We start from the raw sequence: 52,360 nt of genomic DNA, 5'->3' as shown, positions 1-52,360 counted from the left end.
GCCGCTGAGCATCACCCGGCCGTTGCGTGTGTCGACGTCGATCTTCAGCGCGCTGAGGTTGGGGTCCTTGGCCAGCTCGGCATTCACCGCGGCGGTGATCAGGGCATCGGCGCCGGCATCGGCCACCTTGCTGGCGGCGTTGTCCAGCGCACCGGCCGCCTTGTCGGCCGAGCGCTCGACGGCGGCCTTGGCCTCGGCGCTTTCCTGCTTGATCTCGCTGGCGGCCTTGTCGGTGGCGGCCTCGGTCTTGGCGATGGCGGCATCCACCTGCTGGCCGGCGGTGCGGTTGTCGTCGCGGCTGCAGGCGCTGAGCACCAGCGCCGCGATCGCGGCCACGAGCAGGGTGCTGGAACGGGAGGTGGGCGTGCGGTTCATGCGGTTCATGGTGAGGGTCCTTTCGATCGGTGGAGGGTCGCGGCCGCCTGGGCCGTGGGGTGTTGGGGGGCCGGGGTCGATGGACCCTGCGGCAGCCGCCGGATCCATGGCCGCAAGCCTAGGCGGGGCGCAACGCGGCAGGTGTCGGTGCCGGCAGGCGCGGCCTGTCGGACAGCGCCTACCGCTGGCGTCGGCCGATGCCGGGTTCTGCCCCCGGGGCCGGCCGGGGCGCTGGCGGGCGGCCGGGCCTGCTCCTACACTGGATCGCAAGGGCCCGGCCATGGCAGCCGGGCATCGACCCACATCGATCGGCCGCCGCGGCCACACCGGCCGCAGACCGCGAAGGAACCCGCTCCATGATCCGAATCGTCATCGTCGATGACCACGCCATCGTCCGCGCCGGCTTGCGCCAGTTTTTCTCCACCCAGGTGGATCTGCGTGTCACCGGCGAGGCCGCCACCGGCCGCGAGGCGCTCGACCTGGTGCGCCGCGGCGATCTGGATGTGGTGCTGATGGACCTGAGCATGCCCGACCAGAGCGGTGTCGATGCGCTGGCCGCGATCAAGGCCCGCGAGCCCGAGCTGCCGGTGCTGATCCTCAGCGGCTACCCCGAGACGCACTACGCCACCACGCTGCTGCGCCAGGGCGCCAGCGGCTACCTGAACAAGGAGTGCGACCCCGAGGAGATCGTCAAGGCCATCCGCACCGTGGTGCGCGGGCGCAAGTACATCACCCCGGCGGTGGCCGAGCTGCTGGCCGACGGCCTGGGCGCCGACAGCGACAAGCCGCCGCACGAGCTGCTGTCCGAGCGCGAGTTCCAGGTCTTTCTGCGCCTGGCCAAGGGCGAGACCATCAGCCACATGGCCGACAGCATGGCGCTGTCGGTCAAGACGGTCAGCACCTACCGCACCCGCGTGATGGAGAAGATGAAGCTGGCCACCAACAGCGACCTGACCTACTACGCGCTGAAGAACGGCCTGATCCAGTAGGCCGGCGCGCCGCGGCGCAGGCGCCGCCTGCCAATGTCAAACGGGGCCCGCGGGCCCCGTTTGACATGGCGCCGGCCCGGATGCGGCGGGCCTGGCTTGTGGCCGGCTCGAGGCGCCGGCGGGCTCAGTGCGGCGGGCCGCTCAGGGTCTCGCAGTAGGCGAGCAGCTCGTCGAGCTCGGCCGACTTGTCGAACACGCGGTCGGCGCCCAGCTGCTGCGCGCGCTTGCGCATGTCGGGCGTGGCGTAGTTGGTCAGCACCACCAGGCGGCTGTCGGGCCGCAGCAGGCGCGCGCGGCGCAGCACCTCGAGCCCGCTGCCGCTCTTGAGGAACACGTCGATGATCATCAGGTCGCAGCGGTGCGCGCTGTTGCTGATCCAGGCCACCGCGGTGCCCTCGTCCTCGCAGGTGCCGACCACGCGCATGGGCAGCATCTCCTCCAGCGTGGCCACGAGGTTCTGCTGGATGACCGGGCTGTCTTCGACGAGGAAACAGGTCAGCACGAAAGGCTTGTCACGGTGAGCGGCGGAGTTCGGCAGGAGCAGGGCCACAGCCAGCCCGGGCGCGAACGATTGCAAGCATTATCGGCACCGCGCGGTCGGGCTGCAGTCGGGCGCATCACCCGGCCGGGCGTCGGACGATTCCTACAGCGGCCGGTGCCGGCCGTGCGCCAACGCGGCCGTGCAGGCCAACGCTGACACGCCATTGCGCCAACGTCCGAGGCCCGGCGGCACCGTGTCGCGGCACTGTGACGGGCATGCGGGCAAGCCGCCCGAGCCACCGCCGCGCTTGCCGCACGGCGACCCGACATGACCGCTGACCGGCCCACCTTTCCGCCCCGCCACGCCACCGGCCACCCCATGGCCCAGGCTTTGGCCCAGCCCTTGGCTCACCCCTTGGCCCACCCGTCCAGCCCGGCCGCGGGCGTGTGGCCTGGCCAGCGCGGCGTGGCGCCCGCGTCAGCCACGCCCGCAACGTCAGCCACGCCGGCCACGCCCGCCACACCCGCCACGCCACCGCCGCTGCGGCCCGATGCGCCGCTGCACCTGCTGATGGGCCGGCGCGAGCGGGCGCAGATGCAGCGCATCCGCGACACCGTGGCCGGCCATCCGGCGCTGGCCGGGCGCCAGCTGCACTGGCATGTGCCGGCACGGGCGGCCGAGACCCCGGCCGCGGCCGAGCAGGCGGCCCGTGCCGCGGCGGCCGCCGGCGGCCTGGTGCTGGCCATCGGCGGCGACGGCACCATCAATGCCGCGGCGCAGGCCTGCTGGCAGCGCGGCGTGCCGATGGGCGTGGTGTGCCAGGGCACGTTCAACTTCTTCAGCCGCCAGCAGGGCATCTCGCCCGACCTGGGCGAGGCCATCGGCCAGTTCACCCAGGCGCTCGACCAGGGCCTGGTGCGGCCGGTGGTGCCGGGCGTGGTCAATGGCCAGACCTTTCTGGTCAATGCCAGCCTGGGCCTGTACCCGCGCCTGCTGGCCGAGCGCGAGGCGGCCAAGCGGCAGTTCGGCCGCCACCGTGCGGTGGCCCTGGTGTCGGGGCTGCTGAGCCTGCTGCGGGCCCAGCGTGGCCAGGTGCTGCGCCTGCTCGAGCGCGACGGCCAGGGCCGCGAACGCCAGCGCATGACCCTGACCAGCACGCTGTTCGTCGGCAACAACGCGCTGCAGCTCGAACGGGTGGGCGTGGACGAGGCCGAGAAGGCCGGCCGCCGCCGCCTGGTGGCCACCACGCTGGCGCCGCGCAGCGCCTGGTCGATGCTGCAGATGCTGTGGCAGGCGCTGCGTGGCCGCATGGGCCAGCACGAGGCGGTGGACAGCTTCAGCTGCACCGCCCTGACCGTCGAGGCCGCCGGCTGGCGACTGAGCCAGCGCGTGCGCGTGGCCTTTGACGGCGAGCGCAGCTGGATGCACCTGCCGCTGCGTTTTGCGCTGGCCAGCCACCCGCTGTGGCTGGTGGCGCCGCCGCCGCAGGCAGCCGGGCAAAACGCCGCGCCACAGGCCGAAGGCAGCGCGGCGCCGCTGGCCGGCCGCGTGGCCCAGGCCTGAGCGGGCAGGGCGCGGCGCATGCGCTTGCTGCACCTGTCTGACCCGCACCTGGGCACCGAGCAGCCGGTGGTGCTGGAGGCGCTGCTGAGCCTGGCCCACCGGCTGGCGCCGCAGGCCCTGCTGATCAGCGGCGATCTCACCCAGCGCGCCACGCCGGCGCAGTTTGCCGCGGCGGCCGGCCTGCTGGCCCGCCTGCCGGCCGTGCCGCGCCTGGTGATCCCGGGCAACCACGACATCCCGTTGTGGCGGCTGTGGCCGCGCCTGCGCCAGCCCTACGCCGGCTACGAGCAGGTGTGCGGGCTGCGCCCGCCGGGCGGCGTGGCGCAGTTCGATCTGCCGGGCGCGCGCGTGGTGGCGGTGGACACCACGCGCTGGTGGCGGCACCGCCACGGCACCTTGTCGGCCGCGCAGATCGACGCGGTGGCGCAGCGCCTGCACGACGCGCCGGCCGGTGCCTGGCGCATCGTGATGAGCCACCACCCGCTGGCCGTGGCCCAGGAGGCCGACCACGAAGACCGCCCCTGGCGCCACCGCCGCGCGCTGCAGGCCTGGCAGCAGGCCGGCGCCGAGCTGCTGATCTCGGGCCATCTGCATGTGCCGGCGCTGATCCGCGTGGGCCCGCGCTGCTGGGTGGCGCAGGCCGGCAGCAGCGTGTCGCGCCGGCTGGCGCCCACGGTGGCCAACAGCGTGCAGCTGCTGGTGGACGAGCCGGCCAGCGGCCCCGGCTGCGCGCCGGGCCGCTGCTGCCTGCGCTATGACTACGACGGCGTGCGCCAGGCCTTCATGCCGGCCGCCCGCCATGCCCTGCGCGCGCTGCGCGACCCGCTGCCCTGGCGCCCGGGCGCCTGGGCCACCTGACGAGCGGCGGGCGCGCAGGCCGGCCGGCCACCCGCCGCCGGCGCACCAGGGGTGAATGAACCGGCGTGAGCCGGCTCATCCGCAGCGTGTCAGCGTCGTGCCTTGGCCGCGGCGGCCTGCTCGGCGGCGTGCAGCTCGGCGGCCTCGCGAGCCCCTTGCGGGGCGGCGGCGCGCGCATCGGCCGCGGTGTCGTGCTGGCTCACGTAGAACTGGGTGGCCTCGTTGTAGCGACGGGCCGCGCCGATGTTGCCTTCGCCCTCGACCTCGGCCGGTGCCTCGGCCTGCGGCAGGGCCTCGGGGCTGGGGTGCTCGCGCAGCTGCGCGTTCAGCGTGTCGACCAGCACCGCCCAGTCGCCGTCTTCGCGGATCTTCTCGCGCAGAAATCCGGCCTGGCTCTCGCTCCAGAACGGCGCGTCGGGCAGGCGCAGGTGGTCGGGCAGCGGCCGGTGCTGGCGCACGAAGGCGCGGATCTCATGCGCCTCCTGCGGCAGGCCCAGCTGGGCAAACAGGTCCTGCATGCTGTGGTGGGTGGTGGTGTCCATCGCGGTCTCCGGGGCGTGTGGGCGAAAACGAGTGCGGCGCGCCGGCCGGTCAACTCTGCTGGCCACCAGACTAGGCGCGCGGCCGGCGGGCCCGTGTAGGCCAAACCGCCGTGTGGGCGTCGGCCGCCGGCTGTCGGCGCCGGCCGACACGGCCGCCACCACCGCACCGACAGACAGCGTCGCCCGCGCGCCGCACGATCGGCGGACCGTCATCCCCGACGCTGACCGCCCACCCGGCATCTCCATGAGCTTGAACCTACCTGCTTCCGTGAGCGAGCTGCTGCAGCGCAGCCAGCGCCTGTTTCCTGGCGTCGACTGGTCCGACGTGGCACTGGCGCTGGCCGCCGGCCTGCTGGTCTACCTGGCGCTGTCGGCCGGCGTGCGGCTGGCGGTGCAGCGGCTGCAGCGCTTTTCGGCGCGCACCCGCACCCGCATCGACGACGGCCTGGCCCAGGTGCTGGCGCGCACCAGCACGCCGCTGCTGATGCTGGTGGGCGCGCTGGTGGCGCTGGGCATGCTGCCGCTGGACGACCGCTGGCACGGGCGCGTGTCGCAGCTGTGGTTTGCCGTGGTGGCGCTGCAGCTGGGCCTGTGGGGCCAGCAGGCGGTGGGCATGGTGCTGCGCGCCCACCACGAGCAGCAGGCGCCGGGCACGGCGCTGTCGGCCTCGGGCACGCTGATGGGCTGGGGCCTGCGCGGCCTGCTCTGGCTGGTGGTGCTGATGGCCGTGCTGTCGAACATGGGCGTGGACATCACCGCCTTCGTGGCCAGCCTGGGCATCGGCGGCATCGCCATCGCGCTGGCGGTGCAGAACGTGCTGGGCGATCTGTTCGCCTCGCTGGCCATCGCGGTGGACAAGCCCTTCGAGGTGGGCGACGCCATCACCGTGGGCCAGGTCTCGGGCACGGTCGAGAAGGTGGGCCTGAAGACCACGCGCATCCGCAGCATCGGCGGCGAGCAGGTGGTGATGTCCAACGCCGAGCTGCTGCGCCAGACGGTGGCCAACTTCAAGCGCCTGCAGACGCGGCGCGTGGTCTTCAACTTCGGCATCACCTACGACGCCACGGCCGACCAGGTGGCCGAGGTGCCGGGCATCGTGCGCGGCATCGTCGAGGCCGACAGCGCACTGCAGTTCGGCCGCGCGCACTTCAAGGGCTTTGGCGAAAGCTCGCTCGACTTCGAGGTGGTGTACCGCGTGATGGACCCGAGCTTCGAGGTCTACATGGACCGCCAGCAGGCCGTCAACCTGGCGCTGATGCGTGCGCTCAAGCAGCGCCAGATCGACTTTGCCTTTCCCACCCGCACCGTGAACCTGGTGGCGCCGCCAGGCCTGGGCGGGCTGGAGCCGGCGCCGGTCGCCGGCCCGTGAGGCCGGCCCGTGATGCCCCTGAACGCCCGCCCCACCAACCCACCCCGCCGCGAGGCCCACCATGCCGAACCGCCCTGAACCCAGCGCCGATGCCGCCGCCGGCGCAGCGTTTGTGCCGCTGCCCGAGCGGCGCTGGCGGCGCAGCCTGCGCGGCATGCTGTGGGCCGCGCTGGCCCTGCTGGGCCTGGCCGTGGCCGCTGGCGGCGCGCTGCTGGCGGCCGTGTGGTGGGGCACGCCCTCGGCAGCGGCCATCGCGCAGCGCCTGGCGGCCGAGCCCTCGCAGATCGTGTCCAGCGACGGCGTGCTGCTGCAGCGCCTGGACAGCCGGGTGCACGAGCCGGTCACGCCGCAGCAGGTGCCCGCCGCGCTGATCGATGCGCTGCTGGCCACCGAGGACCGGCGCTTCTACAGCCATGGCGGTGTTGATCCGCGTCGCGTGCTGGGCTCGGTGCTGGCCACGCTGCGCGGCGACCTGCAGGGCGGCTCCACGCTCACCCAGCAGCTGGCGCGCAACCTGTTTCCCGACGAGGTGGGCCAGCAGCGCAGCCTGATGCGCAAGCTGCGCGAGCTGGCCGTGGCGCTGAAGCTCGAGGGCCTGTACGACAAGCCCGCCCTGCTGGCCCTGTACCTGAACCAGGTGCCCTACCGCTACAACGTGGTGGGCGTGGGCGCCGCCGCGCGCACCTACTTCGGCAAGCCCGCCGCGGCGCTGGCCACCCACGAGGCCGCGCTGCTGGTGGCGCTGCTGAAGGGCCCGGCCCAGTACGACCCCGAGCGCTTTCCGGCACGCGCACTGGCCCGGCGCAACCTGGTGCTGGCCCGCATGCAGGCCACCGGCCGGCTCGATGCCGGCCAGGCGCGCCAGGCCCGCGCCCAGGCCCTGGGCCTGGCGCTGCAGCGCGCCGACCTGGCCGCGCCGCCGGCACCGCACTACCTGCGCGTGGTGCGCCAGCAGCTGGGCGACTGGGCCCGCAGCCAGGGCCTCGATCCGCAGCGCGACGGCCTGCGGGTGCAGGTGTCGCTGGACACGCGCCAGCAGGCGCTGGCCGAGCAGGCCGTGGCGCGCCAGACCGCGCTGCTGCAGCGGGTGGCCGAGGCCGAGTGGTCGCGTGCCGAGCTGCGCGCCGGCCCGCCTGCGGCGGCCACGGTGGCCACGCCCTTTGCGCACTTCTGGCGCGAGCGCGGCGAGCTGCTGGCCGAGCTGGCCCAGGCCACGCCGGCCTATCGCCGCGCCCGCGCGGCCGGGGCCGACGAAGCCGCGGCGCTGGCGCTGGCCCTGCGCGACCCGCAGCTGGCCGCGCTGCAGGCCGACCGCACCCGGCTCGAGGCCGGCTTCATCGCGCTCGACCCGCGCAGCGGCGCGGTGCGCGCCCATGTCGGCAGCCGCAACTTCGCGCACGACCGCTTCGACCATGTGACCCAGGCGCGGCGCCAGCCGGGCTCGACCTTCAAGCCCTTTGTCTACGGCGCCGCGCTGCGCGACGGCATGGCGCCGGTCCGGCGCTTCGTCGACGAGGTTTTGCACTACCCGCTGGCCAGCGGCGGGCGCTGGTCACCCGCCGACGCCGGCGGCGCCAGCGGCCAGGCCATGAGCCTGCGCAGCGGCCTGGCCCGCTCGCGCAACACCATCACCGCGCAGGTCATGCACGAGGTGGGCCCGGTGCGGGTGGCCCACTATGCGCGGCTGCTGGGCGTCGACCGCTCGCCGCTGCAGGCCGTGCCATCGCTGGCGCTCGGCACCAGCCCGGTCACGCTGCTCGAGATGGCGCAGGCCTACGGCACGCTGGCCGCGCTGGGCCAGCGCCGCACGCCGGTGTTCATCGAGCGCATCACCGACCGCCACGGGCTCACGCTGTTTGTGGCCGACGGGCGTGCCGAGCAGGTGCTGGACACCGGCCATGCCGCGCTGCTGGTGGACATGCTGCGCGACGCGGTGGACCAGGGCACCGGCCGCGCGCTGCGCACGCAGTTTGGCGTGCGCGGTGATGTGGTGGGCAAGACCGGCACCACCCAGCGCAACACCGACGGCTGGTTCATCGCCGCGCACCCGCGCCTGGTGGTGGGCGCCTGGGTCGGCTTCAACGACCCGCGGGTGACGATGCGCAGCACCGAGTGGGGGCAGGGCGGGCGCAGCGCGCTGCGCCTGGCCGGTGATTTTCTGGCCGCGCTGCAGGCCGCCGGGCAGCTGCCTGAGGACGCACGCTTTCCGGCCGTGCCGCGCGAGCCCGAGCCGGCCGGGCCCGCCATCGCCATCGCCATCGCCCCCGAGGCGCTGGACGGGGCGCTGGACGGGGCACCGGACGAGGCCTCGCCCGCCGCCCAGCCGCCACCCCATGCCGGCGAGCCGGCCGACCACGCCACCCTGGCCGACACCGGCCTGGCCACCGTGGCCGGCGTGCGGTTCTCGCCGGTGGGGCAGCGGCCCGGCCGCGAGCGGCCCGCGCCATGAGCGGCCTGCCCGATGCCGCGGCCTGGCTGCCGGCCCTGGATCTGCACCTGCTGGCCGCGGCGCGGGCCCTGGTGCTCGACTGGCCGGCGCAGGCGCTGCTGGCCGTGGCCGGCCTGTCGCACCTGGGTGACCGCTGGGTGATCGGCGGCCTGATCGCCGCGGCCAGCGCCTGGCTCATGTGGCGTGGCCAGTGGCCGCGGGCGCTGGCGCTGGCCCTGCTGATGGCCGGGCAGGGCCTGGCCGTATGGGCGCTGAAGGACCTGGCGCTGCGCCCGCGGCCTGCGCTGGGGCCGGTGCTGGCCGACTGGGTGGTGGTGCGTGGCAGCAGCCTGCCCAGCGGCCATGCCGCCGCGGCCCTGGTGGGCTATGGCCTGCTGGCCTGGGTGCTGCTGCGAGGCCTGGCGCCGCCACCGGCGCGGCCTGCGGACGCGCTTGCCGACACGCGTGCCGACGCGCTTGCCGATGCGCTTGCCGATGCGGTGGCGGTGGCGCGGCCAGCGGCGGCGGTTGCGCCGCTGCGACCGGCCTGGGTGCTGCTGCCGGCGGCCGCGCTGGCCCTGGGCGTGGGCATCAGCCGCGTGCTGCTGGGCGTGCACTACCCCAGCGACGTGCTGGCTGCCTGGGCGCTGGGCGCGCTGTGGCTGGCGCTGGCCGTGCCGCTGCTGGAGCGGCTGCCGGCCTGGCGCCAGCCGCGCTGAACTCAGCCCCCGTGCCGCCACTGGCGCTGGGCAAAGCGCCAGGCCAGGGTGCTGGCATCGGGGCCGCCGGGCTCGCCAAAGGGCAGGCTGGCCACACCACCGCTCCAGGCATGGCCCAGGCCCTGCACCAGCACCAGCGTGGCCACGTCGGCACCGCCGCGTCGCACCCAGCGGGTCACGGCCATCGGCAGGCGCTTGCCGCGCTGCTGCTGCCGGGTGGCCAGGGCCCGGCCCTGGCCGGCCACCGCCCACTGCGCCACCGCCTGCTGGGCATTGCGTGGCGAGACCACGGTGTCGCGGTCGCCATGGATCACCAGCAGCGGCGGCCAGGCCGGCTCGGCCCGCGGGCTGGCGCCGGGCGCCAGGCCAGGCATCAGACCCGCTGCCAGACCGGATGATCCGGCGCCGGGCGCCACGGCCGCGGCCGGCGCCGCGCCGCCGGGCGCGCGGCCCTGCATGGCGGCCAGCGCGCCGCGTGCATCGTGGGTCAGGCCTGGCGGCACGCCGCTGTGCATGATCACCGCGCGAAAGCGCTCGCCATGCTGCTGGGCCAGCAGCGCGGCCAGGCCGGCGCCGGCCGAGAGCCCGGCCACGGCCACGCGCTCGCGGTCCACGCCGTGCAGCAGGCAGGCCTGGTCGATGGCGGCCAGCACCAGGCGGGCCTCTTGCGCCGCACGGCCATTGCGCACGGCAAACCAGTTCCAGCAGCCCTGCGCATTGGCATGGCGGTCTTGCTGCAGGTAGAGCACGGCAAAGGCCTCGCGGTCGGCCAGGCGGTGCATGCGGGTGCTGTGGGCAAAGGTGGCGGCGTCCTGCTGGCAGCCGTGCAGCATCACCATCAGCGGCCAGGCCCCGGCGGGCGGTCGGCCGGCCGGCAGGTACAGCTGAAACTGCCGCAGCCCGGCGGCCACCGCCGCCACGCCGCGCACCCACTGGCCGCTGGCGGGGGGCGGGCGGTGGTCGTGCAGCCATTTGTCGCGGCGTGCGTCGAGCCCGTCCTGCCAGCCCTTCAGCCAGGGTTTCAATGCCGCGCTGGAGGCCCGGCGCAGCTGCTGGGCCATGGCCAGGCCGCTGCGCCCCAGCACGGCGGCGGCGCCCAGGCTGGTGGCGGCCGGGCTGCGGCGCGAACGGCGCTTGGCCATGCCTCAGCAGCCCCGCCGATGCACGCGCCGGGCGGGCGGTGCCGGGTCAGCCGGCCGGTGCGCTGGCCGCATCGGCGCGGCCAGCGCGCGGGCGCGCTCAGGCGGCCTGCAGCGCAAGGCCGGCACCGGGCTGGGGGTCGGCGGCGCTGCAGGCGGCGGCCCACAAGGCGTGCCACTGGCCGGCCACCTGGGCGCGCAGGGCGCGCGGCGCCAGTGCGGGGCCGCGGCCGGCGCCGGCCACGCGGGCCAGCGCGGCCTGGGCGGCCTCGAGCAGGGCCGGCAGCAGCGGCCGGCCCTGGCGGCACTGCGAGCGCGGCACCACCAGGTCAACCGCCTGCGCGGCAGCGGCACCGTCGAACTCCAGCCGCGCCTGCACCACCAGGGTGAGGTGGGTGCTGAACACGATGTCGAGCTCGCCCGCCACGCTGCCGTCGTCGTGCAGCGGCAGCGTGGCCACGGCCGGCAGGCCGGGTTGGGCCGGCACGGCGTGGCTCGGGTGGTCGGCGTTCTCGGCAGCGGGCAAGGTGTCGGCCAAGGTGTTGGGCAGGGCGTGGGGCAGCGCGTGGGGCAGCGCGTGGGGCAGGGCGTCGTGCAGGTCACGGCGGCCTGCGGCACGGCGCAGCGGGGGGCAGGGCATCAGCATGCCGCAGATCTTGGCGGCGCCACGTGACAGGTGGTGCAGGCCAGTGTGTCTGCCTGGTGTAGGACAAGCGCCCGGCCTGGCACGCTGTTGGGCCAGCCGCCCGCGCCGTCATGCCCGCATGCCCCCGTGCCCTCATGCCCGCATGTCCGCATGCCCTCGTGCACCCGGGCCCCGCGTCCACCATCGCCGCCGCCGCGGCCCACGGCCGGGGTGCGATGCGGCGTTGTCCGACAGACGCTGTGCGGGCTGCGGCGCAAGCTCGGGCCATCCAGCAGCCTCAGGCCGCTTTGCCACGCTGGCCGCCGCTGCGCTGTGGCGGCAGCCTGAACACCGCCGCCGCCGCGCCCGACGCCGGATGACACGGAGATTTGACATGGCCCGACTGACCGATGGATCGACCGACGAAACGCCGCCCGACTGGGCCGCCGCGCCCGGCCCGGTGCTGCTGATCGAGCCCGATCCGCGCCGGGCCATCGGCATGGTGCGGGCGCTGTCGGCCCTGGCGCGGGTGCGCCTGGCCTCGGGCCTGACCGATGGCCTGGCCGCCGCCGCGCTGGAGCGGCCCGAGCTGCTGCTGGTGAGCGACACCTTGCCCGAGGCCGATCTGGCCGTGCTGCGCCAGCGCTGCCTGGACGAGGACGCCCTGGCCCAGGTGCCGCTGATGGTGATGCTGTCGCAGGCCGACGAACGTGCCGAGATCGCCGCGCTGGACCTCGGCGCGGTGGCCTGCCTGCCGCGCCAGGCCACGCCGGCGCTGGTGGCGGCGCGGGTGCGCGCCACGCTCGAGCTGCTGCGCAGCGCCAGCTACTGGCGGCAAAGCGCGCAGTTCGATGCGCTGACCGGCCTGGCCAACCGCCGCCAGCTGGATGCGGTGCTGCAGCGCGAATGGCGCCGCGCCCAGCGCCTGCAGCGCCCGCTGGCGCTGCTGATGGTCGACCTGGATTTCTTCAAGGCCTACAACGACCGCCACGGCCATCTGGCCGGCGACGACTGCCTGCGCCAGGTGGCCCAGCTGCTGCGCCAGGCGGTGCGCCGGCCGACCGATCTGGTGGGCCGCTTTGGCGGCGAAGAATTCGCGGTGCTGCTGTCCGAGACCGATGGCCGCGGCGCCCTGGTGGTGGCCGATCTGCTGCAGCGCGCGGTGGCCGACCAGGCCCTGCCGCACGGCGGCCGTGGCGCCGGCCCGCGGGTCAGCGTGTCGATCGGCGTCTCGGCCTGGGCCCCCGGTGCGGGCGATCCCGGCGCGGCCGCGCTGCTGGCCTGTGCCGATGCGGCGCTGTACGACGTCAAGCGCCACGGCCGCGATGGCGTGGCCTGGCGCAGCCTGGCGCGCCAGCCGGCGCCTGAGCCCACCGAGGCCGCGCACCGGCGAGCCGCCGCCGCGCCCATGTCGCGCCTGAGCGTGATGGCGCGGGCCTTGCAGCCACATTGAGCGGCGTGCCGGCCGCGCGGGCGCTGCCGCCGCGGGCCTCAGACCGAGCGGCGCGCGGGCCACCGCCACTGCCAACGCAGGCGTCAGCCCGTGGCCATGCGGGCCAGCAGGTCTTCCAGATCGTCGATGCCGAAGGGTTTGTCGAGGTGCAGCGCGTCGCGCACCTGGGCCGCTGCCTCGCGGCCGCCGCGCCCGCTGGCCACCGCGATCAGCATGCGCGCCGACAGCGCACGGGCCTCGCGGGCCAGATCCAGGCCCTGGCCATCGGGCAGGGCCAGGTCGGTGATCAGCAGGTCGGGTGTCTGCACCGCCAGCGCGCTGCGCGCCTCGGCCAGCGAGCCGCAGGCGCTGACTGAGCAGCCCATGCCGGTGAGCAGCTCGGTCAGCGAGTCGCGCACCAGCTCGTCGTCCTCGCACAGCAGCACATGGCGCTGCGCCGCGATGCCGGCGGGCGAGAGCAGCTGGTCGAGCTTGCGCGCCAGGGCCTCGCGGGTGTAGGGCTTGCTGAGCAGCTGCAGGCCGGCGTCGATGCGCCCGCCGTGCAGCAGCGCGTTCTCGGTGTAGCCCGAGGTGAACAAGACCCGCAGGCCGGGCCGTGCCAGCTGCGCCTGGCGCGCCAGCTCGGTGCTGGACACCGGGCCCGGCATCACCACATCGGTGAACAGCAGGTCGATCGGCTGCGCGCTGTCGATCACCTGCAGGGCGCTGCTGCCGTCGCGCGCGGCGGTCACCTCGTGGCCCAGCAGGCGCAGCATGGCCACCACCGTGTCGCGCACCGCGTCGTCGTCCTCGACCACCAATACGCGGCCGCGGCGCGCGGGCGCGGCGTCGGGCGCCGGCGCGGGTGGGCGCGGTTGCGGTGCCGAGGGCGCCGAGGCGTTGCTGCGCGGCAGGTACAGGCGCACCGTCGTGCCATGGCCCAGCTCGGAGTACAGCTTGACATGGCCACCGCTCTGCTTGGCAAAGCCGAACACCATCGACAGGCCCAGGCCGCTGCCCTTGCCACGCGGCTTGGTGGTGAAGAAGGGCTCGAAGGCGCGCTCCTGCACCGCCTCGCTCATGCCATGGCCGCTGTCGCTCACGGCGATCAGCACGTAGTCGCCGGCCTGCACCTCGGGCACGGCCTGGGCATAGGCCTCGTCGAGCACCGCGTTCGAGGCCTCGATGGTCAGGCGGCCATTGCCGGCCATGGCGTCGCGTGCATTGAGTGCCAGGTTCAGCAGCACGGTCTCGAGGTTGGCCGGGTCCACCAGGGTGGGCCACAGCGCGTCGGCCACCACGGTGTGGATCTGCACCTGCTCGCCCAGCGTCTGCCCCAGCAGGCCGTGCAGGCCGTGCAGCAGCGCGTCGAGCCGCACCACCTCGGGCTGCAGCGGCTGGCGCCGGCCATAGGCCAGCAGCTGGCGCGACAGGTCGGCGCCGCGCTGCACGCCGGCCAGGGCCTGGCCCAGGCGCTCGGCCCAGTCGTCGGCCGGCAGGCTGCCGCGGGCCATCATCTGCAGATTGCCGCCGATCACCTGCAGCAGGTTGTTGAACTCGTGCGCCACGCCGCCGCTGAGGCTGCCGATGGCTTCAAGCTGCTGGCTGTGGCGCAGGGCGTCCTGGGTGCGCACCAGCTCGGCGGTGCGCTCGTCCACGCGGCGGGCCAGCACATTGTTCAGGTCGGCCAGCAGCGCGCTGCCGGCCTTCTGGTCGTGGATGTCGGTGTTGGAGCCCACCCACTGGGTGATGCGGCCGTCGGCATCGCGCACCGCCTTGGCGCGGGCCAGGTGCCAGCGGTAGCCGCCGTCGCGGTGGCGCAGGCGAAACTCGACCAGGTAGTCGCGCCCGTCGTCCAGGCTGCGGCGCCAGGCGGCCTGCGACACGGCGCGGTCTTCGGGATGCACGATGTCCAGCCAGCCGGTGGCCAGGGCCTCGTCCAGCGGCATGCCCAGGTAGTCAAGCACCTGGCCGTTGCACCACTCGATGCGGCCATCGGGCTGGGCCGTCCACACATGCAGCGGCAGGGTGTGGGCCAGGGTCTCGAAGCGGCGCTGGGTGGTGTCAGCCTGGCGCTGCGCGGTGTCGGCCTGGCGCTGCGCGGTGTCGGCCTGGCGCTGGGCGCTGTCGGCCCGCCGCTGCGCCGCGACCTGGGCGCTCAGGTCGTGGCCCTGCACGAACAGGCCGCGCACCTGGCCATCGGCCTGGCGGATCGGCTGGAACACGAAGTCGACAAAACGCTCCTCGAGCGGCCCGTCGGCACCGCTGCGCAGCTGCACGGCCACGTTGCGGCCCACATGGGCCTGGCCACCGGCATACACCTGGTCGAGCAGCTCGAGCAGGCCCTGGCCGTCGAGCTCGGGCAGGGCCTCGCGCACGGTGCGGCCGATCAGCTCGCGCTGGCCCACCAGTTGCAGGTAGGCCGTGTTGACCAGCTCGAACTGGTGCGTCGGGCCGCGCAGGATGGCGGTGAAGCCGGGCGCCTGTTCGAAGATGCTGCGCAGCAGCTGCAGCTCGTTGCTGAGCGACGCGATGGTGGCCTGGCTGGCCTCGGCGCGGCGCAGGATGCTGGCGGTGACCGCCGGCGCGTCGGCCGGGCTGCGGGCGCGCCAGGCCTCGAGGTCGGTGATGTTCTCGGTGTGCTGCAGGATGTGCGTGACCCGGCCGTCGCCGTCGCACACCGGGATGTGGGTGGCGCTCCACACTTGCTCGCCCAGGCCGCCGTCGGGCAGGGTGATCGGGTAGTGGATGCGCGCGACATGGTCGGCCAGGCCGCTGGCCAGCACCCGCGCGAACGACTGGCGCAGCTGCTGGCCGTGGGCGGCATCGGGGGCGCTGGGAAAGGCCTCGAACAGGCCGCGCCCGATCAGCTCGGACGCGGCGCGGCCGGTCACCGTCAGATAGGCCTGGTTGGCCCCCACGATCACCAGCGCGCGGTCCATCACCACATAGGCGTTGGGCGAGGCGTTGAACATGGCCTGCACATCCAGCATGGCCAGACCGGTGTTGCGGAACATGCGGGGCTCGTTTCAGCGAAGGGCAGTGGGAATCATGGCATGGGCCTGCGGCACGGCCGGTGCGGGCGGCTTCAGCCGCTCAGGCCGGCGTAGTCGGCTGCGGGGGCTGCGGGGGCTGCGGCGCGCGTGGCATCGCGGGCTGCGGCATGGGCTGCGGCACGGCTGGGGGGCCGGCCTGAGGCGCCGGCTCGCCCAGCAGGGCGGCCACGGCGGCCAGCTTGTCCAGCACCGCCTGGGGCATCAGGAAGGGGTAGCTGTCGTGCACGCCGATGCTGCGGTTCATCGCGTTGAGAAACTGCGCCACCGGCAACCATTGCTGCAGCACCCGGGCCACGGTGTCGCGGGCCTCGCCGGGGTGCAGGCCGTCGGGCCGGGCCGGGGCCGGGCCGTCGAGCTGCAGGCCCCAGGCGGTGGCGGTCTGCACCGCGTCCTCGATCAGCAGCCAGTGCGCGCAGGTCTCGGCCCAGTCTTCCCACGGATGGGCGCTGGCGTAGGCCGAGATGTGACGCTGTGCCCAGCCCTCGGCCGGGCCCTGGCGGTAGTGCGCCTGCAGCGCCTGCGCATAGTCGGCGCGCTCGTCGCCGAACACCGCACGGCAGTGCGCGCTGCGCTGCGCGTCACCGTCGATCCAGCGGTACTGCAGGTAGTGCGCCACCTCGTGGCGCAGGTGGCCCAGCAGGGTGCGCAGCGGCTCGCCCAGGCGCACCCGCTCGGCCTCGCGGTGCGCGTCGTCGGCCTCGGCAATGTTGAGCGTGATCACGCCGCGGTCGTGGCCGGTGCGCACCGGCACGCCATCGGCCGCGTCGGCCAGCAGATCGAAGCACAGGCCGGTGTCGGGCGTGGCGGTGTCGGATGTGGCGGTCTCAGGCGCCATGTCTGGCAGCCCGGCGCCGGCGGGCCCCGGCGGCGTGCGGCGCGGCTGCGGGCGCAGGCCCAGGCGATCCAGCCCGAACAGCAGGCGGCGCTTGGCCTGCTCGATGCGGGCCCAGCGCTGCAGATGGCCGGGCACGCCCAGGTCGGGGATGGTGCGCGTGAGGCGGCAGCTGCGGCACAGCGTGTGGCCCTGCGCGGCGTCGTCAACCATCCAGTTGCACACCTGGTGGCGGATGCGGTTGTGGCAGGGCGTGGCGGGTTCACCGGCCAGCGCCGGCAGCCAGCGTGGCGGGGCATCGGCGGGCGCGGCCGGGTCGGCGCGGTAGGCCTGCATGCGGCCGGCGGCGGGCTCGAAGCCGAGCAGGGCATGGCACTGCACGCACTCGGTGTTCTCGAAAAACACCGTGGCCTGGCACTGGGTACATCGAAACGGCGTCATGCCGCCATGCTGGCTGCCGGGTGCCGCCGCACCAAGCTCAGCACGCCGCGCCCGCGTGTAGGACAAGACCGCATGCCGGGCCGGCGCGGCGCGTGTCGGCGCTGTCTGACAAGGCCCGGGGGCGGCGCCCGACAGCGCGGGCGCCCGGGCCGTTTCTAGCATCCATGGCAGCCGCCGGACAGCGCCTGCCGCTGCCCACCGCCCCCTCATCCCGCCTCGTCCCGCCCCGCCTTCCGGAGTTGTCATGCCCCTCGTCGAATTGGGTCTCGTGAGCCGCCTGGACAGCCGCGACGCCGCGCGCCTGGACACCCGGCCGCCGCCCTCGCAGCGTCTGGTGCGCTGTGCCGCGGGCTTTTATGGCGATGCGCAAACGGCGCAGGCGGTGGCCGCCCAGCTCGGTGCGCTGCACGGCCTCCACCACGAACAGGTGGCACTGATCCACCCGGCCGGCCTGACCCGCGCCGGCTTCGCGCAGCTGGCGCAACGCTGGCAGAAACTGCGGCCGCACTGGGGCTTGCGCCAGCAGGCCGGCCAGGTGCTGCTGGCGGCGCTGGGCGGCCTGCTGCTGGGCGGCCTGGTGGCCGCGCTGGCCTGGCTGCTGCTGCCGGCCAGCGAGCCGGCGGTGGAGCTCACCGCCTGGATGGGGCCGGGCCTGCTGGCCGGTGCGCTGGCCGGTGGCGCAACCCGTGCGGTGATGGGCTGGCGCGAGCCCCGCCACCGCTTTGACGAGACCGTGGCGCGCAAGCTGCGCCGCGGCTACAGCGTGGTGCTGGCGCATGGCCTCAGCCCGGCGCAGGAAGCGCCGGTGCTGGCCCATCTGCAAGACAGCAGCCACAGCTGGTGCGCCGAGGCGCCGCGGCGCGCCGAGCGGCTGTGAGCCTGCGCAAGGCTTTGAGCGGCCCCGGCCCGGCCAGGACCGGGGCACGTGTTAGCGTGCCGCGCCAGGCGGTGCCGGTGCGGCCCGCCGCCACCCCGGAGTGCACGATGTCCGAAGATGCCCGCTGGCTGGCCGAGGCGGCGATGTACCGCATCCTGCGCCGCACCTTGCCTGCCCAGCGCCACGAGGTGCTGGGCGCCTTGTCGGCGCTGAAGCTGCAGCTCGCGGTGGCCCGCCGCCGTGCCTTGCGCGACGGCGAGGCGGGCGCCAGCGCGGCGGCTGCCGGGGCAGCCGCCGCGCAATCCGCGGCCCAGTTCGAAGCCATGGCCGAGCAGCAGCAGGCGGCGCAGGCGGCGCTGACCGAGCTGCGCCTGTGGGACGGCGTGGTGGTGCAGCAGCGCCCGCTGCAGGTGGTGTGGCAACAGGCCGCAGCCTGGGTGCGCCAGGCCGCGGCCATGCGCGGCCACCGGCTCGACGAGCTGCAGCTTGACGCGCCCGGGGCCCAGCAAGCCGAGGCGCCCGAGGTGCCCGAGGTGGCCGTGCCGGCCGCCCACCACCGGTTGCTGGGCCTGCTGTACGAGGCCATCGACCGGCTCGAGCAACCCAGCCACCTGCTGCCGCGCCTGCAACGTCAGGCCGGCGGCTGGTGCCTGTGGCTGCAGGCCGGGCCGCGCACCGACGCCCTGCCCGCGCCCGCCGGGCTGCTGGCCCCGCCGCCCGCGCCCGATCTGCAGATCGGCCCGGCGCTGCTGGCGGCGCTGGCCCAGACGGGGCAGCCAGGCCCGGCAGCGCACGCCGCGGCGGGCGAGGGCGGGCGATGGTCGCTCATTTCAGCACCTGGGTTGCCGGCTGGCCCAGCCCCGGCCGCGGGCCTGGCCTGGCTGTACACGCCACCCGCCTGAGCGCCCCGGATCAGTGGGCCCGGCCGCCTGGCCGGGGCCGGCGCCGCAGCGGCGCGCGGCCTGCCGCCGCATGGCCGTGCGCGGGAGCGTGCGGACATCACAACAAACATGCCACGCGGCCTGCGGTCTGCACTAGACTGCGGCCCGCGTCGATTTCAAATTTAGCATTTGGTGGTTGGCATGACAGGCGCCCATGCGTGCGCCGCCCGATGAAACCGGAGGCACGGCATGGACATTCTGAAACGCAGCAACGTCGTGGTGTCCGGCCGCGGCCAACAGCCCATCGTGTTTGTTCACGGCTTCGGCTGTGACCAGCAGATGTGGCGTTTTGTGGCGCCGGCCTTCGAAGACACGCACCGCGTGGTGCTGTTCGATCACATCGGCTGCGGCAAGTCCGACCTGGCCTTCTACGACGACCAGCGCCACGCCACGCTGGCCGGTTATGCGGCCGATCTGGTCGACATCCTCGAGCATGCCGACCTGCGCAATGCCATCCTGGTGGGGCATTCGGTCAGTTCGGTGATCTCGATCCTGGCCGCCATCCAGGCGCCCGAGCGGGTGTCGCGGCTGGTGCTGGTGGGCCCGTCGCCGCGCTACCTGAACGACCCGCCCGACTATGTGGGCGGCTTCGAACGGGCCGACATCGACGGCCTGCTCGACATGATGGAAAGCAACATGCTCGGCTGGGCCGATTTTCTGGCCCCGGTGGTGGTGGGCCCGGGCCACGACCCCGAGCGCACGCAGGAGCTCAAGGAGAGCTTCTGCGCCGCCGATCCGTACATTGCGCGCCGCTTTGCCAGCGCCACCTTCCTGGCTGACAACCGCGCCGACCTGCCGCTGCTGAACCGGCCCTCGTTGATCGTGCAGTGCGCCGACGACGCCATCGCGCCGCGCGCGGTGGGCGAGTACATGCACGCGCACCTGCGCCAGAGCACGCTGCGCGTGATCGAGGCCTCGGGCCATTGCCCGCACATGACCCACCCGGCCGAGACCATCGCCGTGATCCGCGACTATCTGGCGCAGACGTGACCACACCGGCGGCGACGCCTCCTTCGCCTTCACCTGCGCCTTCTTCAGCGCCGGATGTCGGGCTGGCGCGCCTGCCCTGCGGCTGGCTGCGCCTGGACGCCAAGGGCATCGTCACGGCGGCCAACCCGGCGCTCGGCCGCCTGCTGGGCGTCGATCCGGCCACGCTGCCCGGCCGGCCCTTCGACAGCCTGCTCAGCCGGCCCTCGCGGGTGCTGTACCAGAGCTACCTGCAGCCGCTGCTGCGCCTGCATGGCAATGTGGAGGAGTTTTCGCTGGCCTTCGACCTGGGCCAGGGCCAGACCCTGGACGCCCTGGTCTACACCAGCGCGGCACCGGCCAGCGAGCCGGGTGCGGCCGTGGTGGGCGGCGTCGAGATGGTGCTGGCCAGCGTGCGCAAGCGCCGCGGCATCGAGGACGAGATGCTGCGCATCAAGCGCGCGGCCGACCATGCGCCGGGCATGATCTTCCAGCTGATGCAGCTGGCCGATGGCAGCTGCCGCTTCACCTACACCAGCGAGGCGGTGCGCCACATGTATGGCGTGAGCGCGCAGCAGGTGGCCGAATCGGCCGAACGCCTGCTGGGCCAGCTGAGCCCCGGCACGCGGCTGAACCTGTCGCGCCACCTGCGCCAGGCGGCCGAGGCCGAGCAGGAGTGGCATGCGGTGTTCGAGGTTTTTGCGCCCGGCGGTGCGCCGCGCTGGCACGAGGCCCGGGCCACGCCGCGGCGCCTGGCCAACGGCGTGACCCTGTGGCATGGCCATTGCGCCGATGTGACCGACAAGCGCGCCCTCGAGCGGGCCATGGCCGACCGCCTGGCGATGGAGAAATCGCACCAGGCGCGCAGCGAGTTCCTGGCCCGCGTGAGCCATGAGCTGCGCACGCCGCTGAACGGCATCCTGGGCTTTGCGCAGCTGCTGGCCACCGACCGCGCCGACAACCTCAGCGCCGAGCAGCGCGACCGCCTGGCGGTGCTGAGCAGCTCGGGCCGGCACCTGCTGGCCCTGGTCAACGAGCTGCTGGAGGTGAGCAGCCTCGAGACCGGCCAGCTGCACGTGCCGCTGCAGCCGCTGGCGCTGCAGCCGCTGCTGGAGGTGGCGCTGCAGGGCGTGCGCCAGCAGGCGGCCGAGGCCCAGGTGCAGCTGCTGCCCACGCTGTGTCCGCCGGGCCTGTGGGTGCACTCGAACGAGCGCCGGCTGCTGCAGGTGCTGGCCAACCTGCTGTCCAACGCCATCAAGTACAACCGGCCCGGCGGCACCGTGCAGTTCATGGTGCAGGGCGATGCGCAGGGCGTGATCCTGACCGTCCAGGACAGCGGCAAGGGCATCTCGGACGAGCAGCGCGAGTCGCTGTTCCAGCCCTTCAACCGGCTGGGCGCCGAAAACACCGCGGTGCGCGGCCATGGCCTGGGCCTGGTGATCAGCAAGCACCTGCTCGACCTGATGGGCGCCGAGATGGCGGTGAGCAGCAAGCCCGGCATCGGCTCGCGCTTCTCGATCCTGATGCATGCCGACGCCGGCCTGCCAGCCGGCGAGGGCGCGCCGCCGGCGGCACCGCCGCCACCGCCGGGCCCCGCCGAGCTGCCGCCCGCCGACAGCCGTGTCAGCGGCGGCCATGTGCTGTACGTGGAAGACGACGAGGTCAACGGCATCCTGATGTCGGCAGTGCTCGGCATGCGCCCGATGACCAGCCTGCAGCTCGCCACCTCGGGGGCGCAGGCGCTCGAGATGGCGCAGGCCGGCGGCATCGACCTGCTGCTGATCGACATGCACCTGCCCGACACCCTGGGCATCGACCTGCTGGCCGCGCTGCGCCAGATCGACGGGCTGCAGACCGTGCCGGCGATCATGGTCTCGGCCGGCGCACGCCAGCAGGACATGGACCGCGCCCTGGCCTGCGGCTTTGTCGACTACTGGACCAAGCCGCTGGACACGTGTCGCACGCTGGCCGCGCTGGACGCGCTGCTCAAGCCGGCGGCCGCCGTGCCAGCCAACGCGCCACGCTGAACCACAGGCCCCGGGGCGAGGGGCCCGGCCGGCGCGCGGTGGTCGGCGCAGCGGCGGGCTCAGGCCCTGGGCTGCGTGCCAGCGCCAGCGGCCATGCCCGGGGCGCACAGCACCATGCGCAGGCCGGGCTCGGCACGGCTGGCCTGCAGCTGCCAGCCATGGGCCTGGGCGATCTCGTGGCAGATCGACAGGCCCAGCCCGGCACCCAGGTCGCGGCGGTGCGGGCCGCGCCAGAAGCGCGCAAACAGCAGGGGCAGCTCGTCGGGCGAGACACCCGGCCCCCAGTCGCGCACCGACAGCCGGCCCGCGGCCAGCTCCACCCGCACCAGGGTGCCCGGCGGCGTGTGCTGCACGGCGTTCTCGAGCAGGTTCTTGAGCAGGGTGAACAGCGCGCCGTGGTCGGCCCGCCAGCGTTCGGGATGGGGCCGTGGCGGCAGTTCCAGCCGCACCTCGGCGGCATCGGCCATGCGCTGCAGGTAGCTCGCGGCTTCGTGCAGCACCTCGTGCACATCGACCTCACCCGGCCGGTAGTTCTGCGCCTCGCTGGCCTCGGCCAGATGCAGCAGCTGCTGCACCTGGCGGCTCATGTGCGCCACGTCGCGCAGCAGCAGCTCGCGCTGCTCGGTGGGCGGGCCCAGCTCGATCTGTGCGCGCACCAGGGCCAGCGGCGTCTTCAGCTCATGCGCCGCGGTGGCCAGAAACTCCTGCTGGATGCGGTAGCCCCGCTCCAGGCGTTCGAGCACCCGGTTGAAGCTGTCGACCAGCGGCGCGATCTCGCGCGGCACCTGCGGTGCCGCCAGTCGCGCGTGCAGCGAGCGTGGCGAGATGTCGGCCGCCGCCTCGGACAACTGCTGCACCGGGCGCAGCGCATAACGCAGCGTGAGGTAGACGCATGGGCCGAACACCAGCAGCAGCACCAGGGTGAACAGGCTGATGCTGGCGCCGGTGAAGGGCAGTGCAAAGGCCTCGTACATCAGGTGCAGGAAGCGCCGGCTGACCGCCAGCTGCAGATACCACACGCGGCCCTGGTGCCACACCGGCTCGGTGGCCCCACGCATGGCCACGCCGGCGTGCGCGAATTCAAAGCGCGTGCGCGCCAGGCGCCGCGCCGCCGGGTCATCGGGCCAGAACGCAGCCCCGGCAGGCGACAGCAGCACCACCCGGCCAGACGCGTCGAGCACGCGGTAGGCAGACTCTTGCCGCAGGCTCTCGAAGATCCAGTCGAGCTTGAAGTCATTGGCCAGGCCGAAGTCCTTCTCGCGGTCGTCGTGGCCATTGCCCAGGCCCACCGGCACGCCCCGCGCATCGAAGCGCAGCTCGTCGGACATGTCGCGTGCCGCGTCGGCCACGTCGATGCCCTCCAGCACATTGCCGCTGCTGTGCACCAGCACGCTGGCTGCCGCCACGATCAGCAGCACGCTCAGGGCGGCGCCAACCACGAAGGCCAGCATCACCTTGACGCCGAGACTATTCCGCCAGGCCATCTTCACGCAGCGCAAAGCCCAGGCCGCGCACATTGGCGATGCGCTGGCGCGAGCCCAGTTCGCGCAGCTTGCGGCGCAGGCGGTGCAGGGCCACGTCCAGCGCATTGGGCGTCACCGCCTCGCTGAGGCCCCAGGCAGCGGCCTCCAGGGTGCTGCGGCGCACCGTGTCGCCGCCGCGGCGCGCCAGCAGCAGCATGATCTGCATTTCAGACACTGCCAGCGGCACGCTCGTGGCGCCGCAGTGCAGCAGGCCCTGGGCCGGCTCCAGTTGCAGGTCGCCATGCCCGGCGGCCAGCGGCAGGCAGGCCGCCGGGCGGCGCAGCAGCGCGCGCACCCGGGCCACCATCTCGTCCATCGCAAAGGGCTTGGGCAGGTAGTCGTCGGCGCCGGCGTCCAGGCCTTCCACACGGTCGTGCAGCGCATCGCGGGCGGTGAGCAGCAGGCAGGGGATGTTCAGCGCGCTGTCGCGCAGGCGCCTGAGCAGGCTCAGCCCGTCGCCATCGGGCAGGCCGCGGTCGAGCACCAGCGCGCCATAGGGCATCTGCTGCAGCGCCGACCAGGCGGTGTCGATGCGCCGCACCTCGTCCACCGCGATGCCGGCCGCGGCCAGCCCGCCGCTGACCAGGCGCGCCAGCCGCTCGTGGTCTTCGACGAGCAGGATGCGGTGCATCAGAAGTTGTACATGTAGCCCAGGATCAGGCGCTGGCTGCGCGAGCGATCGACCAGCGGGCTGGCCTGGATCTCCTTGGCCAGCCGGGTGACGCCCGCGTCCAGCAGCAGCGCATGGTGGCGATCCAGGCGCAGCATCGTGCGCAGGCCGAGGTCGAGGTTCATGCCGGCCTCGCCCCGGTGGGCCGGTCGGTCGGCGCGCTGCTCGGCGGCACGCACACCGTAGTAGTAGTCGACATAGTTGCTGTCCAGCCAGTGGGCGTTGACATACGGCACCAGCATCGTGCGTGCGCCCAGCCGCCAGGATTTTTCGAGCCCCAGGCTGAAGCGCTTGCCCTTGCTGTGGCCGCCGGTGTCGGCCGTCCATTGTGCGCTGAGCTGAGCCGGGCCGGCGTCCCACTCGGCACGTGCGCCGGCCCACAGGCCGCCCTTGCGCTCGGCCATGCCCGACAGGATGGGCGCGTCGTCAGCCTCGTAGCCGCTCAGCTCCAGGCGGCCCACCACGCCAAAGCGCAGGTGGCCGGCCGCGCCCAGATCCACCCCGGGCAGTTTGAGCTCGAGCCCCAGGCCGCCGACCTTCAGGTACTCGTTCTCGAAACGCAGCAGCGGCAGCGCGCGGGTCTTGCGCCCTTCGCCCAGGTAGGGGCTCTGGGTGCTGGCCAGGCCCAGGCCCAGGCCCCAGCGGCTGCCGCTGCCGCCATCGCCATCGCGGCCCTGGCTGGCGCCGCCGCCGGGTGAGGCTTCGGCGGCCTGGGCCTGGGCCTGGGCATGGCTGAGCGGCAGTGCCAGGCCGGCAGCCAGCAGGCTGGGCAGCAGCCAGTGTGCCGGGCGGAATGAAGTGTCTGCGCGCTGAGAAGGGGTGGTGGCCATGCGGCGTGGGTGGCGTGGGTTGCGAGGCCGCGATGTTTGCCGCGCCACTCTTACGGCGCACTTTCCGGCCGCTGGGTGGCAGCCGGGCACGGCCCGATGCCGCAGCCCCCGTGCAGGCCACGGGCCGCAAGGCCGTGCAGGAAACGGCGCAGGAAAGGGTGCCGAAAGCCGGCCGCCGCGACCATGCCGGCGCCCCGACCGTTGTTGCCCCTGTCGGTTCCTGCCCCTTTGTGCGCCCACCCGGGCCTTGCCGCCACCATGAAACGCTCCACCCCCAGCCGCTGGCACTGCGCCGCCCAGTTGATCGTGGCGGCCGTGGCCCTGTTTGCCGTGCTGCTGCAGGTGGCCCAGGCGGCGCCCGTGGCCAGTGCCAAGCCTGCAAGCCCGGCAGGCCCGGCAGGCACGGCGGCCGCCACGGCCGGGCCGCCGGCCCTGGCCGTGCTCACCACGCGGCCGCAGCCGGCGCGCCTGCCGCTGCGCGTGGCGGCCAACGGCAACATCGCCGCCTGGCAGGAAAACAGCATCGGCAGCACCAGCGAGGGCCTGCGCCTGGCCGAGGTGCTGGTGCAGGTGGGCGACCGGGTGCGGCGCGGCCAGGTGCTGGCGCGCTTTGACACCGCGCTGCTGGACGCCGAGCTGGCCAGCCGCCGCGCCGCCTGGGCTGAGGCCGAGGCCAGTGCCGCCGAGGCCTTGGCCAATGCCGGCCGCGCCCAGGCGCTGCAGGCCAGCGGTGCGATGTCGGCCCAGCAGATCGGCCAGTTCCAGCTGGCGGCGCACACGGCGCAGGCGCGGCGCGATGCCGCCCAGGCCCAGTTGCAGGCCCAGCAGTTGCGCCTGGCGCAAAGCCTGGTGCGCGCGCCCGACGATGGCGTGATCTCGGCCAGCCTGGCCACGGTGGGCGCGGTACCGTCGGCCGGGCAGGCGCTGTTTCGCCTGATCCGGCGCCAGCGGCTGGAGTGGCGCGCCGAGGTGCCCGCCGCGCAGCTGGCGCAGCTGGCGCCGGGCCAGGCCGTCAGCGTGGTGCCGGTGGGCGGGCCGGTGCTGCGCGGCACGGTTCGCAGCGTGGCGCCGGTGGTCGATCCGTCAACCCGCAATGGCCTGGTCTATGTGGATCTGCCGGTGGGCAGCGCGGCGCGTGCCGGCATGTTTGCGCGTGGCGACATCGACATCGGCGCCGGCCCCGCGGCGCTCACGCTGCCGGCCACGGCCGTGCTGCAGCGCGAGGGCGGCGACTGCGTGTTCACGCTGGGCGCCGGGGCCCGCGTGGTGCAGACCCGGGTCACGATCGGCAGGCGCGCCGGTGACCGGGTGGAGGTGCTGGCCGGCATCGACGCCAGCAGCCGCGTGGTCGCCGCAGGCGCCAGCTTCCTGGCCGATGGCGACCGGGTGCGGGTGGTCGACGGGCCGCCGCCGCACGCGCCTGCGGCATCGCCTTCGCCGCCCGTGCAGTGAGGCTTGCCGCGCCATGGCCCTGAACGTCTCGTCCTGGTCGATCCGGCATCCCACGCCGGGCATCCTGCTGTTCGTGCTGCTCACGCTGGGCGGCCTGCTTGGCTTTGCCGCGATGCGGGTGCAGAACTTTCCCGACATGGACCTCGCCACGGTGACGGTCGGTGTCGCCTGGCCCGGGGCCTCGGCCGCGCAGCTGGAGGCCGAGGTGGCGCGCCCGCTCGAGAACGCGCTGGCCACGGTGCAGGGCATCCGCCACATCAACGCCACGCTGGGCGAAGGCCAGGCCAGCCTGAAAGTCGAGTTCCGGCTCGAGAAGCCCCTGCAGGAGGCGCTGGACGAGGTGCGCGACGCGGTGACCCGCGCCCGCCCCGACCTGCCGGCCGATCTGCGCGAGCCGGTGATCCAGAAAAGCAGCACCTCCGGCGAGCCGATCCTGGGCTATGCCGTGGCCTCGCAGCAGCTCGACGAGCAGGCCTTGTCCTGGTTCATCGACCAGCAGCTCACGCAGGCGCTGCTGGCCGTGCCGGGCGTGGGCACGGTGCGTCGGGTGGGCGGCGTGACGCGGCAGATCGGCGTGGTGCTCGATCCGCCGCGTCTGCTGGCGCTGAACGTCGCGCCGGCCGAGCTGTCACGCCTGCTGCGCCGCGTGCAGCAGGACGCCGCCGGCGGCCGTGCCGACCTGGGCGGCGCCGAGCAGCCGCTGCGCACGCAGGCCACCGCCGCCACGGCCCAGGCGCTGGCCGCGCTCGAGCTGCCGCTGGCCGATGGCCGGGTGCTGCGCCTGGGCCAGGTGGCGCGGGTGAGCGATGGCGCGGCCGAGCGGCGCAGCGCGGCCCGGCTCGATGGCCGGCCGGTGGTTGGCTTCGAGCTCAGCCGCGCACGTGGCGCCGACGAACTGGCGGTGGCCGCTGGCGTGCAGGCCGCGCTGCAGGCGCTGCAGGCCCGCCACCCGCACATCGCGCTGGCCGAGACGCTGAACACCGTGGTGGCCGTGGGCGAGAACTACCACGACTCATTGAGCCTGCTGTACGAAGGCGCCGCGCTGGCGGTGCTGGTGGTGCTGCTGTTCCTGCGCGACTGGCGGGCCACGGCGGTGGCGGCGGTGGCGCTGCCGCTGTCGGCGATCCCCAGCTTTGCGCTGATGCATGGGCTGGGCTTCACACTCAACACGGTGAGCCTGCTGTCGCTGTCCTTGGTGGTGGGGGTGCTGGTTGACGATGCCATCGTCGAGATCGAGAACATCTCGCGCCACCTGAACATGGGCAAGAGCCCCTACCAGGCGGCCATGGAGGCGGCCGACGAGATCGGTCTGGCGGTGCTGGCCACCACCTTCACGCTGGTGGCGGTGTTTCTACCCACGGCCTTCATGCAGGGCGTGGTTGGCCGCTACTTCGTGCAGTTTGGCTGGACGGCGGCCATCGCGGTGCTGTTCTCGCTGCTGGTGGCACGACTGCTCACGCCGATGATGGCCGCGCACCTGCTGCGCCGGCCGGCCGCGGCAGTGCAGCACGAGCCGCGCTGGATCGGTGCCGGCCTGCGGGCCGTGCGCTGGTGCCTGCGCCACCGCGGGCTCACCTTGGGCCTGGCGCTGGCCCTGCTGGCCGGCGGCCTGATGCTGGCGGCGCGCCTGCCCGCCGGCTTCATGCCGGCCGACGACGAAGACCGGACCCAGGTGCGGCTGAGCCTGCCGCCGGGCAGCACCCTGCACGACAGCCTGCACTGGGCCGAGCAGGCGCGGCAGATCGCGCAGCGCCAGCCGCAGGTGCGTTCGGTGTACACCGTGGTGGGTGCGCTGCAGGGTGACGACGATGGTGCGGCTGCCGCCTCGGTGCGGCAGGCGGTGCTGACACTGCGGCTCACGCCGCGCGCCCAGCGACCGGGCCTCAGCCAGCCGCAGATCGAGGCTCAGCTGCGCCAGGCGCTGGCCGTGCTGCCGGGCCTGCGCGTGCAGGTAGGCCAGGGCGGAGCCGGCGAGCAGTACACCCTGCTGCTCACCGGCGACGATGCCGCCGCGCTTGAACAGGCCGCCGCCGCCGCCGCGCGCGAGCTGCGCGGCATGGCCGGTATCGGTGCGGTCACGTCCAGTGCCAGCCTGGTGCAGCCCGAGCTGGTGGCCCGGCTGGACCCGGCCCGCGCGGCCGATCTGGGCATCACCGCGGCCGACATCGCCGACAGCCTGCGCGTGGCCACCGTGGGCGACAGCAGCTCGGCCCTGGCCCAGCTCACGCTGGGCGAGCGGCGCCTGCCGGTGCTGGTGCGGCTGGACGACGCCGCACGCCGCGACCTGGTCACGCTGGGTCAGTTGCCGGTGACGGGCCTGCGCGGCAGCGTGCCACTGCACAGTGTGGCCACGCTGGCGATGGTGGGCGGTGCCAGCGAGATCAGCCGCCGCGACCGCCGCCGCGTGGTGCAGCTGACGGTGGAGCTGAACGGGCAGCCGCTCAGCGAGGTGGCCCAGGCGGCCCTGGCGCTGCCCAGCCTGCGTGCACTGCCGCCGGGCGTGCAGCTCGACACCGCCGGCGACGCCGAGGACATGGCCGAGCTGGCCCGGGGCTTCGGCCTGGCCATGCTCACCGGCGTGGTCTGCATCTATGCGGTGCTGGTGCTGCTGTTTGGCAGCTTCGTGCAGCCGCTGACCATCCTGGTGGCGCTGCTGCTGTCGGTGCCAGGCGCCTTTGTGGCGCTGGCGCTCACCGGTTCAGATCTGTCAATGCCCTCGATGATCGGCCTGATCATGCTGATGGGCATTGCCGCGAAGAACTCGATCCTGCTGGTCGACTACGCCATCCTGGCTCGCCGCGAGCAGGGCCTGGCGCTGACCGAGGCGGTGATCGACGCCTGCCGCAAACGCGCGCAGCCGATCGTGATGACCACGCTGGCCATGGGCGCCGGCATGCTGCCGCTGGCGCTGGGCTGGGGCGGCGATCCGAGCTTTCGCGCGCCGATGGCCATCGTGGTCATCGGCGGGCTGATCAGCTCCACGCTGCTGAGCCTGCTGGTGGTGCCGGTGGTGATCGTGGCGCTCGAGACGCTGGCGCAGCGCCTGCAGCGCTGGAGCCGCCGGGCACCGGCGCCGGGCAGCAGCCAGGCCGGCGCCGACCGACCGATCAACGCAGGTTGAAGCGCGCCTTGGCGCTGGCCGTGCACACGTCCTTGGCGTCGCCGCTCAGGGCGTCGCACTTCTCGCGCGCCACCTTGTAGTCGGCCTTGACATGGGCTTCGAGCGCGTCTTCGGTGGCGGCGCTCACCTTCTTGGCCAGCTTCAGGTCGGCCTTGGCCTTGTCGTGCTCGCCCTTGGCGGTCTTGTTGCACACGTCCTTGTCGTTGCCGGTGGCGTCGTCGCACTTCTCCTTGGCGATCTCGTACACCGCGTCGGCGCGGGCCTGGTAGAGCTTGGCCTCGTCGCGGGCGCTGCCAGAGTAGTTGTATTCCAGCTGCGCCAGCGCCACCTTCTCCTGGCCCTTGGCGGTTTCCACGCACACGTCCTTGGCATTGCCGCTGTGTGCGTCACAGGCCTTCTTCTGGGCCTGGTACATGGTTTCCAGATCGGCCTTGGCGCCCTTGTAGACCTCCTTCGACAAATTGGCGGCGTGGGCCTGGCCGGCCAGCAGCAGCAGGCTGGCGGCGGCGGTGGCGGCAAGGCGGGAGAAGCGTCGGGTGTTGTTCATGGCAAGTCCTCAGGGGGGTGGTGTGTGGTGATGGTGGGATGGCCGGGCCTGCGCCCGCCGGCTCAGCCCCGGGGGGCCGGGCCGTGCGGGTGCGTGCTGGCCTGCAGCAGGGCCATCAACACCGGGTCGGGCAGGGCGTCGTCGGCGCCTTGCTGCGCCACCAGGCGCCAGTAGCGATGGATCAGGCCGCCACCCAGCGCCAGGGCCAGCAGCGGCAAGAGCCAGTCGATCGTGGTCAGCATGGTGGTTGCAGCCCTTCGGTGTTGATGGGCTGACTGTGCGTGCCGGGTCGGGCGGCCGGTGCCGGCATGGCGCCTGTCCTGCTGTAGGCCCAGGCCGACAGGTGGCTCGCCTGCCGCGTCAGATGAGCGGCACATCGGGCACGGCGATCGGCCAGCGCAGCTGGCCGGCCTGGGCCAGGGCCGCGGGGTCTTCGATGTGCATCAGGCCATCACCGGCAAAGCGCAGCAGGCCGGCGGCCACCAGGCTGCGCAGGTTGCGGTTGGTGTGCACCAGCGACAGGCCCAGCAGGTCGGCCAGGTGGCGCTGCTTCAGCGGCAATGGCAGGCCGCCGCCGGGCAGGTGCATGCCCAGGCGCGCGGTGCGCAGCCACAGCACCAGCAGCGTGGCCGCGATGCGCTCGCGCGCGGTGCGCCGGCCCACGCTAAGCAGGTGGTCGTCCACCAGGCTTTCGCCGCGCGCGGCGATCCAGGTCAGGTCCATCGCCAGCGAGGGCAGGCGCTCGTGGATGCGGCGGATGGCATCGCGCTGGAAGGTGCACACGCGCACATCGGTCAGCGCCAGCACGGCATGCTGGCTGCGCTCGGTCATGCGCTGCTGCAGGCCGATGAAGTCGCCGGGCAGCAGCACACCCAGGATCTGCCGGCGGCCGTCGGCCAGGCCCTTGGCGCGAAAGGCCCAGCCCTGCAGCAGGGTGTAGAGCGGCGAGTCGTCGCCGCCTTCGGCGATCAGGGTGCTGCCGGCGGCAAAGGGCAGTTCGGCCTGCTTGAGCTGGTCGATGGTCTGCAGCTCCTCGGCGCGCACCGGCTGAAAGCAGGGCAGCGCACGCAGCGGACAGCTGGCGCAGGGCGGATCGCTGATGGGCGCCGGCACCCGCGTGGCGGGGCGCTGGTGCGGGGCAGCGGCGTGGGCTGTGTCATTTGACATGGCGGTGAAAACTCCGGTTCTAGAGTGCGGCCGCTGTCGTGTACGCGCCGTCATCCCGGCGCCTGGGCCATGTTTGTTCAATGTCTGATCTGCGTTCCGCAGGACGAGGCCTCGGCCATCGGCCGTTTCCAGGCCCTGCGCGAGGCCTGCCGCGCCGCGCTGCGCCGCCAGCCCACGCTGGCTGCGGCGCTGCTGTTCAACGGCAGCAGCACGCTGGCGCTGCTGGAAGGCGAGGCCGACAGCGTGCACGGCCTGCACCAGATGCTGCGTAACCTGGCGCCTGATCTGAGCGACCTGGCCTGGCTGGCGCGCGCCGACACGTCGCCGCCGGTGGCCGTGCCGATGCGGGTGGTCGGCCCGCCGCTGCGGGCGCTGCAGCCGGGGCGTTGCCGCCTGGGCTACCTGGCCGAAGACGGCGGTGGCACGGCGCTGCAGCGCCCGGGCCAGGGCGCGGTGGAGCGCATCCAGTTGTTCATGGCCATGCTGGCGGCTTCAGACCTTGACTGACAAGCGGTGAATGAGCCTGCTGCGCGGGCCCAGGGCGGCGCAGCGCGACGCGCCCTGCGGGTGCAGGGCCGCGTGGCTTGAAGCACCCTGCGCCCGCTCGATGCGGAACATTTACTGCTGGCGAGCCGGGCCGGGTTCGCGCACCGGCGGCGCCCGCTGTGAATCGGGCTCGCGCACGCGCTCGGGCAAAGGTGCTGCGGGTGGTGGTGCTGCGGGTGGTGCGGGCGGGTCGCCCGGGTGCGGACGCTCGGCCGGGGTTTCAGCGGGCTGTTCGGCCAGGCGGTCTACCTGCCGATCCACCTGCTGATCCGTCAGCAGGTCGGCCATCAGGTCGGCCAGCAGATCGGGCGGCGGCTCGCCGCCGTAGAACCAGCGTTCGGCGCCGTCCAGACGGCGTGGCGGCTCAGTGTGCGGCATGGGGGGCTCCGGGTTCAGGGCCGGGGGTGGCCATGGGAGCGGCCATGGGGGCAGGCCCGGTGGCCGTGGCCGGCGCCTGGCGTGCCGCGGCCGTGGCCAGCAGGCTGGCCAGTGCGGCCTGCACCGGCAGCGAGCCCAGCTGGCGCAGCAGCCAGCCCGAGCAGCGGCCGGGGGCCTGGCGCACCTGCCGGTCGACCCAGGGCCAGCGCCAGGGCCGCAGCGTGACCACGGCCGCGCCCACGGCTGCGGCTGCGCCCACGCTGGCCCAGGGGTGGCGGCGCAGCAGTGGCCACAGCTGCTCGCGGCCTTGGGTGAGCAGCGTGTCGCCCAGCGGTTGCCAGGGGTGGCGCTGCCACCAGTGGCGCAGCGCCTCGGCGGCCAGCCGGCCGGCCGGCCAGGCCCGCAGGCGCCGCCACCACAGGCGCGCGTTGCCCTTGTGGCGGCGCGCCGGGCCGGTGGCGGAAGGCGGCTCGATCAGCTCGGCGCGCAAGGCCAGCCGCGAGTTGTGCAGCGACAGCAGCGCCTGCTCGATGCGCGACGCTGCTGCCGCCGGCTCAGCCGGCGCAGCCGTGAGCGCGGGCCGCGCGGCAGCGGCGGTGGGGATGGGTGCGGATGCGGGCGTCAGCGGCGCGGGCGGCAGCGGCAGTGCAGTCGGGTTCATGACGGGTCGGCCTCGGCAAACAGCGCGGCATCGGCCGCCAGTTGCTCGCGCATCGGCGCGAGCGTCCAGGCCACGGGCCGGCGGCGGGCCATCCAGGCGCAGCCGGCACCGGCCGCCAGCGGCAGTGCCGGGCCGACCAGCAGCAGCCACGGTGCCGGCATGGCCGACACCGGCAGCGCTGCCGCCAGCAGGGCCGCCACACCGCCCAGCAGCGTGCCGGCGCTGAGCCCGGCCACCGCCCCGGCCGACCACACCAGCCGGCCCTGCAGCGAGCGCGCCGCCTCCTGCGCCTGGGCCGAGGCCAGCTCCACATAACCGCCCAGATGCTGGGCCACCAGATGGGGCTTGCTGGCAAGCAGACGGATCAGTGGATGGAACATGGCGGGGCTCTGGCGCATCAGGAGGGCGGCGTGGGCCGGGGCGGGCCGGGCCTGGGCCTGGCCCGGGCCTGGCGATAGGCCGGTGGCTCAGCGGCTGGCCGCGGCGGTGAGTGGCGTTCAGTGGCCGTCAGCGGCTCAATGACGCGCCGTGCCCTTGCTGCGGGCGATCAGGCCGATCAGTGCGGCAATGCCGGCACCGGCGGCGGCGGCGATCAGCACCGCCTTGACCGGCTCGTCCTTGATGTACGAGACGGTGCGGTCACCGGCCAGCGCGGCCCGTTCACGCGCGGTGTCCGAGGCTTCCTTGGCGCGGTCGATGCCGCGGCGGGTCAGCTCGTCCACCTGGGCCGCCACGCGGCTGAGCGTGCCCGGGGCCACGGCGGCCAGGTGGCTGGCCTTGTCCTGCAGCGTGTCGAGCGCGCCGTCGGCTGCCTTGCGGGCCCTGTCGATGGCGGCATCGGCCTTGCTGGTGGCCTGCTGGGCGATGGTGTCGAAGGTGTTCGGCAGGGTGGTCTGGGTGTCGTTCATGGTGCGGTCCTCGATGGGTTGGGCAAAGGTGTCAACAAGACGGTCGGGCAGGGCTGGTGAGCGGGTTCTGGCTCGCGGTCAACAGCGCTGGGGGGGGGGGCGGGGGGCGGCCTGGCAGGCAGGCCGGCCTCAGGCTTTTTTGGCCAGGCTCATCAGGAAGGTGATGACGGCCATGATCACGAACACGAAGAACAGGATCTTGGCGATGCCGGCGGCACCGGCGGCGATGCCGCCAAAGCCGAACAGGGCGGCGATCAGCGCGATGACGAAGAACACGACGGCGTAGTGAAGCATGGCGATCTCCTGAGTTCACGGGCCCCGCGGGGGGGCCCTGGGTGGAAGTCGCGACGACTGCCGCCGCGATGAATGAACTCTAGGCATCCGGGGGCGCGGCATCGGCCGGCCGGCGGCGGGTGTGCTTGTCGGCCTGAGGGGCCGCGCCGCGTAGGTGGCGGACTACAGCGCCGCCCGCGGGCTCACAGCGTCATCGGCAGCCAGGCCTGCACGGCCGTGCCGCGGCCTGGCGCCGAATCGACGACCAGGCGGCCCTGCTCGGCCTCGACCCGGTAGCGCATGCCCACCAGGCCGTGCTTCTTGAGGCCCATGCGCCGGGTGTCGAAGCCATCGCCGTCGTCGCGCACCACCAGGTGGGCCCAGCTGTCCTCGATGTCGAGCGACACGCTCACCTGGCGTGCATTGGCGTACTTGCCGATGTTGGTGAACGACTCCTGCACCAGCCGGAAGGCGGTGAGCTCGGCCGATGGCGACAGCGGCAGCGCCTCGATGGCCACGGCCACCGGCAGGCCGCTGCGGTCGGCAAACTCGTTGCACAGGATCTCGAGCGCCGCCTTCAGCCCCAGGTTGCTGAGGGTGGACGGGCGCAGGTCTTCGATGATGCGGCGCTTGAGCGCGATGCCGCTGTTGAGCGTTTCCACCAGATGGGCCAGGCGCGGCATCTGGTCGGGCAGGTCCTGCTGCATCTTGGGGCGCATGCGCGCCACGTCGAGCTTGGCCGCGGTGAGCAGGGCGCCCAGCTCGTCGTGCAGCTCGCGCGCCAGGCGGGCGCGCTCGTCCTCGCGGGCGGTTTCGAGGTGGCGGGTCAGCTCGGTGAGCTCCTGCGTGCGCAGCTGCACCTGGGCCTCGAGCCGGTCGCGCTCGGCCTGGATCAGGCGCTGCTGCTCGTCTTGCTGCAGGTCGTTGGTGCGGCGCTGGCGCAGGTACATGCCCAGCACCAGCAGGCTGATCGCCGACATCGAGGCCACGCCGATGCGGTTGAGCATCAGCGTGTCGAACACCGAGGCGATGCCCGCGCCGATGGCCTGGTTCTCGCTCTCGAGCAGGGTGTCGATCTGGCTGCGGATGCCGCGCATCAGCTCGCCGCCGCGGTCGAACTGCAGCATCGACAGCGCGGCCTCGTGGCGGCCCTGGTCGTGCAGGTCGATCACCAGCTGCATCTCGACGAACTTGTCGTCGATCAGCGTGCGCAGCTTGCGCAGTTCGGCCAGGCTGGCCTGGCGGCCACGCCGGAGGTAGTTGGCCTCCAGCGTCTGCTGGCGCTGCTCGAGCTCGTCGCGCGCCTGGCGGTAGGGGCCCAGATGGTCGGCGCGGCCGGTCAGCAGGTAGCCGCGCTGGTTGGTCTCGGCGTCGGTGATGCTGCGGCTGATCTTTGTCAGCTCGAGCCGGTCGCGGCCCATGCGCACCAGGCTGTCGAGCTGGCCGCTCGACTGGCGGTAACCCAGCTCGCTGATGGCCAGCATGGCCCCGGCCACCAGCACCGCCAGCGGAAACGCCACCGGGCTGCGCCGCAGCCGCTCAATCGCCTGGGCCCAGCGGCCCGGCGGCGGGCCGGCGCTGTTGTCCACCTCGGCGGGTGGCGCGCCGTTCAGCATGCGGCAGCGGCGCCGGTGCGGCGGCCGGGCTGCGGGGCGGGGCGGCGGGCGCGGTTCATCGGCCGATTATCGTCACGGGCCGCCGGTCGGGCCGCCGGTCGGGCCGCCGGTCGGGCCGCCGCGTGTCGGCGCGGCGGGGCCATCGGCGCCGCCTGGCCGGGCGGCGGGCCCGGCACCGCGGCCGCGCATCTCGGCCAGCAGCGCCGCGCAGCTTTGGGCCGGCCCCGGTTCGCCGGCGTCAAACAGCGGGATCAGCGCCGCCAGCGGGTGCACCATGGCCAGCAGCGCGGCCGGCAGGGCGCGGGCGGCCAGCGCGCGCTTGTCCAGGCTCAGCCGTGGTGCGCCCAGCGTGCCGTCGATGTGCAGCGGCGCGCGCAGGGCCAGCGGTGTCCAGTCCTTGGGCTGCACCTGGGCGCGCAGGGCCAGGCGCTCGTCGGCCAGCGACAGGGCACCGTCCAGCCACAGCCGCGAGTCGCGCGTGTCGATCACCAGGGCCTGTGGCGTGACGCGGCCCTGGCGCACCGCCAGGTCGGCGATCCCGCAGCTCACCGGCAGGCTGTCGTCGCCCTTGATCAGCAGGCCCAGGCCCTGGGCGATGTCGAGACCGGCGGCCTCGATCAGCAGGTGCGAGACCTGGCCCTCGGTCCAGCGCAGGCCCAGCCGGCCATCGGCGCTGGCCAGCAGCTCGGCGGTGGATCGGCCGCTGCCGCGCAGCTGCAGCTGGGCACTGATCAGGCCGTCGGCATAGGGCGGCTGGCCGGGCCGCTGCACCGCGCGCAGCCACTGCGCCAGGCGCAGGCCGCGGCCCTGCAGATCGGCCTGCCACAGCGCGCGGTCCTGCCGGCCGTCGAGCTGCAGGCTGCCCGACAGCCGGCCCTGAGCCAGCCGCGCCTCCAGCTCGGCCAGGCGCAGCACGCCGTCCTGCAGCGTGAGGTGGGCGTTGAGCGGGGCCACGGGCTGCAGCGCGGGGGTGCCGAAGTCGAGCCGGTCCAGGCGCAGCAGCACATTGGCGTCCATCGCGCGCAGCGAGGGCAGGTCGAAGCGGCGGTCGGGCAGCACGCGGCCGGGCGCCCGCACCGGGGTGGCCACGGGGCCGGTGCCGGTGCCGGTGCCGATGGCCGGGCCCAGATCGGCCAGCCACAGGGCCTTGGCATGCAGGCGGCCGGCCAGCGTGGGCCGCGGCAGGCGCCGGCTGTCGTAGCGGAACTCGCCGTCCAGCAGGCTCTGGCCGATGCTGGCGCGCGAGACCACCACATTCCACACCGGGCCCTGCAGGGCCAGCAGGCCGTTCATGCGGAAGGCGGCGGTGGTGGGCAGGGTCACGCCGATGGGCTGGCCCACGGCGGCCAGCGAGGGGCCGTCGAGCGTGAAGCGGCCCAGCAGCGCGCGGCCATGCAGCGGGTCGCGCAGCGCACCGGCAAAGCTGCCGCGGGTGCGGCCGATCTCGGCCTGCAGCTGCAGGGCCAGGTCGGCCACCGCGTCGGGGTCGTCGAGCCAGGGGCGCAGCGTGCCGGTCTGCAGCCGGGCGCGCAGCGGCAGGCCACGGTAGTGCCCTTCGGCGCTGGCCTGCAGGCCTTGCGCGGACGGCGTGGCGCCCGGCGCGGCGCTGCCGGCGGATGATTCGTTCAAGGCGAACTGCACGCGCACATCGGCGCGCTGCGGCACATCCAGCCAGGTCAGCGTGCCCTGGCGGGCGGTGAGCATGCCCACGCTGACCGGTGCGCCGCCGGTGGCATCGGGGTCGGCCGGCGCGGTGGTGGCGGCATCGGCGCGGGTCCAGTTGGCGCGGCCGTCGGCACGGCGCTCGAGGTGCAGCACCAGCCGCTCGGCGCTGACCTGGCGCAGCGCCAGCGGCTCGCCCGGCCGCCAGGCCAGCAGGTCGCGCCAGCGTGCCACCAGGCGCAGGCCATCGGCCTGGGCCAGCGCCCGGGCGTCGGGCCAGGCCGAGGAATCAACCCGCACATGCCCGGCCTGCAGCCGGATGCCGCGCCACAGGCTCAGGCGAAAGCTCTCGTCGTCAGCGTCGCGGCCCAGCTGCACGCGGTGGCCCACGCGCTCGCTCAGCCAGCGCTCGGCCGGCCCGGCCAGCACGCGCCAGCCGCTCAACTCGCCGGCCACGAACACCAGGCCGCCCACGGCCACCAGGGCCAGCGCGGCGGCCAGCGCACGGCGTGGCCAGGACACGGCGGGGGTCAAGGGCGCACGCCGGCCGTCAGGTCGATCTCGGCATGCTCGCCCAGGCCGATGGGCTTGCCGGCGGCAATCGACGCGGCCATGGCCAATGCGCGCGAGAACACGTTGGACGGGCCGTCCCAGTACTCGGCGTGGGTGGGGATGATCTCCAGCAGCGCCAGCTCGGGCGCCTGCGGGCCATCGGGAAACCAGGGCTTGGCGGCCGCCGTCCACAGCGACTCGATCAGCGCCCGGTCGCGCACGATGCGGCCCTGGCCGGCCAGCGAGACATGGCGGCCCTTGTCGGGGTTGCTGAAGGCCAGGTTGACATGGCGGTACTGCACCTCGTCGTCGTCTTGACCGGCGACGCTGCGCACATAGAACCAGAACGCGCCACCGGCGTCGTGCTGCAGCACGGTCATGGGCTTGCTGTGCAGCAGGCCGTCGGGCGTCCAGCGGGTGAGCATGGCCACGCGCTCGCCATCGAGCAGCTGGTCCAGGCGTTCAAGCGTTTCATCGGAAATCATGCGGTGCGCTCCAGTCGGATGGCGGATCGGGGTGGGCGGGTCGGGCGCTGGGCCGGGGCCTCAAAAAGACGCCGGCCGGGGCGGCGCGCAGCCGACCCGGCCGGACGTGAAGCCGCAGTCGCCCTGCGTATTCGGTGGGTTGGCCAGTGGGTTCACCAGGGTCGAACCGGCGCCTGGTTCACCGGCAGTCGGGTCGCCGGCTTTCGGGTCGCCGGCAGCCTCTCAGTTGAACCACTGCTCGTCGCTGCGGGCCTGCCAGGCGTCGATCTGGCGGTCGGCCTCGTCGCGGGCCACGCCGTAGCGCGCCTGGATCTTGCCGGCCAGCTGTTCGCGCTTGCCGTCGACGACGTCGAAATCGTCATCGGTGAGGTGGCCCCATTGCTCCTGCACCTTGCCCTTGAGCTGCTTCCAGTGGCCTTCGATGCGGTCCCAGTTCATGTCGATGATCTCCGTGCTCGGATGGGTGGGTGGCTGCGGGCGGCCGCTCAGCTGGCGCGCACCACGATCTGGTTCTTCACGGCCTTGACGCCCTTGACGCCGCGGGCCAGCGATTCGGCCGTCATGCGCTCGGTGCCGTCCTTGGCAAAACCCGACAGCATGACCTCGCCGTTGAGCGTCTCCACCTTGATGGCGGCGGCGTCGACCTCGCGGTTCTCGACGAACTTGGCGCGCACCGCGGTGGTGACGGTGGCGTCGTCGATGTACTCGCCGACGGTGGACTGGCCGCGCGTCACGGCGCAGCCGGGCAGCACGGTGATGGCAGCCACGGCGGTGACGATGGCGGCGAGGGCATGGCGGGTGTTCATGGGGAAGCTCCAGTGCGTTGTGGCGTGCGCGGTGCGCGGGTCGCCGTGTTGCTTTGCCGGGCTCGTGGGCCTGGCGCCGGTGGGTCGGGGGCAGCTGCCGTTGTGGTGTTCTGGCGTCGGCTGCATCCGATGAATCAACTCTAGGTTTCGGGCCGCGGGCCGGGCATCGGCCAACCCGACGGCTGCGTGTAGGACAGGCCCCCTGCACCCTGCCGGCCGGCAGGCGGCGGCCGCCGCCGCACCCTCACCACAGGCGCTCGAACAAGCGCGCCAGCGATTCCTTGGCCCGCTGCGCCAGCGGGCGCTGTGCCCACAGCGCCGGCGTGATCTCGGTGGAGCGGCGCAGGTCGTTCTGGAACACCGTGTCCATGGCGCTGCCGAAGTTCTCGCCGAAGACCACCGCATTGACCTCGTTGTTGGCCACGAAGCTGCGCCAGTCCATGTTGCTGGAACCCACGGTGGACACCACGCCGTCGATCACCGCGGTCTTGGCATGCAGCACCGCGTCGTCCAGCTCGTACAGGCGCACGCCGGCCTCGAGCAGGCGCTGGTAGTGGCTGCGCCCGGCGTGCAGAACCGGCGCGAAGTCACTGATCGAAGGCAGGATCAGGCGCACGTCGACGCCGCGGCGCGCGGCGTCGCACAGCGCGTCCACCATCTCCTGGCCGGGGGCGAAATAGGCCATCGTCAGCTGCACGCTGCGGCTGGCGGTGTCGATGGCATTGAGCAGCATCGCGTAGATGCGGCTGTCGGCGTCGTCGGGGCCCGAGGGCACGATGCGCACCACGTCGGCGGCGGCCGGCGCCAGTGCCGGCGCGCTGGCCGGGGCCGGCAGCGGCGTGCGGCAGCCCTGGTCGGCCCAGGTCTTGCGCATCACATCCTCCAGCGCCGCCACGGCCGGGCCCTGCAGGCGCACCTGGGTGTCGCGCCAGCCGCTGCGCTGGGCATCGCTGGCGGTGCGCAGGCGGGCGCGGCCGAACGAGCCCGAGGCATACACGGCGCTGATGTTGATGCCGCCGGTGAAGCCGGTGCCGCGGTCCACCGTGAGGATCTTGCGGTGGTCGCGGTGCGAGATGCCCCAGTAGCCGGGCCGCTTGAACGGGCTCACCGGGTTGAAGGCGCAGGTGGGCACGCCGGCCGCCTGCAGGGCCTGCAAGAACTGCCGCGGCGTGCCGATCGATCCCAGGTCGTCGTAGAGCACGGCCACCGCCACGCCTTGGGCGCGCTTGCGTGCCAGCAGCTCGGCCAGGCGCTGCGAGATGGCGGCGTCTTCGATGATGTAGCTTTGCAGCAGCACGCTCTGGCGGGCCTGCTCGATGGCCGCGAACATGGCCGCAAAGGTGCTGGGCCCGTCGATCAGCAGGGTGGTCTGGTTGTGCGCGAACAGGTCGACCTCGTCGAACGAGGCCATCGCCAGCAGGTGGCGGTTGAGCTGGTTGGCGCCGCCCTGCGCGCCGATGCGCTGGATCAGCGCCTCGCGCTGCGCGGCGCTCAGGCGGCCGCGGCGGCCGGTCACGTCCACCGCGCGGGCCACCGCGCTGGCCGACACCCGGGCCGGCACGGCGGCGGCGGCCTGGGCGGCCTCGTCGCTGCGCAGCGCGCCGATGGCACAGCCCGACTGCAGCCCGGCGGCCAGCGCCAGCCCGGCGGCCGCCAGGCCGAAGACCGCGGGCCGGGCGCTCACTCTTCGAGCAGGTCGGCCAGCTCGTCGGCGTGCTCTTCCTCGTCGATGAGGATGCCTTCGAGCAGGCGGCGGGTGCCGGGGTCCTTGTCGCCGATCAGCGCGATCATCTGGCGGTAGCTTTCCACCGCCACCCGCTCGGCCACCAGGTTGGCGCGCACCATGGCCATCAGCTCGTCGGAGTCGTCGTAGTCGGCATGGCTGCGCTCTAGCAGCGTGGCCGGCGAGAAGTCGGGCTCGCCACCGAGCTGCACGATGCGCTCGGCCAGTTTGTCGGCATGGGCCGCCTCTTCGTTGGCATGCACCAGAAACTCGGCGGCGATGGCCGGCGAGGCCATGCCATGCGCGGTGAAGTGGTGGCGCTTGTAGCGCAGCACGCACACCAGCTCGGTGGCCAGCGCGTCGTTGAGCAGCTTGACGATGCTGTCGCGCCAGGGGCCGTAGCCGGGCGTGACCGCGCCTTCGTCGAGGTTCTTGCGGGCGGCGTCCAGCGCCGCCTGGTCGAGCGCGAGCACATGCTCGGGCGCGGGCGGGTTGCTGCGCGGCTGGGCGCGCTGGATCGGGGTGGGCTTGGCGGGCATGGCTGGCTCTCCGGGTTGGCTGGGGTGGGTTGCTGGGTCGGGCTGGGGTGGGCTGGGGTGGGCGGGTATGCCGCCCCCGCCAGGCCGGGTGAAGGATTGCGGCCGGCCTGCGCCGGCGAGGTGTTGGGCCCGGATCAGCGCCGCAGGGCGCCCACGCCCATCACGGCCAGTGCAATGAGCACCAGAAAGATCACCAGGCACAGCACGAACAGCAGCTTGGCGATGCCGGCCGCGCCGGCGGCCACGCCGCTGAAGCCGAGCAGGCCGGCGACCAGGGAGATGGCGGCGAAGATGAGGGCCCACTTGATCATGGTGGATGTCCTTTGCGGTGCGGGTGGCGGGGCCGACCGGGGCCCGGCGGGGCTGGGGTGTCGGTGCTGGGTTCAGCTTAGGAGCGCGCGGCCGGCGGCTGCATCGGCGCGGGCTGCGCGGCGCTGTAGGACGGCACCGGGTTGGCATGCGGGGCCGGCGCCGGCAAGCCCGGCAAGCCCGACAAGCCCGACAAGCCCGACAAGCCCGACAAGCCCGACAAGCCCGGCTGGGGCGCCTGGCGGCGCGAGCCGGCATGGTGGGCATAGGCCCAGGTGAACTCGGCGCCCAGCAGGAAGATCTGCGCCGAGTAGTACACCCATACCAGGATGGCGGCCAGCGATCCGGCCGCGCCGAAACCCGAGACCAGCGCGCTGTCGGCCAGGTAGGCGCCGATCAGCAGGCGGCCCACGGTGAACAGCAGCGCGGTCACCAGCGCGCCGATCCACACATCGGCCCAGGCGATGCGCACCCGCGGCATCAGCTTGTAGATCATCGCGAACAGCACGGTCACGAATACGAAGTTCAGCCCCAGGTTCATCACCTGCATCGCCAGGCCCCAGTCGCCGCGCCACTGCACCGACCAGGCCTGCAGCGCGGTGATGGCGGTGCTGGCCAGCATCGACACCATCATCAGAAAGCCCAGCCCCAAAATCAGGCCGAAGGACAGCAGGCGGGCGCGCAACAGCAGCCACCAGGCCTGGCGCGGCGTGCCCGGCGCGCGCCAGATGCGGTCGAGCGCATCCTGCAGCTCGGCCAGCACGGTGGTGGCGCCCACCAGCGTGAGCGCCAGGCCGCCCAGCGCGCCGGCCAGGCCATCGCTGGGCCGGCTCACGCTGTCGAGCAGGCCCTGCACGGCCAGCGCGGCCTCGCGGCCAACCACGCCGGCCAGCTGGCGCACGATCTCGCCGCGCGCCGCTTCGGCGCCAAAGGCCAGCCCAGCCACCGAGATGGCGATCAGCAGCAGCGGCGCCATCGAGAACAGCGTGTAGTAGGCCAGTGCCGCGCCCATGCTGGCGGCCCGGTCGTCGATCCAGCCCTGCACCGCGGCGCGCAGGATGGGCCCCAGCGCGGCGCGGCGCGGGCGCGGCGGGCGGGTCGCTGGCGCCGGCGGCGGGGTGCCGGGCGGGCGGGCAGCGGTGCTCATGCGGCCGGCACCGCGCCCAGCGGGCCCAGGCCATCGCGGGCGGTGGCGGCGTCGTGGGCGGTGTCGGCTGCCCGGTCGGCAGCCGCCGAGGGCGGGGCCTGCGACAAGCGCGCCAAGCGTGCCAGCTGCAGCATCAGCGAGCGGGCCATGGTCTGCAGCAGGGCCTGTTCGGCCTCGCTCAGCGCCCGCGGCACGGTGTCGACCACGCACAGCGTGCCGATGGCCAGGCCCTCGGCGTTGAGCAGCGGCGCGCCGGCATAGCTGCGCAGGCCCAGGGCCTGGCGCGAAGCATGGGCGGCAAAGCGCGGGTCGCGTTCGATGTCGGGCACGAACAGCGCCGCACCGTCCAGCACCACCTGATGGCACAGCGTGGCCTGGCGCGGCTGGCGGCGCGGCAGGTCGGGGGCATGCAGGTCGAGCCCGGCAGCGCCCTGCCACAGCGCGTCGTCGGCGTCGACCAGCGTGACCATGGCCATCGGCGCGGCCAGCACATCGGCGGCGCGCAGCGCGGCGCGGTCGAGCAGGGCGCGCCGGGCCGGCGCCAGTGCGCCGCTGTCGCGCAGGGCCTGCACGCGCTGGCGCTCTTGCGGTGGCGCCGTTGGTGGCGCGGCAGGGCCGCTGGCGGGCTGGCTCAGCCAGGTCTGCAGGCGCTGCACCAGCTCGCTGAGGGTGCGCGCCACGGCATCCACGCCCAGGCGCTCGGCACCATCGGGCTGCAGCAGCTGCGGCGGGGCGTTCCACAGCCCCACCAGCAGGCGCAGGCCCGGGGCGCGGCGCTTGAGGCGGCGGGCGATGTAGCGCAGCTGGGCCTCGGGCGTGCTGCTGAAGACCGACAGGCACAGCACCTCGATGCCCTGCAGATCCAGCGTCTGCAGATGGTCGGCACTGACGGCGGCGGCCGGGGCCAGCCGGGTGGCCACGCCCTGGTGGGCCAGCGCATGGGCCAGCATCTCGGCGGCCAGGGTGTCGACCTCCCAGCGGGCGCCAACGCACAGCACGCGCGCGCGGCGGCCTGGCGGCGTGCCGGCACCGGCGGCGCTGGCGTTGCGGCCGCCGGGGCGCTCGGCCGCGGCGTCGTCGGGCGGTGGCAGTTCGTCGCGCAGGCTGCGCAGCAGGGTGCTCATGCCGGTGCTGACCCGGTGGCGGTGCTCGGCGCTGGCGGCGCGGCTGTGCTCGCGCGCGGCCAGGGCCATGGCCGGCACGGCGGTGCCGCTGTAGCAGGCCAGCAGGCCGTCGGTGCGGGCCTGGGCCTCGCACATCTCGATGGCCTCTTCCACATCGCCGGCCAGCAGGCGCTGGTACAGGCGGGTGGGCTGGTCGAACACCGGCTCGCTGCCCAGCAGCACATCCAGCCAGGCCAGCTGCGTGACATGGCGGCCCAGCACCGCCAGGCACACGGTCAGCGGCGTGGCCAGGATCAGGCCCACCGGGCCCCACAGCAGAGTCCAGAACATGGCCGAGACGACGATGGCCAGGGCCGACAGGCCGGTGCTGGCGCCGTACAGCCAGGGCTCGACCAGGTTGTTGATGATCAGCTCGAGCGTGGCCACCAACGCCAGCGTCCACAGCACCATCTGCCAGCCGGGGTCGACGGCGAAGGCCAGCGTCAGCGGAAACACCGCCGCCACCAGCGGCCCGACATAGGGCACGAAGCGCAGCAGCGCGCCCAGCAGCCCCCACAGCGGTGCGCCGGGCACGCCGATCAGCCACAGGCCCAGGCCCAGCGGCAGGCCGTAGCTCAGGTTCACCAGCAGCTGCATCGTGAGGTAGCGGCTGACGCGCTGGCCGGCCTCGCCCAGCGCGTCGGTGCTGCGGTGCAGGTCGCCGCCGGTCAGGCGCAGCAGGCGGTCGCGCATGTCGTGGCGCTCGATCAGCACGAACAGCAGAAACAGCAGCACCGCGCCGGCCGTGCCCAGCGGGCCCAGCAGCGGCTCGACCAGATCGCCCAGCGCCTGCAATGCGCTGCGCGGCTCGCTGCCCATGGCCACGCGGATCGGCGGCGTCTCGGTGCTGGGGCCGGCCAGCTCGCGCCGCGCGGCGTCGAGCTCGCCGCCCAGCGCGTCGAGCATGCGCGAGGTGGCGTCGAAGCTGCCTGAGGAGCTGGCCAGCTGCTCGCGCAGCGCGCGCAGCTTGCTCTGCACGGTCGACTGGTAGGTGGGCAGGTTCTTGGCCAGATGGGCCACCTGGCCGGCCACGAAAAACGAGGTGGCGCCCAGCACCAGCACGGTGGCCAGCATCACCGCCACCACGGCCGGGGTGCGCGGCAGGCCCACGCGGCGCAGCCAGCCCACCAGCGGGTCGAGCACAAAGGCCAGCAGCGTGGCCAGCGCCAGCGGCACGAGGATCGCCTGGCCCACATACAGCACCGCGCCGATGGCCAGCGTGGCCAGCAGGGCGCCGGCGTTCCAGCGCGGGCGCTGCAGCGGCTCGACCAGCGCTGCGCCGGTGGCCGCCGCCTGCGCCGCCCCAGGCTCGGATGCGGGTGCGGGTGCGGTTGCGGGGGCCAGGGCAGCAGGCGGCGCAAGGGCGGGGCGGGCGTCGGTCATGTTGGCGGTGGCAGTACGGCGGGTGGGCTGGCGGCTGCTGTCACCGCTGTGGGCCATTGCATCGCGCGCGCCCGGCACCGGCGATCGGCCGGCCGCGCGTTGGTGTGTAGGACGGCGCCCGGGCCGGGCCCGCGGCAGTGTCTAAACTGCGCAGCGCGCGCCAGCCCATCGCTGCCGACCGGATTGCCGTACCGAGTCCATGTCCACCGCCTCATCGTCCCCAGCCGCCGCCGAACCTCCGAACGCACCCGTGGGGTGGATCGGCCGCATGTTGCGCGCCGCCGTGCTGCTGCGCGGGCGGCCGCTGGCGGCCCATGGCGTGGCGCTGGCGCTCACCGGCCTGGCGCTGTGGGCGCGCTTTGCGGTCGACGGCTACCTGGCGGCGGGCTTTCCGTTCCTGACGTTTTTTCCGGCCATCGTGCTCTCCACCTTCTTCTGCGGCCGCGGGCCGGCGGTGGTGAGCGCGGTGCTGTCGGTGCTGTCGGCCTGGTACTGGTTCATCCCGCCGCACGGCAGCTTTGCGCTCACCGGCTCCAGCGGCGTGGCGGTGGCCTTCTTCGTCGGCATCTGCGTCGTCGACATCGTGGTCATCGACCTGATGCTCACCGCCCACACCCGCCTGGCCACGCTGCAGCGGCGCACCGACGAGCTGCTGGCCGAGCGCACCGTGCTGTTCCAGGAGCTGCAGCACCGCGTGGCCAACAACCTGATGCTGATGGGCGCGGTGCTGGCCGACCAGGAGCGCCGGCTGAGCCACCTGCCGCAGGCGCGCGACGCGGTGGGCGACGCGCGCCGCCGCTTCGACATGCTGTCGCGCCTGCACCGCCAGCTGCACGACCCCGACACCCTGGTGGCGCCCATCCAGGCCCTGCTGCCCGGGCTGTGCGCCGATCTGGTCAAGGGCCTGGGCCGGCCGGGCCTGGTGCTGGAGGTCAACGCGCAGCCGCTGCCGCTGGGGGTCGAACCCAAGCTCAACCTGTGCCTGCTGGTGATGGAGCTGCTGACCAACGCCGCCAAGCATGCCTTCGGCGAACGCGACAGCGGCCGGCTGTGGGTGCATCTCAGCGAGCAGCCCGACGGCCAGGCCCTGCTGTGCGTGGACGACGACGGTTGCGGCCCGGGCGCGGGCTTCGAGCCCGCCGCCACGGCGGCGGCAGCCCACCCCGCCGCCACGGCGGCGGCAACCAAATCTGCCGCCACGGCGGCGCCCCACGCCGCCGATGCCGGCCGCGCCGCGGGCGATCGGCTGGGCATGCGCATCGCAACGGGGCTCAGCCGCTCGCTGCGCGGCGAGCTGACGGTGCAGGCACGCAGCGGCGGCGGCACCTCGGTGCAGGTGCGCTTCAAGGCCCCGGGCGACGCGGCCCGCGCGCCTGTCGGCCAGCGCTGACACGCGGCCGCGCCACCGGACGACACGGGCCGCCGGCTGCGCGGTTCACGATGAGGCCATCGATCGAGGATCGACACGCCGGGCCAGCCGGCCAGCGCGTGAACCTGTCAGCAACCCATCGAAAGGCATCTCATGAACAAGGATCAGATCAAGGGCACCGTCAAGCAGGCCGCCGGCAAGGTGCAGCAAAAGGCTGGCGAACTGGTGGACAGCCCCAAGACCGTGGCCAAGGGCGTGGCCAAGCAGGTGGAAGGCAAGGGCCAGAAGGCCGTGGGCGACCTGAAGGAGGCGGTGGTCAAGACCTCGCGCCACTGAACGCACCCGCGCTCGCCTGACGGTCTGGCGTGCCCGCGCCCGCCGGACGGCCGGGCGCATCAGCGCCTGTCTGGCGATCAGCACCACGATCACCGCCGCCATGGTGGTCGTGTCAAAGCGCTGCTAGCCGTAGCGGATGGCCAGGTCGCCCAGGCCACCCGCGCCCACCGCACCGGCCATGGCGCGAGGCGCCGAACAGCCAGCCGGCATTGCGCAGGGCGCGACGAACGGGGCAATGCGCTCCTGAGCCAGTCCATTGACGGCGATTGACCCAGCGGTGCGCAGTTCATGCGCAACGCTTCTGCCTGGGTCAACAAGTCCCGGCGCCGCATGGTCAGCGCAACCATGGCCACCGACTTTTCGCCAAACAGGTGGTCCAGGACGCGCACCTGCAACGGCGCGGCATCAACGGCCAGCACGCGCCTGGTGGGCGCCAGGCGGCTGGAGCAAAACAACGGATGGAACCTGAGCCGCCGGTGCTCGCAGCCTGTGGGCCTGCAGCGCCTCAGCGGCACCGCCCCGGCTCGGGCCTCGGCCATCCAGCGCCGAACCCCAGTACCGGTGTATCGAGATCGTTTCGGCGATCGTCGAGTTGCACCACGCTGCGGCACGCCATCAAGAAGCCTGATCTGAGGAGCACCTTGGGACGCCAAGCGTCTGGCGCTGGCCTGCCCGGAGGGACTCGAACCCCCGACCTGCTGCTTAGAAGGCACCGGGTATATCTAACTAAATCAACAACATACCTAAAAACTGTCCAACGGTGAAATTCGCGTAGGCCCCAGCATTCATGCGGCTCCCAGCGGGCCTGTTGGACAGCTTCAGCGGGCCGGCTTGACCCGTTTGGCGTACTTGCCCTCGGTGTAGTGGCGGGTCATCGCCTCGCCCTTGTGGCCGAGCAGGCGCTGCGCGGCGCGCACGTCCTGCGTGCCGGTGGCCTCGATGGCGTCCACGCCGGCACGGCCGCGCAGGTCGTGGATGTGCAGGTCAGTGATGCCGGCTCGCGCGCAGGCGCGCACCCAGGCCGAGCGGATGCCGGCGTAGGTGTAGCCGCTGCCGCTCTGCGTCTTGAGCAGGTGGCCGATTCGATGGGTGCCCTCGGCGCAGGCATCGACGGCCGCGCGCAGGGCTGGCGTCATCTCGATCAGTAGGCGCACGCGGCCTTGACCCTTGTCCTGCACGACGGTGACGCCCTGGTCGCTGACGTCCTGCCAGCGCATGCCGATCACATCGCTGATGCGCTGCCCGGTGAGCAGGGCCAACTCGATCATCTTCACCAGCGCCTCGCCGTTGCGGCTCTGCTGCAGCGCGGCAGCCTTGAGCGCGCGCACCTCGTCGTCGGTGACGATCCGCACGCGGCCGAGCAGGCGCTTCGGCGGGATGTTGGCCACCGGGTTGTGCCCTTCGCGCAGGCCCTCGATGGCGGCGAAGGCCAGCACCTGCGAAAGCATCGTTCGGTGCTGGTTGTGCGTGCGCGCCTGGGTGGCATAGGTCTTGAGGTACTGCGCGCACACCGGCGTCGTCACCTCGGCCGGCGTGAACTCGGCAAAGGCCTTGCCCATGCGGTCGGCGATGCGTTCCTGATCCTGGGCATGGCCGGCGCTCCACTCGCCGCGCTTGGCCTCCAGCCATCGGCTGATGACGGCCGGCATGCGGTCGCTGGTGGCTTCGCTGTCGGTCAGGCGCGCGAGGGCGCGGTACATGGCCGGCAGGCCATCGGACACGCGCGCCAGCTTCACCCACTTGCCGGCGGCCGGGGTCACGTAGTACCAGGCGCCATGCCGTTCGTACACGCGGCGCGGCAGATCGGATCGGGTCATGCCAGTCGGAGCTTCGGCGCGGGGCGCGCGTTGGCGGTGGGGGCCGTGTCCTGGCCACGGGCCACGGCCTCGTAGTGTGCGCGCTCGACCAGAATGCGGGCGGTGATCGGCGCGCGGCGGGCGCGCCAGTAGCCCTGGCGGTGCAACTCGGCCAGCTGCTTGGCCGGCTGCCGGTAGCCGGTAAGGGCCTGGATCTCGTCGGTCGTGAGCATCAGGCCGCCGTCGTTGGCGGGTGGGCCTTTGTCGATGGTGTCGATGGTCACGGCTCGCGGCCTTCCGGTGTTGCTGGCTCATCCCGGTCGGTGCACACCGGCCGGTAGAACCCATACTCGTCGTCGATCTCTTCCGGCGCCATGAACCGCATCGCGTGGCCCTTGGTGCACGGGTTGTAGCCATCGGGCATGTCGCGGCGCTTCGGCGGATCCTGATCCAGCCATGCCACGAAGTGCGTGCAGTCGTGGCACCAGCGCTCAGGCTTCGCGGTCGGCGCCTCGTTCGCGCGGCGCGCCAGTTCCTCGATCAGCTGGTGGCGGCTGAACTGGCGCAGGTGCATCGGGTTGCCGGGCATCAGCTTCTCCGCGCGTCCTGCCACGCATCGAACGCCGGCCAGAACGGCGACCGGCTGCCGGGCTGCGTCGCCTTCGGCTGGCCGTCCTGGCGCAGCACGATGGGGCCGCAGAACGGGTGCATCTCGAAGCGCCACGGGCGGCCGGCTGCATCGGTGACGATGTGCTCGGGGCGGCCGGTGGCGCAGGACTGGCAGCAGGGGCGCATGGTCAGAACGGAATCTCGCTGTCTCGTTCGTGCCTGTACTTCAGCGGCGTCAGCAGCGGGTCGGGGTTCTGTGGGTGGCGCTCGTACAGCTCCCACAGGCGCTGCACAAGCTGCGGCGGCTCGCTGGGCAGGTCGTACACCCAGCGCGCGAACAAGCGCGACAGGTGGTGTGCCTTGCGGTAGCGCTCGCGGGTCCAGCGGAAGCGGCGGCGGGCCATCACGGCGCCTCCCACGGCCGCCGCAGGTTGCAGGCCGGCCCGGTGACGGGCTTGTCCGTCAGCAACCCTTGGCGCTTGCACAGCTCGCGCAGGTAGGCGATGGCCTGCGGCCCCTTCACCACGAACACCGCGGCCTCGGTGTCGGCCACCGTGCAGCCGGCCATGAAGACGCTCACCGCGTCGGTGTCCTTCTCCGCCGCCGCCAGAAGCTGCGTCACCGTGCGGCGGTCATCGCGCAGCACGCTCTGGTTGCTCATCGTGTCGTTGCTCATGGCCAGAACAGCTCCAAGGTTCCCGCCCGAGCCCGGCGCGTGGCCTGGCTGTTGGCGCGGTGGTGATCGTGGTCATAGCGCAGGTGGCACCGCTGGCACCAGGCCCGAAGGTTGTCGTCCGCGCAGTTCTCGGGCACGTGGTCCAGATGGGCGATGGTCAGCACCACGTCGACCATGCGGCCGACCTCGTAGTCGCTCATGCGGCACTGGCCCAGACGCTGGCCGGTCTCGGCGCAGAACACCTCGGCGGTGTCCAGCATGTAGGTGCCTTCGTCGTCGCCGGCGCCGCGCGCGATGCGCGTGCGGTTCGGCGCTTTGCACTTCTCGCAGACGTTGCCGGCCCTGGCCAGGATGCGGGCGCGGATCGCGTGCCAGTCCTTCGGGTAGCGGTTGCGGTTCTCGGGTTTGATGGGCATGGGTTACCTCGAAAACGGGCACTCGAAATCGCACTCTTCGCTGCCGGCCTTGCTGCAGCTGTCGGACAGCACGCCGTTGCGCCAGCGGCCGCACTCGGCGCCTTCGTGGCACTCGCACAAGTCCCAGGGCTGGCCGCAGTCGAAGCAGCAGCCGTCGTCGTCGTCGTGGCCGTCGTCGTGCGCGGCCAGCGGCACCGTGGCCACATGCTTGGCCGCCACAGCAGCGGCGCGGGTGCGGGCGCGTTTGCTCATGGCCGGCCCCCAACATGGGCGGCCAAGGCCTCGCGCCACTCCGCGCGCCGCACCTCGGCCTGGGCGTCGCGGCTCGGCCGCGGTCGGATCAATCCGCGCACCCGCTCGGCAATGGCCGTCGCCCCCAGCAGACCAACGGTCTGGCCATCGATCATCACCGCATGCTGCTCGCACCGGCCGTGGGTCGGCACGTACAGGTCGATCACGATGCGCTGCCAGTGCGTGCCTGGTCGCGGCGGCTCGTACGCGGCCGGCACCAGTGCGGCAATGGCCTCGCGCTTCGCGTCGGCCTTGGCCTTGCGGTTGCGCAGACCATGCGGCGTGTTGATGTGCGCCCACTTGCTCCGGCGGTTGGGGTGGCGATTTTTCATGATTCGTGTAGCGACGAGTTAGCCGGCTCGCAGTTCGGGGAAGCCGTGCGCCCGCAACACTTCATCCGCTTTGCTTTTGGCCTGCCGTGCCGGCAGCTTTGCACCCCATGCGCGGTCAAAGTCCCACATCGCATCGGCTGGCGAGTCTCCGAACCCGGCCACGCCGTCTTGCAGGTTTTCGCCGTACAGCGCGCACCACTGGTCGCCGTCAATGCTCAGGCGCGGCTTGAAAACCGCGCTGGGCCTAGCGTGCTCTGCCGCCGCCTCTCGCACAGATTCTTTCGCCATCTCGCACCAGTGCGCCGCCGTGCCGGCGATGTGTTGCTGCCATTGCTCATCAAGCATCATTGTTCACCCTTGATCTCATCGCCACAGAACAGTCGCTGCATGTGCGCCACGGCAGCGTCGGCCATGCGCTCATCAGCCAGACCCGTCACCAGCATGGCGGCCGACCACGAGCCGTCAGGCTCTTGCCTGGTCTGCAACGTCGTGGTCGCGGCCCGGGCTTTCTGCGCCCTGTTCTGCGCAATCAGCCGGCGCGCAGCCATTGATTCGTGTCGCATCTTGTAAGTCCTTCTTACGGGTTCGTCGGTCGGTTCGTGGGGCCTAACACGGCGCTGCAGGCGAGTCGCTACGGCCTGCGGCCTCCGCGCCCGCCTGAGCTTGGGTGTTAGGCGTCTTCCTGCTTGTCGGTGCTGTAGCTGTGGCTCACACGCACGCTCACGCTGAAATCGCCTTCGCAGTGCGGGCATGACACCTCGTGCTCGCCTTCTTCGTACAGCTCCCACCATTCGTTCTCGATCACACTGCACTCGGTGCCGCAGTGCGGGCAGCGCGGATTCTTGTTGCCCCAGTAATCGCTCGGGCAAGGCCCGTCGTCTTCCCTTGCCTTCTTCAAGGCTGCAAACTTTTCCATAGTTTCCACTCCGTTCACCACGCCTAACAACTCGCTCAAGCGCGGACGCCGCAACAGCAGCAGTTCATCTGGTGGAACCTCGGCGGCGCCGCTTAGCTCGGGTCGTTATGCCCCGCAATCACCACTAGGGCGTGCGAGCCTAGAAATTCAGAGTACGCGGGCGGTATCGCGTTGTTCGTGTCGCCTGTCTCGCCCCGCTTCCGCGAAGCGCCGCCGCTGCTCGGCATCCAGGGCGTGCCCTGCGCCGCGCGCATCTTGTCTGCCGTGCGGCCTTTGCCGTGCCACGGGTCGTACAGGTCGCGGTGGTCGCAGGGCGGCATCAGCAGCGGAAGTTCAAAGCTAGCCTCAAAGAATCGGTGCTTCGCAATCCGCAGCCCGAACATCGAGCCGCAGAGCATCAGGCTTTCGCGCAGCGGGCTACCGGCCACGTTCTCCATGATCCACAAGCCTCCCCACGCTTGCAGCTTCGCCCGCATCGGCGCCACCAAGTCCTTGTGT

At 73.2% G+C, this 52,360-nt stretch carries 57 protein-coding genes (2 of these 57 only partly in view); 16 read left to right on the top strand and 41 right to left on the bottom strand.

Translation table 11 applies throughout. From position 1 onward, the window contains the following. Positions 1 to 384 carry the 5' portion of a BON domain-containing protein gene (locus N4G63_RS07670; protein ID WP_260787748.1) on the bottom strand. It extends 99 nt beyond the left edge of the window, so only the first 384 of its 483 coding nucleotides appear in the window; its start codon is at positions 382 to 384; the stop codon falls past the left edge of the window. Between the two features lie 347 nt (positions 385 to 731). On the opposite strand from N4G63_RS07670, the gene N4G63_RS07665 reads away from it, so the two are divergent. After that, a complete protein-coding gene (locus N4G63_RS07665; protein WP_260787747.1) occupies positions 732 to 1,364 on the top strand; it encodes a response regulator in 633 nt (210 codons plus the stop codon). Positions 1,365 to 1,488: 124 nt separating this feature from the next. Here the strand turns inward: N4G63_RS07665 and N4G63_RS07660 are convergent, their stop codons facing one another. Further along, positions 1,489 to 1,866: a response regulator gene (locus tag N4G63_RS07660; protein WP_260787746.1), complete on the bottom strand. Its 378-nt coding sequence runs from the start codon at positions 1,864 to 1,866 to the stop codon at positions 1,489 to 1,491. Positions 1,867 to 2,172: 306 nt separating this feature from the next. Here N4G63_RS07660 and N4G63_RS07655 point away from each other — a divergent pair, with 306 nt between their 5' ends. Continuing rightward, a complete protein-coding gene (locus N4G63_RS07655; protein ID WP_314599535.1) occupies positions 2,173 to 3,408 on the top strand; it encodes a diacylglycerol/lipid kinase family protein in 1,236 nt (411 codons plus the stop codon). 18 nt (positions 3,409 to 3,426) lie between these two features. Next, positions 3,427 to 4,266 carry a metallophosphoesterase family protein gene (locus tag N4G63_RS07650; protein WP_260787744.1) on the top strand — a complete coding sequence of 280 codons (840 nt, stop codon included), beginning with the start codon at positions 3,427 to 3,429 and terminating at the stop codon, positions 4,264 to 4,266. Between the two features lie 89 nt (positions 4,267 to 4,355). On the opposite strand, the gene N4G63_RS07645 is transcribed toward N4G63_RS07650, so the two are convergent. After that, positions 4,356 to 4,808: a DUF2789 domain-containing protein gene (locus tag N4G63_RS07645; protein ID WP_314599534.1), complete on the bottom strand. Its 453-nt coding sequence runs from the start codon at positions 4,806 to 4,808 to the stop codon at positions 4,356 to 4,358. A gap of 268 nt (positions 4,809 to 5,076) precedes the next feature. Between N4G63_RS07645 and N4G63_RS07640 the strand changes: the two genes are divergently transcribed. The 3 genes from N4G63_RS07640 (at position 5,077) to N4G63_RS07630 (ending at position 9,324) form a co-directional block, all read left to right on the top strand. Continuing rightward, positions 5,077 to 6,177 (top strand): mechanosensitive ion channel family protein, encoded by a 1,101-nt coding sequence (locus N4G63_RS07640; RefSeq protein WP_314599533.1) that lies wholly within the window; start codon positions 5,077 to 5,079, stop codon positions 6,175 to 6,177. A 61-nt stretch (positions 6,178 to 6,238) separates the two neighbouring features. Then, positions 6,239 to 8,626 carry a transglycosylase domain-containing protein gene (locus N4G63_RS07635; RefSeq protein WP_314599532.1) on the top strand — a complete coding sequence of 796 codons (2,388 nt, stop codon included), beginning with the start codon at positions 6,239 to 6,241 and terminating at the stop codon, positions 8,624 to 8,626. Further along, entirely contained in the window at positions 8,623 to 9,324 is a 702-nt protein-coding gene (locus tag N4G63_RS07630) for a phosphatase PAP2 family protein (RefSeq protein ID WP_260787741.1), read from the top strand. Before N4G63_RS07635 ends, N4G63_RS07630 begins: the two co-directional genes overlap by 4 nt. Before the next feature lie 2 nt (positions 9,325 to 9,326). Here the strand turns inward: N4G63_RS07630 and N4G63_RS07625 are convergent, their stop codons facing one another. Both N4G63_RS07625 and N4G63_RS07620 read right to left on the bottom strand, forming a co-directional pair. Continuing rightward, positions 9,327 to 10,466 carry an extracellular catalytic domain type 1 short-chain-length polyhydroxyalkanoate depolymerase gene (locus N4G63_RS07625; RefSeq protein ID WP_260787740.1) on the bottom strand — a complete coding sequence of 380 codons (1,140 nt, stop codon included), beginning with the start codon at positions 10,464 to 10,466 and terminating at the stop codon, positions 9,327 to 9,329. Between the two features lie 97 nt (positions 10,467 to 10,563). Continuing rightward, the gene (locus N4G63_RS07620) at positions 10,564 to 11,109 is read right to left on the bottom strand and encodes a hypothetical protein (protein ID WP_260787739.1); all 546 of its coding nucleotides are present in this window, start codon (positions 11,107 to 11,109) and stop codon (positions 10,564 to 10,566) included. Positions 11,110 to 11,482: 373 nt separating this feature from the next. On the opposite strand from N4G63_RS07620, the gene N4G63_RS07615 reads away from it, so the two are divergent. Beyond that, on the top strand, positions 11,483 to 12,541 hold the full coding sequence (locus N4G63_RS07615) for a diguanylate cyclase (protein ID WP_260787738.1): 1,059 nt from the start codon (positions 11,483 to 11,485) through the stop codon (positions 12,539 to 12,541). A gap of 83 nt (positions 12,542 to 12,624) precedes the next feature. Here N4G63_RS07615 and N4G63_RS07610 read toward each other — a convergent pair whose 3' ends face one another. Together N4G63_RS07610 and N4G63_RS07605 are read right to left on the bottom strand one after the other, a co-directional pair. Next, positions 12,625 to 15,537, bottom strand: a complete 2,913-nt coding sequence (locus tag N4G63_RS07610) for a hybrid sensor histidine kinase/response regulator (protein ID WP_260787737.1) — start codon at positions 15,535 to 15,537, stop codon at positions 12,625 to 12,627. Positions 15,538 to 15,616: 79 nt separating this feature from the next. After that, positions 15,617 to 16,849 (bottom strand): zinc-binding metallopeptidase family protein, encoded by a 1,233-nt coding sequence (locus N4G63_RS07605; RefSeq protein WP_314599531.1) that lies wholly within the window; start codon positions 16,847 to 16,849, stop codon positions 15,617 to 15,619. A 244-nt stretch (positions 16,850 to 17,093) separates the two neighbouring features. Between N4G63_RS07605 and N4G63_RS07600 the strand changes: the two genes are divergently transcribed. The 4 genes from N4G63_RS07600 to N4G63_RS07585 all read left to right on the top strand — a co-directional run bounded on the left by N4G63_RS07600 (position 17,094) and on the right by N4G63_RS07585 (position 21,660). Further along, a complete protein-coding gene (locus N4G63_RS07600; protein WP_314599530.1) occupies positions 17,094 to 17,726 on the top strand; it encodes a hypothetical protein in 633 nt (210 codons plus the stop codon). Positions 17,727 to 17,833: 107 nt separating this feature from the next. Next, a complete protein-coding gene (locus N4G63_RS07595; RefSeq protein WP_314599529.1) occupies positions 17,834 to 18,628 on the top strand; it encodes a hypothetical protein in 795 nt (264 codons plus the stop codon). A 228-nt stretch (positions 18,629 to 18,856) separates the two neighbouring features. Then, positions 18,857 to 19,657 (top strand): alpha/beta fold hydrolase, encoded by an 801-nt coding sequence (locus N4G63_RS07590; protein WP_260787733.1) that lies wholly within the window; start codon positions 18,857 to 18,859, stop codon positions 19,655 to 19,657. Continuing rightward, on the top strand, positions 19,654 to 21,660 hold the full coding sequence (locus N4G63_RS07585; protein WP_314599528.1) for a hybrid sensor histidine kinase/response regulator: 2,007 nt from the start codon (positions 19,654 to 19,656) through the stop codon (positions 21,658 to 21,660). Before N4G63_RS07590 ends, N4G63_RS07585 begins: the two co-directional genes overlap by 4 nt. Positions 21,661 to 21,719: 59 nt before the next feature. Here the strand turns inward: N4G63_RS07585 and N4G63_RS07580 are convergent, their stop codons facing one another. The 3 genes from N4G63_RS07580 to N4G63_RS07570 are packed head-to-tail and all read right to left on the bottom strand — an operon-like array spanning position 21,720 to position 24,683. Then, the gene (locus N4G63_RS07580) at positions 21,720 to 23,144 is read right to left on the bottom strand and encodes a sensor histidine kinase (protein ID WP_260787732.1); all 1,425 of its coding nucleotides are present in this window, start codon (positions 23,142 to 23,144) and stop codon (positions 21,720 to 21,722) included. Beyond that, complete coding sequence (locus N4G63_RS07575; protein ID WP_260787731.1) at positions 23,128 to 23,814, bottom strand: response regulator transcription factor; 687 nt, start codon at positions 23,812 to 23,814, stop codon at positions 23,128 to 23,130. Before N4G63_RS07575 ends, N4G63_RS07580 begins: the two co-directional genes overlap by 17 nt. Then, the gene (locus N4G63_RS07570; protein WP_260787730.1) at positions 23,814 to 24,683 is read right to left on the bottom strand and encodes a MipA/OmpV family protein; all 870 of its coding nucleotides are present in this window, start codon (positions 24,681 to 24,683) and stop codon (positions 23,814 to 23,816) included. Before N4G63_RS07570 ends, N4G63_RS07575 begins: the two co-directional genes overlap by 1 nt. 258 nt (positions 24,684 to 24,941) lie before the next feature. Here N4G63_RS07570 and N4G63_RS07565 point away from each other — a divergent pair, with 258 nt between their 5' ends. Next, complete coding sequence (locus N4G63_RS07565; protein WP_260787729.1) at positions 24,942 to 26,135, top strand: efflux RND transporter periplasmic adaptor subunit; 1,194 nt, start codon at positions 24,942 to 24,944, stop codon at positions 26,133 to 26,135. Between the two features lie 13 nt (positions 26,136 to 26,148). Then, a complete protein-coding gene (locus N4G63_RS07560) occupies positions 26,149 to 29,256 on the top strand; it encodes an efflux RND transporter permease subunit (protein ID WP_314599527.1) in 3,108 nt (1,035 codons plus the stop codon). Here N4G63_RS07560 and N4G63_RS07555 read toward each other — a convergent pair. From N4G63_RS07555 to N4G63_RS07545, 3 genes are all read right to left on the bottom strand, one after another. Continuing rightward, on the bottom strand, positions 29,243 to 29,803 hold the full coding sequence (locus N4G63_RS07555; protein WP_260787728.1) for a hypothetical protein: 561 nt from the start codon (positions 29,801 to 29,803) through the stop codon (positions 29,243 to 29,245). The two genes, N4G63_RS07560 and N4G63_RS07555, sit on opposite strands and share 14 nt — an antisense overlap. A 62-nt stretch (positions 29,804 to 29,865) precedes the next feature. Continuing rightward, positions 29,866 to 30,045: a hypothetical protein gene (locus tag N4G63_RS07550; RefSeq protein WP_314599526.1), complete on the bottom strand. Its 180-nt coding sequence runs from the start codon at positions 30,043 to 30,045 to the stop codon at positions 29,866 to 29,868. Between the two features lie 118 nt (positions 30,046 to 30,163). Beyond that, positions 30,164 to 30,970 (bottom strand): Crp/Fnr family transcriptional regulator, encoded by an 807-nt coding sequence (locus tag N4G63_RS07545; protein WP_260787727.1) that lies wholly within the window; start codon positions 30,968 to 30,970, stop codon positions 30,164 to 30,166. A gap of 69 nt (positions 30,971 to 31,039) precedes the next feature. Here N4G63_RS07545 and N4G63_RS07540 point away from each other — a divergent pair, with 69 nt between their 5' ends. Continuing rightward, positions 31,040 to 31,477, top strand: coding sequence for a hypothetical protein (locus N4G63_RS07540; RefSeq protein WP_260787726.1), 438 nt, complete (start codon positions 31,040 to 31,042; stop codon positions 31,475 to 31,477). 111 nt (positions 31,478 to 31,588) lie between these two features. Here the strand turns inward: N4G63_RS07540 and N4G63_RS07535 are convergent, their stop codons facing one another. From N4G63_RS07535 to N4G63_RS07465, 15 genes are all read right to left on the bottom strand, one after another. Next, complete coding sequence (locus tag N4G63_RS07535; RefSeq protein WP_260787725.1) at positions 31,589 to 31,894, bottom strand: hypothetical protein; 306 nt, start codon at positions 31,892 to 31,894, stop codon at positions 31,589 to 31,591. Beyond that, positions 31,881 to 32,555, bottom strand: a complete 675-nt coding sequence (locus N4G63_RS07530; RefSeq protein WP_260787724.1) for a hypothetical protein — start codon at positions 32,553 to 32,555, stop codon at positions 31,881 to 31,883. Before N4G63_RS07530 ends, N4G63_RS07535 begins: the two co-directional genes overlap by 14 nt. Beyond that, positions 32,552 to 32,935, bottom strand: coding sequence for a hypothetical protein (locus N4G63_RS07525; RefSeq protein WP_260787723.1), 384 nt, complete (start codon positions 32,933 to 32,935; stop codon positions 32,552 to 32,554). The genes N4G63_RS07530 and N4G63_RS07525 overlap by 4 nt, the downstream gene beginning before the upstream one ends. Before the next feature lie 135 nt (positions 32,936 to 33,070). Next, entirely contained in the window at positions 33,071 to 33,463 is a 393-nt protein-coding gene (locus N4G63_RS07520; protein WP_260787722.1) for a hypothetical protein, read from the bottom strand. Positions 33,464 to 33,592: 129 nt separating this feature from the next. Continuing rightward, entirely contained in the window at positions 33,593 to 33,757 is a 165-nt protein-coding gene (locus N4G63_RS07515; RefSeq protein WP_260787721.1) for a DUF1328 domain-containing protein, read from the bottom strand. A gap of 182 nt (positions 33,758 to 33,939) precedes the next feature. Next, entirely contained in the window at positions 33,940 to 35,352 is a 1,413-nt protein-coding gene (locus tag N4G63_RS07510) for a CHASE3 domain-containing protein (RefSeq protein ID WP_260787720.1), read from the bottom strand. Between the two features lie 72 nt (positions 35,353 to 35,424). Beyond that, complete coding sequence (locus N4G63_RS07505; RefSeq protein WP_260787719.1) at positions 35,425 to 37,536, bottom strand: AsmA family protein; 2,112 nt, start codon at positions 37,534 to 37,536, stop codon at positions 35,425 to 35,427. Between the two features lie 8 nt (positions 37,537 to 37,544). After that, on the bottom strand, positions 37,545 to 38,051 hold the full coding sequence (locus N4G63_RS07500; protein ID WP_260787718.1) for a pyridoxamine 5'-phosphate oxidase family protein: 507 nt from the start codon (positions 38,049 to 38,051) through the stop codon (positions 37,545 to 37,547). Positions 38,052 to 38,273: 222 nt separating this feature from the next. Further along, positions 38,274 to 38,489 carry a CsbD family protein gene (locus N4G63_RS07495; protein WP_260787717.1) on the bottom strand — a complete coding sequence of 72 codons (216 nt, stop codon included), beginning with the start codon at positions 38,487 to 38,489 and terminating at the stop codon, positions 38,274 to 38,276. Between the two features lie 47 nt (positions 38,490 to 38,536). Continuing rightward, the gene (locus N4G63_RS07490) at positions 38,537 to 38,857 is read right to left on the bottom strand and encodes a BON domain-containing protein (protein ID WP_260787716.1); all 321 of its coding nucleotides are present in this window, start codon (positions 38,855 to 38,857) and stop codon (positions 38,537 to 38,539) included. A gap of 244 nt (positions 38,858 to 39,101) precedes the next feature. Beyond that, complete coding sequence (locus N4G63_RS07485) at positions 39,102 to 40,541, bottom strand: phospholipase D-like domain-containing protein (RefSeq protein WP_314599525.1); 1,440 nt, start codon at positions 40,539 to 40,541, stop codon at positions 39,102 to 39,104. After that, positions 40,538 to 41,119 carry a ferritin-like domain-containing protein gene (locus N4G63_RS07480; protein ID WP_260787714.1) on the bottom strand — a complete coding sequence of 194 codons (582 nt, stop codon included), beginning with the start codon at positions 41,117 to 41,119 and terminating at the stop codon, positions 40,538 to 40,540. The genes N4G63_RS07485 and N4G63_RS07480 overlap by 4 nt, the downstream gene beginning before the upstream one ends. Positions 41,120 to 41,253: 134 nt before the next feature. After that, on the bottom strand, positions 41,254 to 41,430 hold the full coding sequence (locus tag N4G63_RS07475; protein WP_260787713.1) for a DUF1328 domain-containing protein: 177 nt from the start codon (positions 41,428 to 41,430) through the stop codon (positions 41,254 to 41,256). A gap of 77 nt (positions 41,431 to 41,507) precedes the next feature. After that, complete coding sequence (locus N4G63_RS07470; protein ID WP_260787712.1) at positions 41,508 to 42,575, bottom strand: YihY/virulence factor BrkB family protein; 1,068 nt, start codon at positions 42,573 to 42,575, stop codon at positions 41,508 to 41,510. Further along, positions 42,572 to 45,121, bottom strand: coding sequence for an AI-2E family transporter (locus tag N4G63_RS07465; protein ID WP_314599524.1), 2,550 nt, complete (start codon positions 45,119 to 45,121; stop codon positions 42,572 to 42,574). Before N4G63_RS07465 ends, N4G63_RS07470 begins: the two co-directional genes overlap by 4 nt. A 268-nt stretch (positions 45,122 to 45,389) precedes the next feature. Here N4G63_RS07465 and N4G63_RS07460 point away from each other — a divergent pair, with 268 nt between their 5' ends. Further along, positions 45,390 to 46,511, top strand: a complete 1,122-nt coding sequence (locus tag N4G63_RS07460) for a sensor histidine kinase (protein ID WP_314599523.1) — start codon at positions 45,390 to 45,392, stop codon at positions 46,509 to 46,511. A 132-nt stretch (positions 46,512 to 46,643) separates the two neighbouring features. Beyond that, positions 46,644 to 46,826, top strand: coding sequence for a CsbD family protein (locus N4G63_RS07455; protein ID WP_260787709.1), 183 nt, complete (start codon positions 46,644 to 46,646; stop codon positions 46,824 to 46,826). Between the two features lie 818 nt (positions 46,827 to 47,644). On the opposite strand, the gene N4G63_RS07450 is transcribed toward N4G63_RS07455, so the two are convergent. The 13 genes from N4G63_RS07450 to N4G63_RS07390 all read right to left on the bottom strand — a co-directional run. Next, positions 47,645 to 48,643 carry a tyrosine-type recombinase/integrase gene (locus tag N4G63_RS07450; RefSeq protein ID WP_260787708.1) on the bottom strand — a complete coding sequence of 333 codons (999 nt, stop codon included), beginning with the start codon at positions 48,641 to 48,643 and terminating at the stop codon, positions 47,645 to 47,647. Next, entirely contained in the window at positions 48,640 to 48,906 is a 267-nt protein-coding gene (locus N4G63_RS07445) for a DUF4224 domain-containing protein (protein WP_260787707.1), read from the bottom strand. The genes N4G63_RS07450 and N4G63_RS07445 overlap by 4 nt, the downstream gene beginning before the upstream one ends. Further along, on the bottom strand, positions 48,903 to 49,211 hold the full coding sequence (locus N4G63_RS07440; protein ID WP_260787706.1) for a hypothetical protein: 309 nt from the start codon (positions 49,209 to 49,211) through the stop codon (positions 48,903 to 48,905). Before N4G63_RS07440 ends, N4G63_RS07445 begins: the two co-directional genes overlap by 4 nt. Then, positions 49,211 to 49,417, bottom strand: a complete 207-nt coding sequence (locus tag N4G63_RS07435; RefSeq protein WP_260787705.1) for a hypothetical protein — start codon at positions 49,415 to 49,417, stop codon at positions 49,211 to 49,213. The genes N4G63_RS07440 and N4G63_RS07435 overlap by 1 nt, the downstream gene beginning before the upstream one ends. Positions 49,418 to 49,419: 2 nt before the next feature. After that, positions 49,420 to 49,635, bottom strand: a complete 216-nt coding sequence (locus N4G63_RS07430; RefSeq protein ID WP_260787704.1) for a hypothetical protein — start codon at positions 49,633 to 49,635, stop codon at positions 49,420 to 49,422. Beyond that, positions 49,635 to 49,907 carry a hypothetical protein gene (locus N4G63_RS07425; RefSeq protein WP_260787703.1) on the bottom strand — a complete coding sequence of 91 codons (273 nt, stop codon included), beginning with the start codon at positions 49,905 to 49,907 and terminating at the stop codon, positions 49,635 to 49,637. The genes N4G63_RS07430 and N4G63_RS07425 overlap by 1 nt, the downstream gene beginning before the upstream one ends. Next, positions 49,904 to 50,323, bottom strand: a complete 420-nt coding sequence (locus tag N4G63_RS07420; RefSeq protein WP_260787702.1) for a hypothetical protein — start codon at positions 50,321 to 50,323, stop codon at positions 49,904 to 49,906. Before N4G63_RS07420 ends, N4G63_RS07425 begins: the two co-directional genes overlap by 4 nt. A gap of 3 nt (positions 50,324 to 50,326) precedes the next feature. After that, positions 50,327 to 50,575, bottom strand: coding sequence for a hypothetical protein (locus N4G63_RS07415; protein ID WP_260787701.1), 249 nt, complete (start codon positions 50,573 to 50,575; stop codon positions 50,327 to 50,329). Then, positions 50,572 to 50,946, bottom strand: a complete 375-nt coding sequence (locus tag N4G63_RS07410) for a hypothetical protein (RefSeq protein ID WP_260787700.1) — start codon at positions 50,944 to 50,946, stop codon at positions 50,572 to 50,574. The genes N4G63_RS07415 and N4G63_RS07410 overlap by 4 nt, the downstream gene beginning before the upstream one ends. 18 nt (positions 50,947 to 50,964) lie before the next feature. Next, positions 50,965 to 51,291, bottom strand: a complete 327-nt coding sequence (locus N4G63_RS07405) for a hypothetical protein (RefSeq protein ID WP_260790837.1) — start codon at positions 51,289 to 51,291, stop codon at positions 50,965 to 50,967. Further along, entirely contained in the window at positions 51,291 to 51,509 is a 219-nt protein-coding gene (locus N4G63_RS07400) for a hypothetical protein (protein ID WP_260787699.1), read from the bottom strand. Before N4G63_RS07400 ends, N4G63_RS07405 begins: the two co-directional genes overlap by 1 nt. A 107-nt stretch (positions 51,510 to 51,616) precedes the next feature. Beyond that, the gene (locus N4G63_RS07395) at positions 51,617 to 51,862 is read right to left on the bottom strand and encodes a hypothetical protein (protein WP_260787698.1); all 246 of its coding nucleotides are present in this window, start codon (positions 51,860 to 51,862) and stop codon (positions 51,617 to 51,619) included. 92 nt (positions 51,863 to 51,954) lie between these two features. Continuing rightward, positions 51,955 to 52,360 carry the 3' portion of a DNA cytosine methyltransferase gene (locus N4G63_RS07390; RefSeq protein WP_260788665.1) on the bottom strand. The gene runs 242 nt beyond the window's last position, so the window shows 406 of its 648 coding nt (coding positions 243-648); its start codon lies beyond the right edge, outside the window; it ends in the stop codon at positions 51,955 to 51,957.

It is taken from the genome of Aquabacterium sp. OR-4 (genome assembly GCF_025290835.2).
In the GTDB taxonomy this organism is placed as follows: Bacteria; Pseudomonadota; Gammaproteobacteria; order Burkholderiales; family Burkholderiaceae_C; genus Pseudaquabacterium.
This window is presented reverse-complemented; position numbering and strand designations above follow the sequence as displayed.

What these genes read in the sequence shown, in the direction of transcription:
- N4G63_RS07665 (WP_260787747.1), top strand. Translation starts at nt 732, where the DNA reads ATGATCCGAATCGTCATCGTCGATGACCACGCCATCGTCCGCGCCGGC.
- N4G63_RS07655 (WP_314599535.1), top strand. Translation starts at nt 2,173, where the DNA reads ATGACCGCTGACCGGCCCACCTTTCCGCCCCGCCACGCCACCGGCCAC.
- N4G63_RS07650 (WP_260787744.1), top strand. Translation starts at nt 3,427, where the DNA reads ATGCGCTTGCTGCACCTGTCTGACCCGCACCTGGGCACCGAGCAGCCG.
- N4G63_RS07645 (WP_314599534.1), bottom strand. Translation starts at nt 4,808, where the DNA reads ATGGACACCACCACCCACCACAGCATGCAGGACCTGTTTGCCCAGCTG.
- N4G63_RS07635 (WP_314599532.1), top strand. Translation starts at nt 6,239, where the DNA reads ATGCCGAACCGCCCTGAACCCAGCGCCGATGCCGCCGCCGGCGCAGCG.
- N4G63_RS07630 (WP_260787741.1), top strand. Translation starts at nt 8,623, where the DNA reads ATGAGCGGCCTGCCCGATGCCGCGGCCTGGCTGCCGGCCCTGGATCTG.
- N4G63_RS07625 (WP_260787740.1), bottom strand. Translation starts at nt 10,466, where the DNA reads ATGGCCAAGCGCCGTTCGCGCCGCAGCCCGGCCGCCACCAGCCTGGGC.
- N4G63_RS07620 (WP_260787739.1), bottom strand. Translation starts at nt 11,109, where the DNA reads ATGCTGATGCCCTGCCCCCCGCTGCGCCGTGCCGCAGGCCGCCGTGAC.
- N4G63_RS07615 (WP_260787738.1), top strand. Translation starts at nt 11,483, where the DNA reads ATGGCCCGACTGACCGATGGATCGACCGACGAAACGCCGCCCGACTGG.
- N4G63_RS07610 (WP_260787737.1), bottom strand. Translation starts at nt 15,537, where the DNA reads ATGTTCCGCAACACCGGTCTGGCCATGCTGGATGTGCAGGCCATGTTC.
- N4G63_RS07605 (WP_314599531.1), bottom strand. Translation starts at nt 16,849, where the DNA reads ATGACGCCGTTTCGATGTACCCAGTGCCAGGCCACGGTGTTTTTCGAG.
- N4G63_RS07600 (WP_314599530.1), top strand. Translation starts at nt 17,094, where the DNA reads ATGCCCCTCGTCGAATTGGGTCTCGTGAGCCGCCTGGACAGCCGCGAC.
- N4G63_RS07595 (WP_314599529.1), top strand. Translation starts at nt 17,834, where the DNA reads ATGTCCGAAGATGCCCGCTGGCTGGCCGAGGCGGCGATGTACCGCATC.
- N4G63_RS07590 (WP_260787733.1), top strand. Translation starts at nt 18,857, where the DNA reads ATGGACATTCTGAAACGCAGCAACGTCGTGGTGTCCGGCCGCGGCCAA.
- N4G63_RS07580 (WP_260787732.1), bottom strand. Translation starts at nt 23,144, where the DNA reads ATGGCCTGGCGGAATAGTCTCGGCGTCAAGGTGATGCTGGCCTTCGTG.
- N4G63_RS07575 (WP_260787731.1), bottom strand. Translation starts at nt 23,814, where the DNA reads ATGCACCGCATCCTGCTCGTCGAAGACCACGAGCGGCTGGCGCGCCTG.
- N4G63_RS07570 (WP_260787730.1), bottom strand. Translation starts at nt 24,683, where the DNA reads ATGGCCACCACCCCTTCTCAGCGCGCAGACACTTCATTCCGCCCGGCA.
- N4G63_RS07565 (WP_260787729.1), top strand. Translation starts at nt 24,942, where the DNA reads ATGAAACGCTCCACCCCCAGCCGCTGGCACTGCGCCGCCCAGTTGATC.
- N4G63_RS07560 (WP_314599527.1), top strand. Translation starts at nt 26,149, where the DNA reads ATGGCCCTGAACGTCTCGTCCTGGTCGATCCGGCATCCCACGCCGGGC.
- N4G63_RS07555 (WP_260787728.1), bottom strand. Translation starts at nt 29,803, where the DNA reads ATGAACAACACCCGACGCTTCTCCCGCCTTGCCGCCACCGCCGCCGCC.
- N4G63_RS07550 (WP_314599526.1), bottom strand. Translation starts at nt 30,045, where the DNA reads ATGCTGACCACGATCGACTGGCTCTTGCCGCTGCTGGCCCTGGCGCTG.
- N4G63_RS07545 (WP_260787727.1), bottom strand. Translation starts at nt 30,970, where the DNA reads ATGTCAAATGACACAGCCCACGCCGCTGCCCCGCACCAGCGCCCCGCC.
- N4G63_RS07540 (WP_260787726.1), top strand. Translation starts at nt 31,040, where the DNA reads ATGTTTGTTCAATGTCTGATCTGCGTTCCGCAGGACGAGGCCTCGGCC.
- N4G63_RS07535 (WP_260787725.1), bottom strand. Translation starts at nt 31,894, where the DNA reads ATGCCGCACACTGAGCCGCCACGCCGTCTGGACGGCGCCGAACGCTGG.
- N4G63_RS07530 (WP_260787724.1), bottom strand. Translation starts at nt 32,555, where the DNA reads ATGAACCCGACTGCACTGCCGCTGCCGCCCGCGCCGCTGACGCCCGCA.
- N4G63_RS07525 (WP_260787723.1), bottom strand. Translation starts at nt 32,935, where the DNA reads ATGTTCCATCCACTGATCCGTCTGCTTGCCAGCAAGCCCCATCTGGTG.
- N4G63_RS07520 (WP_260787722.1), bottom strand. Translation starts at nt 33,463, where the DNA reads ATGAACGACACCCAGACCACCCTGCCGAACACCTTCGACACCATCGCC.
- N4G63_RS07515 (WP_260787721.1), bottom strand. Translation starts at nt 33,757, where the DNA reads ATGCTTCACTACGCCGTCGTGTTCTTCGTCATCGCGCTGATCGCCGCC.
- N4G63_RS07510 (WP_260787720.1), bottom strand. Translation starts at nt 35,352, where the DNA reads ATGCTGAACGGCGCGCCACCCGCCGAGGTGGACAACAGCGCCGGCCCG.
- N4G63_RS07500 (WP_260787718.1), bottom strand. Translation starts at nt 38,051, where the DNA reads ATGATTTCCGATGAAACGCTTGAACGCCTGGACCAGCTGCTCGATGGC.
- N4G63_RS07495 (WP_260787717.1), bottom strand. Translation starts at nt 38,489, where the DNA reads ATGAACTGGGACCGCATCGAAGGCCACTGGAAGCAGCTCAAGGGCAAG.
- N4G63_RS07490 (WP_260787716.1), bottom strand. Translation starts at nt 38,857, where the DNA reads ATGAACACCCGCCATGCCCTCGCCGCCATCGTCACCGCCGTGGCTGCC.
- N4G63_RS07480 (WP_260787714.1), bottom strand. Translation starts at nt 41,119, where the DNA reads ATGCCCGCCAAGCCCACCCCGATCCAGCGCGCCCAGCCGCGCAGCAAC.
- N4G63_RS07475 (WP_260787713.1), bottom strand. Translation starts at nt 41,430, where the DNA reads ATGATCAAGTGGGCCCTCATCTTCGCCGCCATCTCCCTGGTCGCCGGC.
- N4G63_RS07470 (WP_260787712.1), bottom strand. Translation starts at nt 42,575, where the DNA reads ATGAGCACCGCTGCCCGCCCGCCCGGCACCCCGCCGCCGGCGCCAGCG.
- N4G63_RS07465 (WP_314599524.1), bottom strand. Translation starts at nt 45,121, where the DNA reads ATGACCGACGCCCGCCCCGCCCTTGCGCCGCCTGCTGCCCTGGCCCCC.
- N4G63_RS07460 (WP_314599523.1), top strand. Translation starts at nt 45,390, where the DNA reads ATGTTGCGCGCCGCCGTGCTGCTGCGCGGGCGGCCGCTGGCGGCCCAT.
- N4G63_RS07455 (WP_260787709.1), top strand. Translation starts at nt 46,644, where the DNA reads ATGAACAAGGATCAGATCAAGGGCACCGTCAAGCAGGCCGCCGGCAAG.
- N4G63_RS07450 (WP_260787708.1), bottom strand. Translation starts at nt 48,643, where the DNA reads ATGACCCGATCCGATCTGCCGCGCCGCGTGTACGAACGGCATGGCGCC.
- N4G63_RS07440 (WP_260787706.1), bottom strand. Translation starts at nt 49,211, where the DNA reads ATGCCCGGCAACCCGATGCACCTGCGCCAGTTCAGCCGCCACCAGCTG.
- N4G63_RS07435 (WP_260787705.1), bottom strand. Translation starts at nt 49,417, where the DNA reads ATGCGCCCCTGCTGCCAGTCCTGCGCCACCGGCCGCCCCGAGCACATC.
- N4G63_RS07430 (WP_260787704.1), bottom strand. Translation starts at nt 49,635, where the DNA reads ATGGCCCGCCGCCGCTTCCGCTGGACCCGCGAGCGCTACCGCAAGGCA.
- N4G63_RS07425 (WP_260787703.1), bottom strand. Translation starts at nt 49,907, where the DNA reads ATGAGCAACGACACGATGAGCAACCAGAGCGTGCTGCGCGATGACCGC.
- N4G63_RS07420 (WP_260787702.1), bottom strand. Translation starts at nt 50,323, where the DNA reads ATGCCCATCAAACCCGAGAACCGCAACCGCTACCCGAAGGACTGGCAC.
- N4G63_RS07415 (WP_260787701.1), bottom strand. Translation starts at nt 50,575, where the DNA reads ATGAGCAAACGCGCCCGCACCCGCGCCGCTGCTGTGGCGGCCAAGCAT.
- N4G63_RS07410 (WP_260787700.1), bottom strand. Translation starts at nt 50,946, where the DNA reads ATGAAAAATCGCCACCCCAACCGCCGGAGCAAGTGGGCGCACATCAAC.
- N4G63_RS07405 (WP_260790837.1), bottom strand. Translation starts at nt 51,291, where the DNA reads ATGCTTGATGAGCAATGGCAGCAACACATCGCCGGCACGGCGGCGCAC.
- N4G63_RS07400 (WP_260787699.1), bottom strand. Translation starts at nt 51,509, where the DNA reads ATGCGACACGAATCAATGGCTGCGCGCCGGCTGATTGCGCAGAACAGG.
- N4G63_RS07395 (WP_260787698.1), bottom strand. Translation starts at nt 51,862, where the DNA reads ATGGAAAAGTTTGCAGCCTTGAAGAAGGCAAGGGAAGACGACGGGCCT.